This is a genomic window from Paenibacillus sp. MER TA 81-3 (assembly GCF_023713585.1).
Taxonomy (GTDB): Bacteria; Bacillota; Bacilli; order Paenibacillales; family Paenibacillaceae; genus Paenibacillus_B; species Paenibacillus_B profundus.
The window spans coordinates 172,348-230,018 of the sequence record NZ_JAMAWB010000006.1 but is presented as its reverse complement, the minus strand read 5'-3'; the positions used below and the strand labels follow the sequence as shown (position 1 = coordinate 230,018).

The 57,671-nt window shown below is 51.0% G+C and carries 46 protein-coding genes, 1 pseudogene and 1 riboswitch (2 of these 48 only partly in view); of the genes and pseudogenes, 11 read left to right on the top strand and 36 right to left on the bottom strand.

Going from position 1 to position 57,671, the window contains the following annotated elements:
- The 14 genes from M3650_RS10605 to M3650_RS10540 all read right to left on the bottom strand — a co-directional run.
- On the bottom strand, positions 1–432 hold the 5' end (the start) of the coding sequence (locus M3650_RS10605; RefSeq protein WP_251574556.1) for a glycosyltransferase family 4 protein. Its footprint begins 1,137 nt before the window's first position; 432 of the gene's 1,569 nt are visible here — the first part of the coding sequence; the start codon lies at positions 430–432; its stop codon lies off the left edge, out of view.
- Positions 433–1,068: 636 nt separating this feature from the next.
- On the bottom strand, positions 1,069–1,509 hold the full coding sequence (locus M3650_RS10600; RefSeq protein ID WP_251574554.1) for a hypothetical protein: 441 nt from the start codon (positions 1,507–1,509) through the stop codon (positions 1,069–1,071).
- Positions 1,510–1,582: 73 nt separating this feature from the next.
- A riboswitch (cyclic di-AMP (ydaO/yuaA leader) is annotated at positions 1,583–1,782 on the bottom strand.
- A 323-nt stretch (positions 1,783–2,105) separates the two neighbouring features.
- On the bottom strand, positions 2,106–3,245 hold the full coding sequence (locus M3650_RS10595; protein WP_251574552.1) for a CgeB family protein: 1,140 nt from the start codon (positions 3,243–3,245) through the stop codon (positions 2,106–2,108).
- A 29-nt stretch (positions 3,246–3,274) separates the two neighbouring features.
- A complete protein-coding gene (locus tag M3650_RS10590) occupies positions 3,275–4,372 on the bottom strand; it encodes a CgeB family protein (protein ID WP_251574550.1) in 1,098 nt (365 codons plus the stop codon).
- Between the two features lie 400 nt (positions 4,373–4,772).
- A complete protein-coding gene (locus M3650_RS10585) occupies positions 4,773–5,234 on the bottom strand; it encodes a hypothetical protein (RefSeq protein WP_251574548.1) in 462 nt (153 codons plus the stop codon).
- Positions 5,234–5,578 (bottom strand): alpha-helical endospore appendage domain-containing protein, encoded by a 345-nt coding sequence (locus M3650_RS10580; protein WP_251574546.1) that lies wholly within the window; start codon positions 5,576–5,578, stop codon positions 5,234–5,236. The genes M3650_RS10585 and M3650_RS10580 overlap by 1 nt, the downstream gene beginning before the upstream one ends.
- Before the next feature lie 27 nt (positions 5,579–5,605).
- On the bottom strand, positions 5,606–5,893 hold the full coding sequence (locus M3650_RS10575) for a nucleoside-diphosphate sugar epimerase (protein ID WP_251574544.1): 288 nt from the start codon (positions 5,891–5,893) through the stop codon (positions 5,606–5,608).
- A 178-nt stretch (positions 5,894–6,071) separates the two neighbouring features.
- Entirely contained in the window at positions 6,072–7,442 is a 1,371-nt protein-coding gene (locus M3650_RS10570; RefSeq protein WP_251574542.1) for a glycosyltransferase family 2 protein, read from the bottom strand.
- A gap of 40 nt (positions 7,443–7,482) precedes the next feature.
- The gene (locus tag M3650_RS10565; protein WP_251574540.1) at positions 7,483–8,553 is read right to left on the bottom strand and encodes a GT-D fold domain-containing glycosyltransferase; all 1,071 of its coding nucleotides are present in this window, start codon (positions 8,551–8,553) and stop codon (positions 7,483–7,485) included.
- A 61-nt stretch (positions 8,554–8,614) separates the two neighbouring features.
- Positions 8,615–9,607: a dTDP-glucose 4,6-dehydratase gene (gene rfbB, locus M3650_RS10560; protein WP_233696966.1), complete on the bottom strand. Its 993-nt coding sequence runs from the start codon at positions 9,605–9,607 to the stop codon at positions 8,615–8,617.
- Positions 9,604–10,335, bottom strand: a complete 732-nt coding sequence (locus M3650_RS10555) for a sugar phosphate nucleotidyltransferase (protein WP_251574538.1) — start codon at positions 10,333–10,335, stop codon at positions 9,604–9,606. Before M3650_RS10555 ends, rfbB begins: the two co-directional genes overlap by 4 nt.
- Positions 10,336–10,348: 13 nt before the next feature.
- A complete protein-coding gene (locus tag M3650_RS10550; protein ID WP_251574536.1) occupies positions 10,349–11,104 on the bottom strand; it encodes a glycosyltransferase family 2 protein in 756 nt (251 codons plus the stop codon).
- Positions 11,101–12,360 carry a glycosyltransferase family 2 protein gene (locus M3650_RS10545; protein ID WP_251574534.1) on the bottom strand — a complete coding sequence of 420 codons (1,260 nt, stop codon included), beginning with the start codon at positions 12,358–12,360 and terminating at the stop codon, positions 11,101–11,103. Before M3650_RS10545 ends, M3650_RS10550 begins: the two co-directional genes overlap by 4 nt.
- A 4-nt stretch (positions 12,361–12,364) precedes the next feature.
- Positions 12,365–13,171 carry a glycosyltransferase family 2 protein gene (locus M3650_RS10540; RefSeq protein WP_251574532.1) on the bottom strand — a complete coding sequence of 269 codons (807 nt, stop codon included), beginning with the start codon at positions 13,169–13,171 and terminating at the stop codon, positions 12,365–12,367.
- Between the two features lie 240 nt (positions 13,172–13,411).
- Between M3650_RS10540 and M3650_RS10535 the strand changes: the two genes are divergently transcribed.
- Positions 13,412–13,603 (top strand): hypothetical protein, encoded by a 192-nt coding sequence (locus tag M3650_RS10535; RefSeq protein ID WP_251574530.1) that lies wholly within the window; start codon positions 13,412–13,414, stop codon positions 13,601–13,603.
- Between the two features lie 215 nt (positions 13,604–13,818).
- Here the strand turns inward: M3650_RS10535 and M3650_RS10530 are convergent, their stop codons facing one another.
- Both M3650_RS10530 and M3650_RS10525 read right to left on the bottom strand, forming a co-directional pair.
- Complete coding sequence (locus tag M3650_RS10530; RefSeq protein WP_251574528.1) at positions 13,819–22,284, bottom strand: WIAG-tail domain; 8,466 nt, start codon at positions 22,282–22,284, stop codon at positions 13,819–13,821.
- A 142-nt stretch (positions 22,285–22,426) separates the two neighbouring features.
- Positions 22,427–23,587: a glycosyltransferase family 4 protein gene (locus tag M3650_RS10525; RefSeq protein WP_251574526.1), complete on the bottom strand. Its 1,161-nt coding sequence runs from the start codon at positions 23,585–23,587 to the stop codon at positions 22,427–22,429.
- Positions 23,588–23,828: 241 nt separating this feature from the next.
- Between M3650_RS10525 and M3650_RS10520 the strand changes: the two genes are divergently transcribed.
- Together M3650_RS10520 and asd are read left to right on the top strand one after the other, a co-directional pair.
- Positions 23,829–24,929: a YheC/YheD family endospore coat-associated protein gene (locus M3650_RS10520; RefSeq protein WP_251574524.1), complete on the top strand. Its 1,101-nt coding sequence runs from the start codon at positions 23,829–23,831 to the stop codon at positions 24,927–24,929.
- Between the two features lie 150 nt (positions 24,930–25,079).
- Positions 25,080–25,898 (top strand): archaetidylserine decarboxylase, encoded by an 819-nt coding sequence (gene asd / locus M3650_RS10515; RefSeq protein WP_019419259.1) that lies wholly within the window; start codon positions 25,080–25,082, stop codon positions 25,896–25,898.
- A 134-nt stretch (positions 25,899–26,032) separates the two neighbouring features.
- Here asd and M3650_RS10510 read toward each other — a convergent pair whose 3' ends face one another.
- Positions 26,033–26,818 carry a helix-turn-helix domain-containing protein gene (locus M3650_RS10510; RefSeq protein ID WP_019419260.1) on the bottom strand — a complete coding sequence of 262 codons (786 nt, stop codon included), beginning with the start codon at positions 26,816–26,818 and terminating at the stop codon, positions 26,033–26,035.
- 312 nt (positions 26,819–27,130) lie between these two features.
- Here M3650_RS10510 and M3650_RS10505 point away from each other — a divergent pair, with 312 nt between their 5' ends.
- The 4 genes from M3650_RS10505 (at position 27,131) to M3650_RS10490 (ending at position 29,283) form a co-directional block, all read left to right on the top strand.
- The gene (locus tag M3650_RS10505) at positions 27,131–28,426 is read left to right on the top strand and encodes an aminotransferase class I/II-fold pyridoxal phosphate-dependent enzyme (protein ID WP_251574522.1); all 1,296 of its coding nucleotides are present in this window, start codon (positions 27,131–27,133) and stop codon (positions 28,424–28,426) included.
- 202 nt (positions 28,427–28,628) lie between these two features.
- Positions 28,629–28,865, top strand: coding sequence for a hypothetical protein (locus M3650_RS10500; RefSeq protein ID WP_251574689.1), 237 nt, complete (start codon positions 28,629–28,631; stop codon positions 28,863–28,865).
- 23 nt (positions 28,866–28,888) lie between these two features.
- Positions 28,889–29,206 (top strand): hypothetical protein, encoded by a 318-nt coding sequence (locus M3650_RS10495; protein WP_251574687.1) that lies wholly within the window; start codon positions 28,889–28,891, stop codon positions 29,204–29,206.
- Positions 29,143–29,283 carry a DUF1854 domain-containing protein gene (locus tag M3650_RS10490; RefSeq protein ID WP_251574677.1) on the top strand — a complete coding sequence of 47 codons (141 nt, stop codon included), beginning with the start codon at positions 29,143–29,145 and terminating at the stop codon, positions 29,281–29,283. Before M3650_RS10495 ends, M3650_RS10490 begins: the two co-directional genes overlap by 64 nt.
- Positions 29,284–29,326: 43 nt before the next feature.
- Here M3650_RS10490 and M3650_RS10485 read toward each other — a convergent pair whose 3' ends face one another.
- From M3650_RS10485 to M3650_RS10470, 4 genes are all read right to left on the bottom strand, one after another.
- Entirely contained in the window at positions 29,327–30,145 is an 819-nt protein-coding gene (locus M3650_RS10485) for a pyruvate, water dikinase regulatory protein (protein WP_251574520.1), read from the bottom strand.
- Between the two features lie 18 nt (positions 30,146–30,163).
- Positions 30,164–30,811, bottom strand: coding sequence for a helix-turn-helix transcriptional regulator (locus tag M3650_RS10480; protein WP_251574518.1), 648 nt, complete (start codon positions 30,809–30,811; stop codon positions 30,164–30,166).
- A 137-nt stretch (positions 30,812–30,948) separates the two neighbouring features.
- Positions 30,949–31,887: a phosphoenolpyruvate protein kinase gene (locus M3650_RS10475; protein ID WP_251574516.1), complete on the bottom strand. Its 939-nt coding sequence runs from the start codon at positions 31,885–31,887 to the stop codon at positions 30,949–30,951.
- Positions 31,877–32,047, bottom strand: a complete 171-nt coding sequence (locus M3650_RS10470; protein WP_251574514.1) for a GapA-binding peptide SR1P — start codon at positions 32,045–32,047, stop codon at positions 31,877–31,879. The genes M3650_RS10475 and M3650_RS10470 overlap by 11 nt, the downstream gene beginning before the upstream one ends.
- A gap of 296 nt (positions 32,048–32,343) precedes the next feature.
- Between M3650_RS10470 and glpX the strand changes: the two genes are divergently transcribed.
- Entirely contained in the window at positions 32,344–33,366 is a 1,023-nt protein-coding gene (gene glpX, locus M3650_RS10465; RefSeq protein WP_251574512.1) for a class II fructose-bisphosphatase, read from the top strand.
- 124 nt (positions 33,367–33,490) lie between these two features.
- Here the strand turns inward: glpX and M3650_RS10460 are convergent, their stop codons facing one another.
- The 6 genes from M3650_RS10460 to M3650_RS10435 all read right to left on the bottom strand — a co-directional run bounded on the left by M3650_RS10460 (position 33,491) and on the right by M3650_RS10435 (position 43,102).
- Positions 33,491–35,491: a peptidoglycan D,D-transpeptidase FtsI family protein gene (locus M3650_RS10460; RefSeq protein WP_251574510.1), complete on the bottom strand. Its 2,001-nt coding sequence runs from the start codon at positions 35,489–35,491 to the stop codon at positions 33,491–33,493.
- A 642-nt stretch (positions 35,492–36,133) separates the two neighbouring features.
- Positions 36,134–37,387 carry an ABC transporter permease gene (locus M3650_RS10455; protein ID WP_251574509.1) on the bottom strand — a complete coding sequence of 418 codons (1,254 nt, stop codon included), beginning with the start codon at positions 37,385–37,387 and terminating at the stop codon, positions 36,134–36,136.
- Positions 37,375–38,160, bottom strand: coding sequence for an ABC transporter ATP-binding protein (locus M3650_RS10450; protein WP_251574507.1), 786 nt, complete (start codon positions 38,158–38,160; stop codon positions 37,375–37,377). The genes M3650_RS10455 and M3650_RS10450 overlap by 13 nt, the downstream gene beginning before the upstream one ends.
- A 266-nt stretch (positions 38,161–38,426) precedes the next feature.
- Positions 38,427–39,887: an ABC transporter substrate-binding protein gene (locus M3650_RS10445; RefSeq protein WP_251574505.1), complete on the bottom strand. Its 1,461-nt coding sequence runs from the start codon at positions 39,885–39,887 to the stop codon at positions 38,427–38,429.
- A gap of 297 nt (positions 39,888–40,184) precedes the next feature.
- Positions 40,185–41,642, bottom strand: a complete 1,458-nt coding sequence (locus M3650_RS10440; protein WP_251574498.1) for an ABC transporter substrate-binding protein — start codon at positions 41,640–41,642, stop codon at positions 40,185–40,187.
- Positions 41,643–41,818: 176 nt separating this feature from the next.
- Positions 41,819–43,102: a DEAD/DEAH box helicase gene (locus M3650_RS10435; protein WP_019423679.1), complete on the bottom strand. Its 1,284-nt coding sequence runs from the start codon at positions 43,100–43,102 to the stop codon at positions 41,819–41,821.
- 139 nt (positions 43,103–43,241) lie between these two features.
- On the opposite strand from M3650_RS10435, the gene M3650_RS10430 reads away from it, so the two are divergent.
- The gene (locus M3650_RS10430) at positions 43,242–43,505 is read left to right on the top strand and encodes a DUF2573 family protein (protein WP_251574497.1); all 264 of its coding nucleotides are present in this window, start codon (positions 43,242–43,244) and stop codon (positions 43,503–43,505) included.
- Between the two features lie 131 nt (positions 43,506–43,636).
- Here the strand turns inward: M3650_RS10430 and M3650_RS10425 are convergent, their stop codons facing one another.
- Positions 43,637–44,413 (bottom strand): SDR family NAD(P)-dependent oxidoreductase, encoded by a 777-nt coding sequence (locus tag M3650_RS10425; protein ID WP_251574496.1) that lies wholly within the window; start codon positions 44,411–44,413, stop codon positions 43,637–43,639.
- An 82-nt stretch (positions 44,414–44,495) separates the two neighbouring features.
- Positions 44,496–44,975, bottom strand: coding sequence for a chemotaxis protein CheX (locus M3650_RS10420; RefSeq protein ID WP_251574494.1), 480 nt, complete (start codon positions 44,973–44,975; stop codon positions 44,496–44,498).
- A 385-nt stretch (positions 44,976–45,360) separates the two neighbouring features.
- On the opposite strand from M3650_RS10420, the gene M3650_RS10415 reads away from it, so the two are divergent.
- Positions 45,361–47,415 carry a methyl-accepting chemotaxis protein gene (locus M3650_RS10415; RefSeq protein ID WP_251574492.1) on the top strand — a complete coding sequence of 685 codons (2,055 nt, stop codon included), beginning with the start codon at positions 45,361–45,363 and terminating at the stop codon, positions 47,413–47,415.
- A 142-nt stretch (positions 47,416–47,557) separates the two neighbouring features.
- On the opposite strand, the pseudogene M3650_RS33125 reads toward M3650_RS10415, so the two are convergent.
- Positions 47,558–47,686: pseudogene (locus tag M3650_RS33125) on the bottom strand (glycoside hydrolase family 125 protein); the annotation flags it as partial.
- A gap of 187 nt (positions 47,687–47,873) precedes the next feature.
- Between M3650_RS33125 and M3650_RS10405 the strand changes: the two are divergent.
- On the top strand, positions 47,874–49,928 hold the full coding sequence (locus M3650_RS10405) for a methyl-accepting chemotaxis protein (protein WP_251574490.1): 2,055 nt from the start codon (positions 47,874–47,876) through the stop codon (positions 49,926–49,928).
- Positions 49,929–50,431: 503 nt separating this feature from the next.
- Here the strand turns inward: M3650_RS10405 and M3650_RS10400 are convergent.
- The 6 genes from M3650_RS10400 to M3650_RS10375 form a co-directional block, all read right to left on the bottom strand.
- A complete protein-coding gene (locus tag M3650_RS10400) occupies positions 50,432–51,757 on the bottom strand; it encodes a glycoside hydrolase family 125 protein (RefSeq protein ID WP_019423684.1) in 1,326 nt (441 codons plus the stop codon).
- 144 nt (positions 51,758–51,901) lie between these two features.
- Complete coding sequence (locus M3650_RS10395; RefSeq protein WP_251574488.1) at positions 51,902–53,278, bottom strand: sulfatase family protein; 1,377 nt, start codon at positions 53,276–53,278, stop codon at positions 51,902–51,904.
- 37 nt (positions 53,279–53,315) lie between these two features.
- Positions 53,316–54,149, bottom strand: coding sequence for a carbohydrate ABC transporter permease (locus M3650_RS10390; protein ID WP_251574486.1), 834 nt, complete (start codon positions 54,147–54,149; stop codon positions 53,316–53,318).
- Positions 54,142–55,026 carry a carbohydrate ABC transporter permease gene (locus M3650_RS10385; protein ID WP_019423687.1) on the bottom strand — a complete coding sequence of 295 codons (885 nt, stop codon included), beginning with the start codon at positions 55,024–55,026 and terminating at the stop codon, positions 54,142–54,144. Before M3650_RS10385 ends, M3650_RS10390 begins: the two co-directional genes overlap by 8 nt.
- A gap of 122 nt (positions 55,027–55,148) precedes the next feature.
- The gene (locus M3650_RS10380) at positions 55,149–56,480 is read right to left on the bottom strand and encodes an extracellular solute-binding protein (protein WP_251574484.1); all 1,332 of its coding nucleotides are present in this window, start codon (positions 56,478–56,480) and stop codon (positions 55,149–55,151) included.
- A 730-nt stretch (positions 56,481–57,210) separates the two neighbouring features.
- Positions 57,211–57,671, bottom strand: partial view of a response regulator transcription factor gene (locus M3650_RS10375; protein ID WP_019423689.1) — the 3' end only. The gene runs 1,150 nt beyond the window's last position; only the last 461 of its 1,611 coding nucleotides appear in the window; its start codon lies beyond the right edge, outside the window; the stop codon is at positions 57,211–57,213.

Here is a 57,671-nt window from a genome sequence, read left to right as displayed (position 1 = left end):
CGAGACGGCATTGGAGGTGAATGCATTATCCGCAATCGCTTCATTAATCTGCCACAGCACCGGTATGCCTAGCGACTTGGCGGCAAGCGCCGGCAGCGCATGCACCGAGGTGTTGGTCAACACGATATCCGGTCGCAGGTCGGCCAGAAGCCGAACGACCGCATCCCACTCCGAATGCTGCCGTATATGCTCAAGCTCGGCATGCAAATTCGCCGACGGCAACACCATCGAGTAGAACAATCGGCATGGCTGGACAATAAACGGAATCTGATAGGCTGATGCTTGTGCAGACAACTGTCCCGCTTCAGGTACAACAAGCACGCAATCGTAGTATGCCTGCAATTCACGAGTCAGAAAGAGAAGCAGTTTTTCAGCGCCGGTAATGTAAGTCTTGTTGCATAAATGGGAGAATAAGAGCATCTTTGGTTTCATCAGGTTATGCCCGTTCTGCCGTCTTGCGGGGAACAGGTATCATTCCACCTCCTTTGCCAAGGTACTACAGTATATTAGTCCACGACGGGTATCGGCACGACATTTGAACCTAATACAAGCGTACAATTTACGAAGCAGAGCCACTTGTCCGTTTCCAGTTCCTGTTTACTCTAGCAGCCGCCATACAGTTCCGTAGAAATCCGAATCTATGAATTATTAGAAGACATCAATCAGTTGCAAAAGACAAAGTTCATACATGAAAATAGCGCGTTCAAACTGACGGTGATTCGCTTCATCCGATCCTTTGCTTCATTCTCCCCTTCCATCAGGAGGCGGTACGTCCTTTGACATTCTTGTTCACCGCCATCGTGATCGGCCGTTTCATGGCAGGATATACGTAACCGCATGAGCCTTAATCCTCGACGCTCTTCGGGTGAATGGAGCGAAAGGCCACTGCACGGAAGTCAGACAACATGTTTTCGATAAAAAGGAAAGGGAGTTCTGCGCTCTGAACATCTTCTATTCCGATTTTTATGAATTCTGTAAACTCAAAAAAACTCGCCCTTGCAAGGACGAGTTTGGCTGTGGAGAAATCTAGAGATTTGTCGATCGCCCATTCTCATAAACAACACGATTTCATGCGGTGGGTGACTGCGATCGAGAGCCCGCCAGAATAAATTCCGATAACAAAAAAGAGACCTGATCCGACTGTGTATAAATGACGTAATCCGCACCGAGAAGCCGGTAAATGGAACGCGGATGATGACGCTTCGTTATTAGCGTAATCGGCTCACAAGACCATTGCCGGCATACTTGAAGCAGTCGACACGACAAAACAAAGCTTTGTTCGAACAAGAAGAAGCGCCCCACTGGCACTTCGGGTATATTCCATTCTTTAGGATCAGTCGTGTTGACTCGACATACATGCGCGACACCCAGCTTCTCCATTCGCTTCACAAGCCGACCGTTATTGGCGATAGCCGCAACGGAAAGACCTGCTCCTCTCAACTGGCGAATGAAATCGACGCCCATGGCATTCGGTGCGAACACGGTAATGATTCGTTCCGCGTCGTACATATTCAATTCCCTCCTGTCGTGTCCGATGCCCTGCTTTTAGAAGAAAGAGGTGCGTCGACAGTTAACAGTCGGGCGCGCCTCTCTCCGTACGCTTACGAGGTTAGCTGACGGATTCGGAGGCGAAGAGTCCCCCTACCGGACCAGACGAATTGTCTGGCTTCCAGATTCACCCCTTGCGAACGGCCATACCGGCATCATCCTGCCAGTCAGCTCTGTCCGCTTCATTTGGTTCCCCCGTTCCCGCCAGACAGCGGGATTCAGCGAATAAGACGCAACGGATTTCATTGATACTGCTGAACTGAATCTTACCCCTTTCCCGGGCTTGGTGTAAATGGAAATGAAAGCTTGTTACAAGCAATCCGGCGCAAATCTGGATATAAAACAGCTCTTTCTCTTCATCAATGGATTCATTTTCTCATCAACGCTCACTGAAGCTTATCCCCTCGTGATAGGAAGAGATAAATGAAGCTTTTCACTTGAAAGTGGCAGTTGTAAGCGATTTACTTGTCGTTTCACTCCAAAATACTCCTTTGGCAACCCGATAAGAAGGCGCACAGACATAACAAAGCCCGGACGGTAATCGACCGGGCGCTCCATCATCCGAAGATGATGCTTAACATCTGATTAAGGCGGTTCGCATAAGTATGATCGCGCAATGTTCTGGCCAAACCACGAAGTGCAATCTCGCGGCGTTCCTGCTCATGTGATAAATAGTAATCGATTTTATCAAGCATCTCTTCCGGTGAGCTATACGTTTCGATTTCTTCTCCTGGTGTATAGAACCGGGCTAAATCATCGCGCACGTCGGTCAATTGCAGAGTGCCGCAGCTGCATATTTCAAAGGTGCGCGGATTCGGGGAAGCTGCAGTGATGTTGGCGGAGTTCTGATTGACCGATTCGTCATCATGTGCGCGGTGCATGTTGATGACGATTTTCGTACCGTTATACGACGCTGCGGTCTCCTGTGGATCCATCCAGCGGCCGAGTTGGATGTGATGCGCATATTTTCTGAATTCGGAAAGGCGGTCCCACCAGAGACCGGAAATGACGATGTTGCGCTTGATCAGCTGCGGCAGAATCGGTTCAATCGACTTCACCCGATTCCAATATGCCGAACCAATAAAGGTAAGATCTTGCCGGAGCGGAGATCTCGTCTTGATGGGACGGAATTGACCCGGAAAGGCGGCGAACGGCAAATAATGCGCGTTCGCGCCAATCCCTTGATAGAACGGAACGCTGTTCGCTTCGAGTGTGAACACATAATCATAATGCGTAACGATATCGGCCATCATGCTCGTATAGTACGGATCGTCCGTAATCCACAGCGCAGTGCGTATGCCATGAGCGCGGATTTCATCCACTTGCTCGACTGGGAAATCCATTCCATCCAAGGCGACGACAAGATCAGGACGAAGCTGGACTGCCGTTGCGGCGACCGGGTCCCGTGGTCCTGCCACGGACAGCTGGCCTACCATCCCCTGGAACGTCGAGATGATGCCTTCATCCAACGGAGAGTATGGGTATCCTTTTCCGGTCGAAACATACAAGACATGCAAGGGGCGAGATGACACCTGCGCTTGTGTCGTATTCACAATATAATCCGCTCGCCCTCGCAAATATCCCTCTTGGTAGCCTCCTTCAAAACCGGCTTTGCGTCCTTGGCGGCGAGAATGCTCCCTCGGATGAACCACCCCCGTACGGATCCGTCTTCTTCGCCGTATACGAAATGTTCGCATGAGATCTCTCCTTTTGGTCATCAGTGGTTTTAAGAGCTAACGAATGTTTCCAGCAGCCGTTGTACGCGATGCTCGAACGTATGCTTAAGCAATGTCGTGTGCAATCCTTGCACTGCGACTCGCTGCCGGATCGTTTCATGCTTCAAATAGTAATCGATCTTGCTCATGAGCTCCTCAGGACTGGTGAAGGTCTCAATATCCACGCCCGGCGTATACATTTCTGCAAGCTCACTGCGCACATCGGTCATTTGCAGCGTACCGCAAGCCGATATTTCGTAGGTTCTCGGGTTTATGGACTCCCCGCCTAACTGATGGCTGTTGCGGTTGTCTGAACCATGCTCGACAGGCCGGTGTACATTAATAACGATTTTAGCGCCGTTATAGTACGTTGCCGTTTCTTCAATCGGTACCCAGCCTTGACGAATATGCGGACGGAGAACCGCATACCGGCTTAATCGCTCCCAATGTCCGCCCGCAATGATTACCTTCTTGTCAGCAAGAAAGGACGCCATATGGTCGAATAGGTTCACGCGATTCCAGAATGCATTGCCGATAAAGCAAATATCGTGCGAATAAGCAGGTTCGGCACGCAAGGGACGAAAGGTGGAGATCCCCGCTCCAAGCGGAAGATGAAACACACGACTGCATCCTAACTGCTTATAAAACGAAACGCCGCTTCGCTCATGGGTAAAGATGAAATCGTAGTAAGGAGCGGCAGCAGCCGTATCTTCTGAAAAGTAAGGGTCATCCACAAACCAAACTGCCGTCTTCATCCCCATCTGGCGAAGCCGCCCAATATGCTCAAGATGTTCCGGGGGATACACGTGCAAGCCGTTCATCACAAGTACGAGATCAGGCTTCATCCTCTCTGCTGCTTCCGCCATCTGAGCGGGCTCCACCTGTGCGCATTCTCGAGTAAGCTTCGTTAACGCCTCGCATACGCCTCGGTCAATTGCGTCAAATCCTTGCGGTACGTAAAGGACTCGCAAATCGAAAGAAGACAGCTGCGGCTTAGGCGTGCGCTGAACCGTTGCTTCGCATAACCCCATTCGATACCCTTCTGAATACCCGCTCCGAAAGGCATGCGTCTTGATTCTCGTCCTTTTGGTATTGCGATCTTTTCTCATGCTTCGTTCACCCTGCTTCTGGCGCAAGCGGCACAGAACGCCATGAAATTGTTTTTAAACACGCTTCATCATATGCCGCCCCGGCAAATGCATCATGGACGCTTATCCTTATGATTCAAAAAAGGCGGTTACCCAACCCCATTTCATGATGATGGAGCAACAAAAAGGCAGACCGACAACCCGCGAAAAGTACGCAAGCGTCAGACTGCCTATGCTTCGTGTTTAAACAACCTCATATAATTATGCTTGACCGGAATATGCCATCTGATGCCCATCTTCAAATCCTTTGGCAAATCCAGCATTGAATCCATCATTATACGTCTCGTTAAATCCTTGGTTATACGCCCCAGTGGAGGCTTCGGATTTGGGTAATCCTCTTCTGCGGCGGGCCGTAAGCTTCTTATGGCGCCGCTGGGAGCGCAGCGTCCGGCGAAGACGCGACCGCCGCGAGAGCAGCCGGCTTTTTCCGCCCCGCCGCAATGCTCTTCCTGCTCGAAGTGTTGCCTTCCGACGTCTGCCTGCGATCCGGGTCCGTCGTACTCGTTTGACCTTTCTCAATTGATTCATCCTCCTGTGCTCCTCGGGTTAAGATACGCTGCAGCTTACAAGCTGGATGCAACCATGGCGATGTAGGAGTTCCTAAGGTTAGCTGGCGCGAACGCCAACCCGTAATCATTCCGCACAAGCTAAGCTGATAATCGGATAATAGGCGGATATTGTCTTTTATTCGCTTTGCAGATGTATCGGAATGATCCGCAACATCCGCAACTTGCTCCAACATGCGAGCTAAAGCCGTTTGACTACGCACAATAGCTTGAATCATATCGATTCTTGCCCGCTGCTCCTGCTCCCTGTGCATCATTACAACTTATCTCCCAAATCAAATTCTCCACTGAAAGATCCGTCCGCAGTACCGTCTCCGAATCCACCCGAGCTACCGCGATCCAGCACCGCCTTCATGTTGTTTGAGAGACTGAGCTGTAATTTCGTCAAACCGTCGATGACCTCTATGATTTGCTCGTGAACTTCCAAGGGATCACTCAATTGATCTTTATGAGTGACAAAGGCGCTATCCGTCAAATGGTTCAATAACCAATTACGCATTTTTTCGGCTTCCAGCGCTTTCGCTTCAAGTATCATGGACACGTTCCACTGCATTTTTGCCATAGCGTCAAGTATTAAATGGTAGGACCGCTCTCTGCTCACCTGACACCATCCTCCTTACACTGTGCTTTATTCCTCAGAATCATCGTTCAATTCTTTCATAATGTGCTGCAATTGTTCTGCCATCGCTTCTTCCAGCTCCGCTAAACCGTTCAAATAAGCAACAATGTTCTTGGACACAGTGGCCGATTGCTCCTTCAGACCACTAATGCCCTCAAATTCAGGATGGACATCCGGCAGTGCGTGAATGATTTGAGCCATGCGGACCGCGACTTGACGCTTAGCGTCCAATACTCGAGCCATATGCTGCTGTGAATTCGATATGTGCACGATAATTTCACTAACGATATGTTGCATGGTCTTACCTCCCAAATCCGGTACACGAATGGCCGGCAGCCTGCGGACGTATTCAGCCATTACCTTCTACAACATATGCTACGCCTAAGGAGACGTAAACGGGCCAATCGCCCAAAACGCGCACCGATCGAATAAAAAAAAAGAGCATGCGTACGGCTCTTTACGCATACTCCAACGATTACAAATGGTACGCTTGGATAATGGGAGCCGCCATAATGGGCAGCCCTTCTTGTAAAGATTGCCGTTCCTTCTCCGTTCGAACGGTCATTTTCCCATTAAGCTGCCAGCGAGCAACCGCATGCTCGCTCATCAACTCCCGGTACGAATCCCCTTGACGTTGGTACCATCTCCCCGTTTCAGTCGTAAACACGCCCCCGTCCGGTATCGTTCCGTCCGCAGCCGATCGCTCGTTCCATTTGTGAATGGCCGTGGCCGCATTCATAACCGGACCGGTAGCCCATCCCCGCAAATCAAGCTGGGATACTTTGACGACGGGAATATTCAGCTTGCCCTGGATTGGGTATTTGGTTCCATGCTCGATCCAATACAGTGTCTCCGTCAATCCGGTGACCGCGACGTGCGTCGGATAATAAGCATGATTTCGCTCAGCCGGAGCACCGTTGTTCCGCTCACGTACCCGATGAATCCAATCGTAGGGATTGCCCCACTTCTTGCTGAAGAAGGCTGCATTCCGATTGTTTACCTCTTGGAACTTATCTCCTAACGCCTTCATGCTGGCACTGCCGAAATGATGAATGAACGTATCGCGGGCAATCATCAGCTTGCGCCTGTTTAATCGGACGCGAATGATATAATCTTCATCTTCGAAATTACCGACTTCGAAGCCTTCATCGAAATACCCCGTTGCCTCGAACAATTCGCGCCGGAACAAGAGACAGAAGCCGACAAGGCGATCGATGCGCTGCCATTTCCCAGCATTGGGAACGTTATGCTTCGCCGCAAAAGCGTACATATCTTCTATCTTTTCATACGGAACCGGGATTTGCTGATCACCGCTAATATAGTTCGTAACCGGACCGACCATTCCAATACTAGCGTCGCTATCCAAACAGTTCAGCAGATTGGATAACCAATTCGGGGTCACAAGAATATCGTTGTTAAGCAAACATATCGTGCGGCCCTTCGCCATCATCAATCCGGTATTGATTGCCCCAGAAAATCCGCGATTGATTTCATGGATGTGAAACCGAAGTTGACTAATATGCCGATACAAATATTGAGGGGTGGAATCCGTCGAAGCATTATCGACTACGATAATTTCATACGGAACTTTCGTATGCTTTTGAATGCTCGCTATACATTGCTCCAACAGCTCCGCCTTATTAAAAGTCGGAATGACGATGCTCGTGCCCTCAAAAGGAACACCGTACTGCTCTTGACCGGCACGCAGGCCTTCTGCATACCCAACCGAATACCCTTGCTCATGTCGCTCGTATTTGATTTGTTGTTCAGACATTGGCTGCGGAAACGATTCAGAACGCCGCCGGCGCAGTTGCAGCTTGCGTACAGATCGCCGTTTACGGGCCATAAGGCCTCACCTCCTTAGCTGTGCTATCCGTCGACTGAAATTACAAAGAAGCCTCGCCGCGGGCAATTTTATTGGCTAGATGACCGAAATCGAGTGCCACTTTACCGAACTGCTCGGCAATGCGCTGCGATAAGATAACGGCAGGAATGCCTGCAGCAATAAGTGCCAAATCATAGTCATGCCGTGACACCTCACGCAAGATGCGAGGAACATCACGAACTCCCATGACCGGAGTAATGACTCCGGCAACAGCTATGCCGCGCTGGCTCAGCACCTCCGCCAACTCCAGCCCTGAATTCCCGACAATGAGCACCCTGCGTCCTTGCATCAGTTGAAGCAAGTGCCCTTGCTGCGCCAACAAATAGTTCACTATGGAGCAAGTAAGACGCATTTGACGAGTTTGCATACCGTAAGCGCGCAAAGTTGGATAAAGCAGTCCCTGGAAATTAGGCATGCGGGAGGTTGGCACGCCGACGAAGGTGGCTTTCCGTACCGATTCAGCCAATTGCTCACGGTACTCATGGTCAGGGACATCTATCCCGGCATACCCTAAAAAGGGTCCTTCTTTACGCACCAAATTAGACGACAGCACTTTATCGTGCGCCAGAGCGAGCAATTCACCGTCCCCCAACCGAACGACCGATAATGGAGTTCGCTGCTCAAGCGCTTGCTGCATTTCGATATACACGGTTAACGGAGCGATAAGCGGCTGCAGCAAATGCCCGACTTGTTCGAATCCGAGTGCAATGACGTGCTCTACCGGAATGTCCGGAAGTATCATATCTTCGGGAATAAGGCGGGCTAGAAAAGCTTCACCGCCTTCATATTTACCTTTGCGGAATCCATCTTCATAGGAGGTCCGCTTCACCACTTCCACATCAATAGTTGGCGCAGGAGGCTCAGACGGAGCTTCAATAACCGGACGCGGCTGCTTTTTCCGCGTCCACTTTTTCCCCCGTTTGCTTAACTGTTTCTTTCGCCGCGTGCTCAGACGTTCTGGCAATGTTCTGCGTTTGAAGCGTAATGCAGCAGCCGATTTGTTGCGACGCTTCGCAGGCAGAGCAGGAGGGGCCGGCACAATCTGCGCCTTCCGCGTCGTTGTCGTTGACATGCGTTCACCGTCCTTTTCATCCTCACGGACCATTCGGTGCCGTTCGGCCAAAGATGCCGGTTCAGCGTCCCTCGAGGTAAGCGCCGGAACGGACGCGTTCCCACCAGCTTCGATTCGTTACATACCACATAATCGTTTCCTTCATCCCCTGCTCTAACTCCTTGCCTGGACGCCAGCCAAGTTCTCGTTCCGTCTTCGCCGGATCAATGGCGTACCGTTTATCATGACCTAATCGGTCCGCCACGAACGTAATCAAGGACTCAGGCTTCCTCAACTCCTGCAGCACCATGCGCGTCACCTCGAGGTTGGTGCGTTCATGATGTCCGCCAATGTTGTACACTTCACCCGCTATCCCTCGCCTTAATGCCGCATCTATCGCTGCACAATGATCCATCACGTATAGCCAATCCCGCACATGAGTACCGTCACCGTATATCGGAATCGGTTCGTCATGAAGCGCGCGCAATATAATAGTGGGGATCAATTTCTCGGGGAACTGTCTTGGTCCGTAGTTGTTCGAACAGCGGGTAATGATGACCGGCAATCCGTAGGTTTGTGCGTAAGAGCGTGCTAACAGATCAGAGCCTGCCTTGCTTGCCGAATAAGGACTGTTGGGCATGAGCGGTGATTGTTCCGTAAAGTACCCGGTATCTCCCAATGTCCCATACACTTCATCTGTCGATACATGTATGAATTTCGGTGTCTCATAGCGTCTTGCCGCTTCTAGCAGGTGGAACGTTCCCAGCACGTTGGCACGCACGAATGCCTCTGGATGGACAATACTGCGATCTACATGAGATTCTGCAGCAAAATGAACGACTCCATCGAACGGATTCTCGGCAAATATACGCCCCACTTGCTCTGCGTCCGTTATATCTGCCCGAACAAAGCGATAAGCGTCCGAATGAGCGATGTCTGACAAATTATCTGGATTGCCAGCGTAGGTGAGCGCATCGATGTTCGTAATGTGCAGATCATCATAGCGAGATAGCATGTGCAGGATGAAGTTGCTGCCGATAAACCCCATCCCGCCAGTGACAAGCAGCTTTCTCACAGGTGCACCCCCCGAAGTTGAATGGCCGCCTCATGCAGCGATTCAAAAGTCCCGGCGTCAGTCCACCAATTTTGCATAATATCATATTGAAGCTTGCCAGCTTGAGCATAACAATTGTTCACGTCCGTAATTTCCAGTTCTCCGCGCGCAGACGGAACAATCGAATGAATATGATTGAACACATCGGTGTCGTACATATATATCCCGGTAACGCAATACGAGGATTGCGGATGCTTCGGCTTCTCTTCGATTCGCTTGATGCGTTCCTTGTCTGCAGCATCAAATACGGGAACACCATACCGGCGTGGATCGTGGACGTGCTTCAACAGTACGCGCGCTTCCCCTTGAGGCTGCTCGTGGAATGCCTTCACAAAAGGAGTCAAGTCGTCTTGGAATAGATTATCTCCCAACAGCACGACGAATTTCTCGCCTGGAGCAAGATAGGGTTCTGCTAAAGACAGAGCTTGCGCGATGCCTCCCGCTTCCTCCTGAATGGCGTAAGTTACATGAACGCTGTGCGCTCTCCCGCTGCCGAAGTAATCGGTATATAATGCAGCAGAAGATTTGCCAATAACCATAAATATATCTTTGATGCCTGCCGTGCGAAGACGTTCAATGCCATAGCTTACCATTGGATGCTTCCCTACTGGCAGCAGATGCTTGTTAATTAGCTTAGTCAATGGATATAGACGGGTGCCAGTGCCTCCCGCCAGAATGATTCCTTTCAATCCTTCTCCCTCCTTACATGAACAAATGTGGATTCAGATTCCATTTTTCTACAAAACGTTCATAATTGCGTTCTATTAGCTCTTTCAACGCTTGTTCCCCGTGATCGCGAAAGCTGGCGCTGCCGTAATGATGCACGAGAACATCACCGCATAACGTCAAGTCGTAGCCTTGCAGACGAGCGCGATAGCAATAATCGTCATCCTCGTAATGGCCGGGGCTGAATCGTTCATCAAATAGTCCTACGGTATGCAGCAACTGGCGCTTGAACAAAAAGCAGAGGCCGACAATTCGCTGCACGCGCTGGCGCTTGGCCGGGTCAGGCGCGTTCACCGAGCGGGTTAATCGATGGAATTGCTGTATATCATCATATGGGTAGCTGACCTGCTGTTTTCCACTAGCGTAATTCGTAGTCGGACCGACGATCCCTATCACATCCGTCTCGTACAATGCATCCAACAGATTATCCAACCACCGATAAGACACTACGACGTCATTATTCAACAACAACAGTTGCTCTCCGGAAGCAATCTGAAGCCCTCTGTTGCACGCAGCAGGAAAGCCGCGATTGTCCGGCAATGAGACGAATGTCAGCCCCTGTTGCAGGCAGAAATCGATTGTTCCGTCAGTAGAACCATTGTCGACGATAATGATTTCATAAGGAACGGCCGTATGTTCTTGAATCGCTTCAACACACTCTCGCAGGAGCGCCAGACGGTTATGCGTAGGAATGATGATGCTTGTCATCTGAGAGCGATACGGTGCCGTCATATGCTATTCCTCCTTAGCGCAATACGTTCGCGTTGCTGGTCGCTGCGCAGCATGGACGCCCCTTCGTCCATTAAAGACCGAAGCGCCTCCAGATGATCCCCCAGTATAAGTTCAGCCACCGGATTGACTGCTCCTACGTTCGTATCGCGAACACGGTTCTTGTTGATGACATCCACCGTGTGGACCGATTGTACATTGAGGCCGCGAGCAATAGCGAGCGCTTGAGCCTTCGGAGGCACGCTCAATGCTTGAAAACCGATAGTATCAAGAGCCTTGCGGCTTAAAGCATGCGGGATGGCTGTCATGGAATTCGCATACAAGTCATCTCTCCCCAAGCTACGGTTCAACCACTGCTTGCAGTGCGTAATTCCGTCCTGCTTATCGAAGTTGTGCAGGAACGGACCGATATCATTCAAAGCCACGTCCACCCCGGTATGAACCGCCCACACAAAAGCACCCAGCTCTTCTGCAGGTATCGCAAAATCTCCGTCGACAAACAGCACGATGTCACCCCGCGATAGTTTTGCGCCGATTGAACGTCCGACATCATGACCGAGTGCTTCCGGATAATGAATAACCGTCGCCTCGTCGGAAGACTGACGGACCGTATGCAAGGTGTTGTCTGTTGAGCCGTTAACAATCACAATCGTTTCACCTAACGGCAAGCGGGATAGTTCCTTCATGACGGTTGCGATGCTGTTCTCTTCATTGCATGCGGTGACCACCACGTCCATCGTCTTCGTCGTCGGGAGAAGAACTGCATCCTTCGCTTGCGGGAAAAAGGGAACGGTAAAACCTTCGTGATATGCTGCGGCTAATGCCTTCACCTGGTTATAAGCTACAGCAATAGGTTGATATCGCTCTGAAAAGTGGGAGAAATGCGTCTGCATGCGGCGAATGACATTGGCTCGCCGAACGCTGGATGGCGTCTCACAAGCGCCTGCATATTCTCTTCCATCGGCATGCCCTGCCTCAGCTGCGGCACGGAGCCATTCCACCGGAACCGATGTCCGGCGGTCCGCTGCTGCCTGACCGGACGATGGGTGGGCGTGTGTTCGCTTATCCGAATGGGACCGAATGAATCTCCGTCTGGAATGCGAGAGCCGCTTCCCGCCGCTTTGTTTCATTTTCGTATAGCTGCGCCACGAACCGATGCGGTTGGTGCTTCTGGCTGCCTTGGACATTCGCTTCGTCTGAGAGCGCTTGTGGTTGAATCCATGCACGCGACCTGCCGCTTTCCGCTTCATTTGCTTCATCGCGTCATTTCACCCGCCCTCGTTGTCTTGTTAAATCGGAATGACCTCCACGATCTCCAGCCTGTTCAACGATCCAACGCACTGCTTGCAAATGATCATATTGGATCATATGCTCAAGCGGATCCCGACCGTGAACTCGAATCGGATTCAGCTTGCCCACGTCGACAGCGTGCACCGCTTTGACGTTAAGCCCACGCAGAACGGACATGGCATGCGCGAGCGGCGGAACTGATAACGCCTCCGAGCCGATAGTATCCAAGGTGCGGCGGCTAATAGCATGAGGGACCGCAGTAAGCGATGTCCCCTTCAGCTCCGGCCTGGACAGCAAAGTGTTCAAAGCATGCTTGGCCAAGACGACCCGATGTACCTCACGCTTGTTGGTAGGCCCCGAATAGTCGTTCAAAGCAACGTCAATCCCATCTGCCACCGCTGTAATAAAAGGCCGCAGTTTCGAAGCCGATATAATCATGTCCCCATCAATAAACAGTAATATGTCCCCTCCAGCCGCCTGGGCTCCGACAGTACGGCCCACATCATGACCAAGCGGGGACGGGAAACGGAGCAAGCGAACGCCCAAGGCTGCGGCAATTCGATCCGAGCCATCCGTCGTTCCGTTGCAGACGACGATGACTTCAGTCTGCGGGTGGACCCTTGCTGCCTCTTTAATAACGCGGGAAATCGTGCGCCGTTCGTTCATGACAGGAATAATGACCGAGACGACAGGATGAGGATGAGTACATATGAACCGCATGCGAGTGCGCCGTTTACGCCCTCGCGTGAACCGCGGTCGAAGCCGCTTCGCCTGACGCAATTCGTATCACCTCCTGTTTACGTTTCCGCCTCTGTATACATCACATTGTATGAATGAACCGGAATGTTGCAACGGCATCTGTACATATGCCGTCCCGCACATGCGGAAATTAGCAGCGATTCATGCACCAATAATAAAGAAGAAGGAAATGACCCGATCGAACGGTTCATTTCCTTCTTCTTTAGTATGATACTTATTCTATACCGTGTCATTCCGTAACCGGACGGGCAGGATGAACCAGTGGGCACCTGGAACGTCTGGCTATTGATTGCGCTGCTCATTGTATCTCTGCCGGAGCTCATCGCGCGCATACAGACGCGCTCGGCTTTTTTCCTGAAGCGCGGGCAATCTGAACGGGAACGGACGCTTTGCTACATAACCGACACGCCCAACGACCACTCTGGTAGATTGACATCATATTCGGCCGCCTAATGTAATGGTATAGAAACGGACATATCACTTAACCTCGACGTTATCCCTCCTGACTGTATGGGAGAATGGTCATAAGAGCAACTTCACGGGGCCCGATAACATCTTTTCGTTTATCCCGATTTTTCTTATACATTCTAAATGATCAAAAAAAGAGAAGCCGTCAACGTATGCCAACGGCTTCTTCTCTTCTTGAACTGACTCATTGACACCCGTATTCAGCCAAGTGCAATCCAGGATACGAATCCAGCTGGCTGCGGGCTAATTCTCATACGAATGATTTCAATTACGGCATGATCCGGTGCCTGTGATTTTAGAACAGCATAGCAAGCGGAGTGATTGGTCATCGCCACAATCGTGTAATTACAGCCTGCGTAGGCTTCCTCAAATGGAATGGCCAGCTCTATTTTTTCGTCATGATCACTGAACGTAAATGCCGTCATTCCGAACTGCTGCAATGCTGCTGGCTTCCCATTCCCTGTACGGACCGGACCGAAAGAGCAGGCTTCAACCGTTACGGCTCCTGGCTGCAAATGACCGGCACCGACGCTGCCTTCTTGTAAATGCTGTTCGGTAATCAGGTCGAAGGACAGATGCTCCTGCTGTACGACTTGCGGGCTTAGATGCTTCGCAGCTACGCTCTGATCCGCCAGCTTCATGGCGGATACACTCCCGTCGGCTATAGCTGCTTCCCGTACCGCTCCGTCCCGGATATGCTCCGAATCGACGCTTTGAGCCTGCAGGTGTTCGGATTGCACGCTGTCGTGGCCGATATGAACCGATTGTACAGCATTAGGTGCAAGGTGACCGGCTTCAATCGCGTCGGCGGCGATATGCGTGCCCCATATTTCTCCCGCCGCCAGATGAGAACTGTGAATAGCTCCATAGGAAATGTGCTTCGCAAGTATCGTATTCGGAGCAATATGATCGCTATGCACGGCATGCGTATCCAGTTGTTCCGAGCCAACCGAATATGGCTCCAGATGAGCGGCCTTAACGCTCTGATCCTGTAAGTGAATGGAGCCTACCGCTTGAGTCGCCAGCTTCGCTGTAGTAACGGCGCCGTCTTGCAGCGCAGTGCTCCCAATCGCGTCGGCTTGCATATGCCGGGCTTCGATAATTCCGTTGCCAAGGCCGCCTCCCTTAATCGTGTCCAGCGTTGCAGGGGTTGGATGTGGCTGTTGTGCGGCACCAGCCAGCAGCGTCAAGGTGTGTTCGCTCAGGTGAGATATACCAATGGAACCTGCGGCAATCTGTTCGCCTCCAATCGCACCCGATGCCAGCTTCCCCCCGCTAATACTGCCGTCTGCAAGGGCCGAATCGCCCACTGCCCCATCTTGCAGATGCTCTGCACCGATCGCGGACGCCCTCACATGCGCGCTGCCGATAGCTCCCAATTGCACATGCGTCGCATTAACTGCGCCGCTTCTGAGCTGCACGCTGCCGACTGCGCCCGTCTGCAATTGCTCCGCTCCCACCGAGCCGCTCGCCAGGTGCTCACCTTCCACGGCTCCCGGTGCCAGCTTCGCTCCGCTCACGCTGCCTTCGGCAAGGGCTGCTTCGCTTATCGCTCCGTCCTGCAGATGCTCCGCACCAATCGCATTCGGCTGTACATGCACACTTCCGATGGCTCCCAATTGTACATGCGTCGCAGTCACCGCTCCGCTTCTGAGCTGCCCGCTGCCTACCGCTCCCGCTTGTAAATGCTCCGCCCCCACTGAACCGCTCGCCAGATGCTCGGCTCCAATCGCACTCGGCTGCACATGCGCACTTCCGATGGCCCCCAATTGTACATGCGTCGCAGTCACCGCTCCGCTTCTGAGCTGCTCGCTGCCGACCGCTCCCGCCTGCAAATGCTCCGCTCCCACTGAACCGCTCGCCAGATGCTCGCCTTCTACGGCTCCTGATGCCAGCTTCGCTCCGCTCACGCTGCCGTCGGCAAGGGCTGCTTCGCTTATCGCTCCGTCTTGCAGATGCTCTGCACCGATCGCGGACGGCTGCACATGCGCATTGCCGATGGCCCCCAATTGCACATGCGTCGCAGTCACCGCTCCGCTTCTGAGCTGCACGCTGCCGACTGCGCCCGTCTGCAAATGCTCCGCTCCCACCGAACCACTCAACAGATGCTCACCATCTACAGTGTCCGGTGCTAGCTTCGACCCGCTTACGCTGCCATCTGCTAACGCCGCTTCTGTTACAGCGGCAGGCTGCAGATGCTCTGCACCGATCGCGGACGGCTGTACATGCGCATTGCCGATGGCCCCCAATTGCACATGCGTCGCAGTCACCGCTCCGCTTCTGAGCTGCGCGCTGCCGACTGCGCCCGCCTGCAAATGCTCCGCTCCCACCGAACCACTCAACAGATGCTCACCATCTACGGCGTCCGGCGCCAGCTTCGCTCCGCTTACGCTGCCATCTGCTAACGCCGCTTCTGTTACAGCGGCAGGCTGCAGATGCTGGGCTCCGATCGTACTCGGTTGCACATGCGAGCTGCCGATAGAACCGAATTGCACATGCGTGGCATTGACCGCTCCGCTTCTTAGCTGCTCGCAGCCAACTGCACCCGCCTGCAAATGTTCTGCTCCCACCGAGCCGCTCGCCAAATGCTCACCATCTACGGTGTCCGGCGCTAGCTTCGCCCCGCTTACGCTGCCATCTGCTAACGCCGCTTCCGTCACCGCGGCAGGCTGCAGATGCTCCGCACCAATCGCACTCGGCTGCACATGCGCGCTGCCTATGGCTCCCAATTGCACATGCGTCGCAGTGACCGCTCCGCTTCTGAGCTGCTCGCTGCCGACCGCTCCCGCCTGCAAATGCTCCGCTCCCACCGAGCCGCTCGCCAGATGCTCGCCTTCCACGGCGACCGGTGCCAGCTTCGCTCCGCTTACGCTGCCGTCTGCTAACGCAGCTTCCGTCACCGCGGCAGGCTGCAGATGCTCCGCACCAATCGCATTCGGCTGCACATGCGTGCTGCCTATGGCTCCCAATTGCACATGCGTCGCAGTCACCGCTCCGCTTCTGAGCTGCTCGCTGCCGACCGCTCCCGCCTGCAAATGCTCCGCTCCCACTGAACCGCTCGCCAGATGCTCGCCTTCTACGGCGTCCGGCGCCAGCTTCGCTCCGCTTACGCTGCCGTCTGCTAACGCAGCTTCCGTCACCGCGGCGGGCTGTAGATGTAACGACGCAACGCTCCGCTCCATCAATTTAGCTCCGCTAATCGATGAATCTGCGATGTGCTCACCGTTCAATCCATCCATCGCCAAATGATTGAGCTGAAAAGCTCCCGGAAGAATATGTTCCGGTCGGATAGACATCGGCTGGAGATGTGCCGAAGAGATTTCACCCGCCTGGATGTGCCTTCCCTTCACCGCCCCGTAGCTAATCTGATCTTCTCCTACCGCGTTGGCTGCCACATGCTTGCGCTGAATCGATTCCGCCTGCAATTTGTGCGCAGATACGCTGCCATCGGCCAACTGTTCAGCCGTCACTGCGCCATTCGCCAGCTTCGACGTGGTGACGCTGCCGTCAGCCAGGCTCTGCTTTTGCACAGCCCCTGCTTCGATATGATCGGCCTGAACGGCTCCCATTGCCAGCTTCGTGCTCGACACCGCGCGCTCCGCCAGCTTCGCTCCATGAATCGACTCATCCTGGATATGCTCCGTCTGCACGCTGTTCAACTGCAAATGCTGCGGTCCGACCGCTTGCCGTGATAGATGTTCGCCGCCTACCGTGCCATGAGCCAGCTTCCCACTCGTGACGCTGCCTGCCTGCAGCATATCGGTCGTAATGGCAGCATCTTGAATGTGCTCCCCCGATACTGCCTTCGGCGCAATGTTTTTGCCAGTTACGGAGCGTTCTTGCAGCTTCTCTCCAGTAATGGCGGCATCTGCGATATGCTCTTCCCGTACGGAGGATGCCTTCAGTTGTTCAGAACCCACGATGTTAGCCTGAAGGTGGAAAGTGGAAATTTCGCCAGATCCGATATGATGTCCCCGCACCGCTTGAGCAGCGATCTGACGCGAACCGATAGCACCATTCTCTAGATGCTCTTCCTTGACCGCTTCGAGCGCCAATTGGGCAGAACCTACAGCATGGGCGCTTAATTTTTCCGAAGTGATGCTGTCAGCCGCAATCTTGTCGACCGTTACGCAGCCATCCTTCAGAACCGCATTCGTAATGGACTGCAGCTGCAAATGCTCGCTGCTTACCGTTCCGCGCCCCAGCTTGCTCTCTGTTACCGCTCCGTCCGTCAACTTGTCACTCGAGATCGAGCCGTCTGCCAGATGATCGCTCCGAATCGAGGCTTGCCGCAAATGCGGTCCGAAGATGGAGGCTTCGGCGATATGCGTGCCATCCACTTCGCCAGGTCCGATATGATGTGTCCGCACAGCACGGTCTGCAATATGACGCGCTTCGACCGCCTCATTGCCGATATGATCGGACTGTACAGATTGGGAGTTGAGATGTGCGGAATGCACGGTGCGCTTCGCAATCTTGTTGCTCGTAACGCTGCCATCCGCCAGCTTCTCATTGATGATGCTTGCATCCTGCAGCATATAAGCCGCGATGGCACGAGGTTCAATATGCTCGCTGCGCACCGCTTTCGGTGCTATTTTTTCAGAAGTGACCGCATCATTCTCCACATTCTTCGTCTGCACGACTCCAGGCGCCAGATGATTTCTCTGGATGCTGTTCTCTGCCAAATGGCGGCTCTTAATCGACATCGGTACGATGTGCTCCGCGCCAACCTCGCATCCGGCCAGATGACGGCCCTCTATGGAACCTTCCGCCAAGTGGCGGCTTTGAACCGCTTCGTCTGTCAAATGACGGGGCTCAACCGCTTGCTCTGCCAACTGTCTGCTTTGCACGGCTCCCTCGGCCATTTTACTTGCATGAACGGCACCGTCTTGCAGCGTATCCGTCCGGACAATACCCGATTGCAAGTGCGCTTCGTTAATAATCTGTTCGCGCAAATGATGAGGCAGCACGACCCCCTCGGTCAAATGCTCCGATAAAATGGTGCCTGACTTCAAATGTTTCGACTCAATCAAATCCGGCTGCAAGTGATGTGAACCGATCGAAGAGCTGCGCAAATGTTCACCGGCGACGGAATCCTTTTGTAAATGCTCCATGGATACCGAGCCTTCAGCCAAGTGCTCTTCAACAACCGCATGCTTTGCGATGTGCCGACTGCAGATTTCACCTTCCGCAATCGCCTCTGAGCGTACTGCATCGGCAGCCATATGCAAGCTGGATATTACGCCTTCTTGCAGATGCAATCCCGATATGCTGTCTTCAGCTATATGCCGTTCCGTCACGGCTCCTTCCTGAAGATGGCTGCTCGTCACGGCATGCTGCGCAATATGTCCGCTTGTTACAGCCCCTGCTTCCAGATGTTCACTTGTAACGGCATACGGAGCGATTTTGGACGAGGTAACGGCTCCTGTGTCTACATGCCGTTCTCGAATGACAGAGTCGCCCAAATGCGTGCTTTGAATCGATTCCGACTGCAGTTTGCGCCCAGGCAGGCCGTTTTCCGGAAGAAAATCACCTGAGAGCACATCCGGGCCGAGATGCAGCAAGGAAACCGTGCCCTTTTTCAGATGATAGCCTTGAATAGATTCGACCCGCAAATGCTTGCCTGAGATTGTTTCGAGCGCAATATGCTTGCTCGTAATGGCTTGAGGTGCCAGCTTATCGTTCGTGATGCTGTTATCCTGCAGCATATCGGCCGTAATGGCTTGCGGTTGGATATGGGTTTCATTGACCGAGCGCGGAGCAAGGTGTCGCTCTTGAATTGAGCCTTCAGACAGATGCTCAGATTGCACCGCTTCATGAGCCAACTTGCGGGAAGTAATGACCCCGTCCTGAACATGTGTTTCGGTAACGCTAGACGCTTGGATATGCTCAGAAGTTACACTGTCTCCAGCCAGCTTCTCCTCTGTGACCGCCCCGTCCTGCAAATGTGCGGTCTCGATGCTATGCTGACGAAGGTGAGTGCTGCCAATCGTATCATCGGCGATATGAACGGCTTGAACACTGTCAGGTGCCAATTGCCGGGAGGTAATACTGTGAGGTGCCACATGTTCCGTATTTATCGCTTCGCTTTGAATCGCTTGGCTGTTAATCGAATCCGGCTGCAGATGATCGCTCCCGATGGCCGAAGCCGAAATGTGCAGGGGCAGTATCGACGCGTCCCGTATCGCTTCAGAAGTGACGGAACCTTCGGATAAGTGAATGGCCTCCACGCTGTCTATCGCCAATTTGTCAGTAGTCACGCTCATATTCGCCAGCTTGATGGAGGTGACCGACATGTCGCTCAGCTTATCGGTAGATACGCTTTCCGGGGACAGCTTCAGCGAAGTGACAACATGATCAGCTAAGTGATGGGAATGAACGACACCTGCTCCGATATGCCGATCCCGTATCGAATGAGGAGCAATCTTATCACTGGTAACCGCTTCTTGCTTCAGCATGGCGGATTCGATCGTCTGAGAGCGGATATGCTCGCTGCCGATCGCTCCCGGTGCAATGTGCCCCTCAAGTACGGCGTTCTGTTCAATGGCCGGCGAACTGACGGCACCATCGCTGAGGTGTCGTGCCAAGACGCTGTCGTCTGCCAATTTATCCGAAGTGACACTCCATTCCGCCAGCTTCTGCCGCGTAACGGATTCGTCAGCGACGCGATCTGTCGTAATGCTTTGCAGAGCCAGCTTCTCCGTCGTCACCGCACCATCTTCAAGGTGCGTCGTGTTAATCGCTCGCACATCCAAGTGTTGGCCCTGGACCGCCCCGGGTGCAATATTATACGCTTTTACCGCCCCGTCCTTGAGGTGCTTATCCGCGATGGAGTCCTGCTCGATATGTTCTCCTCCGATAGCATCCGGATGAATATGCTGTGCATTCACGGATAGCGGAGCTATATTCTGCGAACCGATCGATTGTTTCGCAATATGCCGGGACTGGACCACTTCATCGGCTATTTTCGTAGAGACAATACTCTGATCGGCTATCTTGGAGGCAGTTACTGCATGATCGACGAGCTTCATCGTCGTAATTGCCTGGTCGGCTAGCTTCTCCGCGTTAACGGATTGCTCACTAAGGTGCCAGCTTTGAATCTCGCTCTGCCCGATATGCTCCTGCCGTACTGCTTCTTCATGAAGATGTTTGGACTCAATGGAGCCTGAAGCGATGTGGCTGCCATGGACGGAGCGAGCCTGAAGCTGAGATCCGATTAAGGACCCGGGAGCTATATGAATGCCCTGAATCTGTCCGTGACCGATATGGCGGCTTTCTACGGCTTGATCGGCTATTGCTCGACCAGACACACTGCCATCTACTAGATGCGGGGTTCTCACACTGCCCGCGGCCAACTTGTCACCCGTCACTGCTCCGTTTCGTATCTTTGATGTCGTAATCGCGTCCTCACCCAGCTTAGATGCATCGACAACCTCATTAGCCAAGTTTTCGATTTGAATGGCGCCGCTGCGAATTTTGTCCGAAGTAATCGATTGATCCTGAATTAATTCGGAAGTAATAATAAATCCACTTAAATGTTTCGTTTGAATGGAGCCCTCGGCAATTTTGTCGGAGTCAATCGTTTTGTCCGCCAGCTTCTCTGAAGTAATGCTTCCGTCTTTAATTTTCCCGCCTGTAATGGAACGGTCCCGAATTTTACTTCCGGATATGGCATTGCGTATTAAATGCTCTCCGGATATCGATTCCGGAGCGAGCTTTGAGCCCGTTACTGCGTTATCCGCTATCTTAATGGCGGAAACAGCGTAGTCGCACAAGGCGTCGGTATCCACGCTTTCCCGCTTCAGTTTCGAACCGCTAATGGAGTAAGAAGCCAACTTCTCGTCTGTGACAGCTTCATCCGCGATGTCATCGGTGTATACAAACGCTTTGGCACGTGCTTGGCTTCGCTTTTCCGCCAACCACTGCGCCCTTTCCTCTTCCTTCTTCTGCTCCAGCTTCTCTTCATCCCGAACTGTTTTTGGCTTTGTGTCCGGCAGTAAGTTTCCTTCCGCCTTTCTGCCATCCCCTGTTCTACCTTCTGCCGATCGGCTCTTGGAGGCTGCAGGAACGGAGCCGGACTCCTCGGTTTGCTGGCTGCTGTCTGGATCATCTGTTGAAGAATTCGTTGCTGGAATCGCTGGAGATGACGATGCGGGAGGAGGCGGAGAATTCGGGATAATGGCTGCATGCGTCTCTGGCTGCGGAGCAGGCTCGGGAACTTTTTCTTTGGAGACTTTAGAGACTTTGGAGACTTTGGAAGCTCCGGCAGCAGCAGGTTCCTGCAAGCTCTGGATCCCCCGGGCCTCCGGGACTTGGTCATGACTTGAAACCGCCGCATCGGACGGAGATAAATCCGCTTGAACCCGTTCTGCAGAAGAAGCGGTGATGATCTCAGCCGGCTTCGCTTCGGATGTGACGAATAATTCCTCCTGCAAGAGGTTGGAAAGCGTTCCGGGCGCATCTTGATTAGTTTGCGCTGCCGGCGCAATTATCTCGGCAGGCGGCTCTGCCAGCGCATTAATGCTGGCTTTCTTTTGCTGTGCTTCTTTGCTCTTAATCGATTTGGACATACGGTCCAGCATTTGCAATTCCGACGTGTTCGGATTATCCACATAATAGAGCGGCCTCTTGCCCTTAGCTGGACGATTTTCTTTCTTTTTTTTCATGTGCTCTCTCCTTTCCGACGGGCTACAGTCTAAACCTAAAGCATTATATGCACCCAAGTGCTATCCCGTCACTCGCCTATGCCGTTCCCTGCCCAACATTTAGAAAATGCGCTTTTTTTCGGATATGGAGTAAATATCGCTTCTACTCGATTTGGCATCCGCATACCTCATCCGCCCACCGTTCCGCCGTTTGTTTCCAAGTGAAATGGGTCTGCACATGCTGCACGGCTGCCTCTCCCATGCGGCGCCTCATTTCACTATCCCCCAACATATGAACTAACGCTCCGGTCAATTGCTCCTTCAAGCGGAACGGAGGGACGAGCAGCCCAGTCACCCCGTCTTTTACGACTTCTTGAATTCCGCCTACTCTGGTCGCCACGACGGGCACGCCCGAGGCCATCGCTTCGAGATTAACGAGACCGAATGCTTCCCTTGCCACGGACGAGACCACGACAATATCGGCCAGCGCATACCACTTTGGCACTTCCTGATGTGGGACATAAGGGATGAACCGGACATGATGCGGGTATTTTCTGCCGATTCGCTCCAGCTTGCGCACATAGGCCGTCTTCCGCGGGGAACCGTAAAAAGCGCTACCGACAATGACAAACAGCGCCTGCGGATGCTTCGCAATGACTTGGGGCAAGGCCCGCAGCAAAAAGTGCACCCCTTTCAAGGGGATAATCCGCCCTACATACATAATGATGTCGCGATGCTCCCAGCCCTGCATCTGCTTGCCCGCACGCACTCTCCGTTCACCGTCATCTGTCCAGCGGGATATAAACCGTTCTCCATCCACCCCAAGCGGATTGATGATGATGCGGCCTGCACAATCCGGGCATACCGCCGCCACTTGATTGAACAAATAACGGCTGTTCACAAAAATTCGTTCAACGGCACGCAGCGCCAGCCGCAGCATTCTCGGTGCAATGTGCTTCGGGTTTATAAATGTCGTGGAATGGAGACTGAGCCATACCCGGGAATCCGGAAAGGAGCGGATGAGCGGCAGAACGAAGCGGGGGCGGTTCTCTACCTGAATAATGTCTGGAGCAAACGAGCGCAGACGCTGCATTACCCCTTGCAAATACATCCGTGCGCTTCCCGCACTGACCCGTTCGCACGGCACGCCGCGAACCGTTCCATACCGTTCTTGTCCGAACCACTGCTTCGAATAAATGCGAGCATCCATCCGGTCGGAAGCCAAGCCTGACACATACTCAACCACACGCTCCACGGAGCTGCTGGAACCGGAAGGTATCGGAAAAGTCCCCGGAGTAATGACTGCAACTTTAGGTAAGCGCATGACGGTCCTCCTTTCGTTAATTCTATCGTTCGCCTTTGCCAATCGCACTGCAAGCTTCGACGTCGAATTAGCTTCTTGCCAACCTTTGTTATCAAAAGTAGCTTTTGAAACTGCCTCTTACCGTGAAATTAGACATTCGGCCTTCTGCACTCGTCCATACCCTTGGCAGGGGACATACATACGATGCATTATCGCCGCTGGCAAAGCGTACTTGCGCTTTGAACCTGGAGGAGGTACGTCCATGTCCGATAACCGAATCGGCATCTTGTTCAATGCAAATTTATTGCGCGGACTTATCCGTGGAAAAACAAAGCACGAAGCGGTTTCTTTTTATGAAGAAGCAGCCCGGCAGTTCGGGGTTACTCCATGCTATTTCCGCATCGAAGACATAGATATTCGCAACATGGAGGTCTCCGCCTATGTGAGAGGACGCGGAGGCTATGTGAGGCGTCGCATGCCTCTTCCCCGCGTCATCCATAATCGGGCTATCTATTTTCGCTCGGCTGCACATGCCCGCGTCCGCGCTTTGGTTGAGCGTGAAGTCGCTCTGTTTAATCAAGTAAACCGGTACGGGAAAATAACTATTCACGAGCTGCTGCGCACGGATCGCAGCATCGCCCCCCATCTCCCTGATACAGCCATCGCGCAACAAGATTCCATCACCGCAATGATGGATCGCTACGATGCGCTCATACTCAAGCCGGATAACAGCAGTATCGGGCGCGGTGTTATGAAGCTGGAACGCGTGCGGACCAGATGGCGGACCACATACTTGGCTCGTACTTCCAATCGTGTTCGCCACTGGAGAATAGCGGAGACGGGACACGGCAGTCTGCCTTGGAGCGTCATGTCTAAGCTCGCCAATGAAACCTACCTCGTGCAGCAGCTGCTTCCTTTAGCAACGTATCGCAAGCGCCCATTCGACTTGCGTGTATCGGTACAACGTGACGGATCGGGAGAATGGCAAGTAACAGGCATCGTCGGCAAAGTCGCTCCGCCGCACACCTTCTTAACGAATGTAGCTCAAGGCGGTAAGGTCCAACGCTTCGAGGATTTGGCGGCAGCCGCGTTTCCCCATCTGTCCTATGCCTTGCTTCACCAGCGCGTAAGCGAATTCTCCCTGCGCGTCGCATGCAGACTGTCTCAGGTCCTTCCCCACTTGGCAGATGTCGGGCTCGACATCGGAGTCTCTCCGGATGGAATGCCTTTATTTATCGAATGCAACGGACGGGACCAACGTTACAGCTTTCGCGAGGCAAATGAGATCGAAACGTGGAAGGCCACATATACCAATCCCATTGCTTATGGATCTTCACTAATTCATCAGCATCAACATCGGTAATTGGCTTGCGCCGTTATGTACTATTGTATTGAAAAAAGGGGCGTTCTGTGTCAAGATAGTCCACAGGAAGCACGGGTAACGTGGTTCTGTGTGATGACAAAATACAGGGCGTCCCATGGCGGCGCCACATAAACCAGGTGATTGTAAACGATGAAGAAACGACTGTTACGGCTGTTAACCGAATTGTCCTCGCGCAAATGGGTATCGCGCATAGCCGGAAGCTTTGCCAACTCAGGATTTAGCCGGAAATTGATTCCCACCTTCGCGAAGACGTACAAAATAAAGGTGGATGAAGCGGAGAAACCGATCCTTGAATATCGCACGCTGAACGACTTCTTCACGCGGCGATTAAAGCCGGGTATGCGACCGCTCACCGAAGGGGAGCAGACCTTGCTCAGTCCTGTCGACGCGCTCATTACGGGTATGGGACCGATTGAAGAGGGGCTCATCTTTAACGTTAAGGGACAAGACTATACGCTCGACGAGCTGCTGCACCGATCGCCGCATCGGCAAAAGTACAAGCGGGGCTACTGCTTTGTGCTCTATTTGAGCCCTACCGATTATCATCGTATTCACTCCCCTGTAAAAGGTACCACCGTGGAGAGCGAGCATGTGCCGGGACGGGTATACCCGGTCAATGATTTCGGACTGCGTCATATGCCAAGAGTGCTTAGCCGCAACGAACGGTTAATTACGTATATTAGGCATGCTTCAGGTGAAGTGGCGGTCGTCAAAGTAGGAGCGCTTAACGTGAGCAGTATCCGCTACACGGATGATACAGTCCTGCCGTCTTATGAACGCGGACAAGATCTTGCCTACTTTGAATTCGGTTCGACGGTCGTGCTGCTGACGGAGAGCGGCACGTTTGATCCGCGCAGCGATTTGCAGCTTGGCATGAAAGTAAAGATGGGGGCAAGCTTGGGGCAGCTGCATGCGCGACCGGAGCGCCAGCCGAAACAGCAGGCTTGAGCGCGCTGCGGCTGCTCATCGGATAATTTCAACATATAAGCCAAGGCCGCTTCCGTTCCTTCTCCACTTTGTGGACAAGAGAACCGGAAGCGGCCTTGTTCATGTTCTAACCGATTCACGCCCCGCCCGTATCCTTAACGGATTTCGGATGGACTGCGTCCGGTGTATTGCTTGAATTGGCGGCTGAAGAAGAAAATATCCCGATAACCGAGCGCATCCGCCACTTCAGTGACGTTCATGCCTGCGTGATGCAGAAGATGCTCCGCCCGCTCGATGCGGGAACGAATAATATAGGTCTGTACTGACATGCCGATCAGCTCTTTGAATTTTACGGAAAAATAACGCGGCGACAGCTGCGCCCGCTTCGCCAAATCTTGTATACGGTGATTGGCTCCCGGATTTTGACGGATGTAATTCGCAATTTCTTGAATGGACTCCGCTAATTGATGGCTTGTCTTTCGTTCGCCCGGCTCTTCCTTGTCTACACGCAGCAGATGGATCATCAACTGCTTTAAGACGAGCTGCGCCTCGATCTCAGCCCCATACGTATCAGCCAAGAATAAACGGACATAGCGCGCAAGCAAATGTTCGAAGTCGACCGTCTCCTCCAACTTCCGATAAGGCGCGGGAATCTCGGTGACTTCCGTATTGACATCAAAATGGATATACGTCAGCGTCAGCGGCTTCTGTGGATTGTGCGTAGCGGACGTATGGTCTCCCGGCCGAAACAGGAAGCAGCTCCCTTTGCCAATGTCATACGGCTCATCATTGAGGAACAGCTCCCCTTCCCCGCCCCATACATAGAACAAATCGTAATTCGGCATTGCCTTCTCCCGCTTCAGCCATTTCCAATTCGGTTCGCACGTAATCTTGGCACAAGCCGGCTTTAATTCATACAAAGTCGGCGCAGCATTTAACACGGTGAGTGCCTCCTTCACTATCGCTCTTACAAGCAAAGTAGATTTATTAGGTTAAGGAGAGAAAATTTCCTGCATCTTTATTCGAAAAGTTTGCACTATTTTACTATACTACCACCTGAAGTCACAATTTGTACATGCTTTTGCAAGAGCGCCGCTGAATCTAATCCTTCGTGACGAATGTGGAAAAATGATGATATAATAGGAAAAAGTTATGTAAGCTTCAAGGGCGCCTGTTCAAGGTATACTTCGTGATAAAAAGGGGCGCTTTTTGAACCGCCACTAAAAGAACGATGTTGGAAGGATGGACGATACATGAACCCACTGTCTCAACAATTGAATGAAACGATTCGCCAAGACAATCCGAACATTTATGCCATGCTCTCCCGCCTCGCTCAGCAGATCTACTTCCCTAAGGAAGGCATTCTGAGCCAATCCGCGGAAGCAGCGAGCAAAGCGAAGGCTTTCAACGCAACGATCGGCATCGCGACCGAAGGCGGAACTCCGATGCACCTTCGTGTCATTCAAGATTCGCTTTCCGCCTTTAACCCGAAAGATATTTATCCGTATGCACCGCCGGCTGGCAAGCCGGAGCTGCGCAAGCTGTGGCGCGAGAAGATGCTGAAGGAGAATCCTTCGCTAGCAGGCAAGCAAATAAGCAACCCGATTGTGACCAATGCGCTGACGCATGGTTTAAGTATCGCAGCCGACTTGTTCGCTGATGAGGGCGACGTCGTCATCATGCCGGATAAAAATTGGGAGAACTATGACCTGACCTTCGGCATCCGCCGCGGTGCGGAGATGGTGTACTATCCGCTCTACAATGAAGAATGGAAATTCAACAGCGATGGATTGCGTGATGCGCTGCTAGCCAACCGGAAGAAAGGCAAAGCTATCGTCGTGCTCAACTTCCCGAACAACCCTACAGGATACACGCCGGGTCGAGAAGAAGGACAAGCGATCGTCGCTGCGATTCAGGAAGCGGCCGAAGCCGGAATGCGGCTTGTCGTCGTGACGGACGATGCCTACTTCGGCTTGTTCTTTGAAGATTCCATGCATGAATCATTGTTCGGCAGTCTGGCATCCCTTCATCCGAACGTACTGCCTGTGAAAATAGACGGCGCAACGAAAGAAGAATATGTATGGGGCTTCCGTGTCGGGTTCATCACGTATGCCGCCGAGTCCGAAGCACTGCTATCCGCGCTTGAACAGAAGACGCTTGGCATTATTCGCGCGACTATTTCCAGCGGGCCGCATCCTTCGCAGACCTTCGTGCTTCACGCGCTGCAATCTCCCGACTTCGATGCGCAGAAGCAAGAAAAGTTCAACATCATGAAATCCCGCGCCAACAAAGTGAAGTCTTTGCTCGATAGTGGAAAATACGGAGACATATGGAGCTATTACCCGTTCAACTCCGGTTATTTCATGTGCTTGAAGTTGAACACCGTGCAAGCGGAGACGCTTCGCACCCATCTTTTGAACCAGTATGGCGTAGGCACTATCGCGCTTGGCGAAACCGATCTGCGCATTGCCTTCTCCTGCATTGAAGAGGAGCATCTGGAACAATTATTTGACACGATTTATCAAGGAGTCATTGACTTGACGAAATAAGTTGATTCCCATGTTTATATACCGCATGAAGTCGGCAGCAACTCGCTGCCGGCTTCATGCATTTAGAGCACTATCGTTTTGATTGTTTTTCTAACCGTATTTTCATGAAAGATACAACTCCTAAACGATGCTTGAGTGTGTTACAATTTACCAACATTATCTTCTTTTCCACTCTTCCTTTTCAAAGAAGGCACGAACAACCTTGTATTTGATTGAAGCGCCGCCGTTACCAACGGCTGGCTACAGCTCATCCGAACTGCTGTTCTGCGGTAAAGCGGATGTGAACGATGATGCCACGTTATCCGAACGCTGGCTGCTTATCTATGACACGGACATCATTCTATGCCGACAGCAAGGGAAAGTCATTGACAGATTATCCATCAACGATGACGGGAGCGCGAATTGTCGATGCGATAGGCGGCGGCTCGCTTGTCGTTGATACGGAACGAGGAGCGCAAGTGCTTGTCAGGTACACTTCAATGGAAAGCGTATAGTTCTCCTTCGCCTGCCGCCTCCTGCAAGCTCTCGCCAAAGGCGAAGATATCCCGGTTCCATCAGCAGATGATTGGCCCAAACGGTGGCATTATCCATGTATCCAGCCAATTGCTCCTGTTCTGTTCTATCTTCACCATGATGGCTTCAATGAATTGGCAGCTTACGCTGCTCGCGCTTGTTCCCGCCCCTTTTGTACTCTTTTTCTCATTTGTCATTTGGCCGTGTTTCCCTTCTCTCATGCGGAACGTTATTTATCCGTTCGGAATAGCGATGGGAACGAAATAGGGATCATTCCGGATATTACGCAGCTAGACGAAGATAGCCAAATCGCGATTCGACTGGAGCTGAAGCGCTTATTCTGATCGACGAAGGCTGACGCTCCTTGGAGGTTCGTCAGCCTTTCGTTTACGACAGCAGCAAGCGGACTACAATATTGGCTGTTTCTTCAATAGCCTTATCCGACACATCCAGCACATGGCACTTCCATGCATCCGCTAGCATGCTTCCATAATGTAGTTCTTCTTGAATCCGCTCCGAGGACACGTAACTGGATCCGTTCGGAAGTCCCAATGACTTGAGCCGTTCTTCCCTGATACGCAGCAACTGCTCGGCGCTCATCGTCAGCATGAAGATGCGATCGCCGGAGATTTGGTACATTTCCTGAGGCGGTTTCACTTCGGGTACGAGCGGTACATTCGCTACTTTATATCCCTTGTGACTAAGAAACATGCTTAAAGGGGTCTTCGAAGTACGGGATACGCCGACAAGCACGATGTCAGCTTCCAAAATTGCCGTCGTGTCTCGCCCGTCATCGCATTTGACGGTGAATTCAATCGCTTCCATTCTCCGGAAATAATCGTCGTCCATCTGATGCAGCAAGCCCGGCTGTCTGCGGGGCGCATCGTTGAACGTGTCGATAAACGCTTGCATCATCGGACCCATAATATCGACGGCGCGCACACCTAGCCGGATGGCTTCTTCCTTCATCATCTCGCGCAATTCTGGCTGCACCAGCGTATATACGACAAAGCCGCCCTCACTGCTAACCTGCTCCATCACAGTCCGAATTTCATCCTCATGCTTTATATGACTGACCCGCTTGATCTTTACCTCATGACCTTGAAATTGGCGTACGGTCGCCCGTACGACACTTTCCGCAGTTTCCCCTACCGAATCGGAACATACGGTAATGACATATGGAGATTGCTGGCTGAGTCCATCCATTTAAAGGTTCCCCTTCCTTTACCATCCCTTCATATGGCGAAGGAACACTTTCAATATCGTCGTCTTCGTTACGCGTCCCACGACTTCCCACTTCTCCGTCACAGCGTCTCCTTGCTGAGGAACGACAACGGGCAGTGTATCAATATCATGCTCGTCCATTTTTTTAGCGGCATCAAGGATCGAATCTTGCGGTTGCGCCGTAATTAGCGGTGTACGGGTCATGACAAAGCTAATCGGCATCGTCCCTGCCATCGTATTTCCAAGTGTGACCTTCAGCAGATCTTTTCGTGATACGACACCGAGCAGCATCCCTTCTTCGTCTGCAACGATAAGGCTGCCCACATTTTCCAAAAACAAAGCGACGACCGCATCATGTACCGAAGATGTCTCTCTTACAATGACAGGCATGGACTGCACGTCCTGCACGCGGATATCGATCGGCTGCGGCGCGGCACTCTGCGAGATGTTTCCCAAGAAATAACCGACTTTAGGCTTGGCATCCAAATAACCTAACATAACGAGTACAGATAGATCGGAACGAATGGTCGGTCGGCTTACGCCAAGCTGCTCGGCGATTAGGTCACCGGTAATCGGCGCGAGGCGTTTGACCAGTTGCACTATTTCAGATTGACGCGGTGTGAGTTGTATGGCGCAAACCTCCTTCAAATTTCGTCATTTGCTGCATACGGTTTCGATTAGTTCTATCTTACTTCAATCCCCTCGCTTCGTACAATAGTTTAACACGCAGCAAGAAACACTCCCCCTCACACGAAGAGCATTTCTCACACGCGCATTATTATCTATCACCCATAATTGACTTGTTCGGAGCATACCCATACGACATCCGCCTCAGTCATATCCCGCAACAATCCGCTGTTCTCATCTTGAGAAATACCGGAATGCAGCCATACCCCAACAAGCGGTAAGTCCCGCTTCACATCGTGGCACCGGATTTGTTCAGCAGCAGTACGCACGAGCTGTGCATGCTGCTTCCATTCACCGCCAGCAAAAGGCAGCAGAACGGAAATGCGCACGTCCCGACCGCGGTCATGTGCGCGCTTCTCTGCACGGAATAATGCCTCCGCTTGCATATCTATCCATTCCGGAACGACTCCGGAAATGTTCATTGGTTCAGGAAAAACATTATGAAGCCATTGCTTGCATTGCTTTAGCTTCAGCCACTGCTGGTGCAAGCGCTGCTGTTCGTAGGAATCATCGGTCTCTGCAGCCAATCGCTGCAGCACCTCCATACGCTGTTCCAGGTCAGATAGAGCCGGAAGCATTTCTATCAGTGGCGCATCAGCAAGCATAACATACATGTGTATGCCTGAATGTTCACCGGCCGTCATCAGAAGCTGTTCATACTCTGCTGTCATGAATGGCACTAATTTGTGAAGCGCGGCACAACGCTCTGTCACGGTTCCAGAGACCAACACCTCACGCACAAGACGCTGTCTCTCGGCATTCATGAATGGCTGTTGTCCCGGTATAACGAATAAGGTGGAGCAGCCAATCGCAATGGCAGCCTGCATTTCGAGCAGATGCGCACATCGGGCAACCGTCTGCACGCCTTGCCGCTCTTGCAAATCACGGGTCTCCTCCCATACATAGCCGACATTGTGCACCGCTCGCTGTCGCATTGAAATCAGCTTAAAGGTATTCTCTTCAAGCGTAGCCTGGACGGAGTTTGCAGCTTCCGAGGGGGCGAACCACCGCTCCGCGTGATTCATATTAGATTTCAAGGTGCTGTACCTCTCTCTCCGCGCAAAGCTGCTCTTGACAGTCATGCGAGCCGCATTCCATGTAGTACATCATGACTCTTTCTGTATCCTGCTCTGCAATAATTCGCTTGCAACGTTTACACAAGATAATGCCCAATAATTGACTCTGCCCGTGTTCCATCGGACATCCACCTCTCCATAAGTTTGTGATGGGTATCCTCTTGTACTTCTCGGCTGAAAAGTGACCTTTTTGAACTCGCACTATTAAAATATGCTGTCATATTTCTTTCATGTGAGCGAATTCATTAGTGAGATACCCTATAAATATGACGCCTTAAAGTATCGTATTCATGCAACAATTTTTCAGCATGTGTGAATTAACCAATTGCTTTTCCATATTTTATATCATATTATCTAATAAGACGCAATATATAATTCATTTAGTACGTCATATTTAAAACGTGGGGGGAGATCAGCATGGACAGACAATTGAGCTTAGAGTGCATCCGTGTTACTGAAGCAGCCGCACTAGCCGCTTCGCGGTGGGTTGGCCGGGGAAATACAGAGGAAGCGGACGGTGCTGCGACCAGCATTATGCGGCACATGTTCGAAAGTGTTCCGATACGGGGACAAGTCGTCATCGGTGAAGGGGAAATGGATGAAGCGCCGATGCTTTATATAGGTGAACCAGTTGGTTCCGGGGCAGGCTCTCATGCGGATGTGGCCGTCGATCCGGTGGAAGGAACCGAATTAGTCGCGAAAGGATTGAATGGCGCCCTGTCCGTCCTTGCCGTTGCGGACTCCGGCCAGCTCCTCCATGCACCTGACATGTATATGCAGAAGCTCGCCTGCGGACCACAGCTGCGCGGCTGCCTTCACCTGGACGATCCACTCGATGTAACGGTGAAGAAAGCTGCCGCTGTACTCAAGCGTGACCTGTCGGAAATGACGGTCTCTATTCTCGATCGTGAACGGCATGCGAAGCAGATTGAATGTCTCCGGGCAACGGGCGTGCGCTTGAAGCTGCTAAATGCAGGCGATGTCGCCGGCGCAATGGCCACCGCCTTTTCAGAATCGGGTGTTGATCTCTATGTCGGATCAGGAGGCGCTCCAGAAGGCGTGCTGGCTGCAGCAGCGTTGCGCTGTCTTGGCGGCGAGTTGCAAGCGCGTCTGCTGCCTTCGAATGATGAAGAAGTGGAACGCTGCTTGCAAATGGGCATCCGTCAGCTGGATCGGCTCCTGATGACGGAAGACTTATCTGGGTACGGCGATGTGCTGTTTGCCGCAACAGGAATTACGCCGGGCGATGTACTGCAAGGCGTACGCATGACGCAGGATCATTACGCGGAAACGCATTCCCTTGTCCTTCGCTCCAAGACCGGCACCGTGCGATTTGTCCGTACGCTTCACCGTCTACTGCCTTGTGACGTCGCGCCATTTCACTCAGAGCAGCCTCCGGGCAGCTATGCGGCAGATATCCTCAAGTCCAACGCAATATAGCGCAGCAGAATGAGGTGCAGATCGGTATAGTGTGATACAAAGTACGTGCAGGGCAATGATGCACGTTATTGACATAAGGAGAGGGTGATTGAGTTAGCCCCCCTCTCCCTGTTATGTATCCCCTCTACTTCCTCGGCTTGCCCGTCAAGCCGACATGTTCATCATACGCATCGAACATGCGCCTTGCTATCGGAGCCGCACCCCAGGCGCCATACCCACCTTCAGGCACGACGACGGCGACAGCCAGCACCGGATCGTCGGCAGGAGCATACGCGATGAAGACCGCATTCTCCACCATCTCCTTCCGGCCTGCAATCGACTGTTCCGACGTACCCGTCTTGCGCACGAATTTGTACGGAAAGCCGTCGAAGCCCTGTACCCCGACACCCAGCATTCCTTTTTCCACCGTGTCCCAATATTGTTGCTTGAACTTCATTTCACTGAGAACTTCTGGCTTCATCTGCTTTACTGTATTCCCGTTTGCATCGGTAATTTTCGATACGAACTGCGGCTTCAGCCGTTTCCCGTGATTAGCCAGCGTCGCCGTATACTGTGCCAACTGCAGCGTCGTATATTTTCCTTGCTGTCCGAACGACGCGTAGGCAAGCGAAGCCTGCCCCGTCTGATTCTCCTGCATATAATCGAGAATGCCCTCTGACTCCGCTGGAAAGCCGCTTCCCGTATGGATGCCGAGCCCGAATGCCTTCATATAGCTATCCCATATTTCAAGTCCTTTTTCTTTTCCGTATTTCAAATAGAGCGGATTTCCAATCTTGTCGACCATAAAGGCATTCGAGGATGATGAAAGAGACCGCGCGGGGTCCATCATGCCGAGGGCATACCTTGAAGCGTTATGTACTCTAGCCTCTTTCCCTTTGCGCCCGAACTCAGCATACCCGATGTCACGGTACGTCGTAGACGGATGAATCAAGCCTTCTTGCAGTCCAATAAGCACCGTCAACGGCTTCATCGTAGACCCGAGATAGACGAGTGACGACGGATGAAGGTTGTTTTCTTTTTTGCTTCCGTAATCTTGGAACACCTCACGCACAGTGCCGTTATATTGATTCGAGCCAATGTGCTTTAAAGCCTCTTCACTGATCCTCCCCGTGCGCCAAATGTTCGTATTATAGTCAGGCACATTCACCATTGCGATAATGTTGCCCGTCTTCACCTCCATGGCGACCGCATAGCCCGTAATGGCATTCGGCGCCCGTTCCGCCTTAATGTTGGAGCTGCGCAGCTTGACAAGATGTTTCTCGATAGCTGCTTGCGTCTTTAATTGCACATCCTTATGCAGCGTGAGATGAACGTCCAATCCTTTTTCCGGCTTGATCAGCTCCAATGGCCCGATAATCCTATTGTTTGAATTGACGGGATACGTTTTGATCCCGTTTGATCCCCGCAGCTCTTCCTGATACATTAGTTCAATGCCGTCGAAGCCGACGAACTCGTTCTCCAAATATTTGCGTTCGGGATCCCGCTTCTCGTTATCAATGCGCTTATAGGCGCCCACATGCTGTTTCGCTGTATTGTATCTGCGCAAATATCCAACGATTTGCGGAGCGACCTTGTCCTCATCATACTGCCGGATGCCTTCTTCGATTATATCGATATACGGGTATGTATCCCTATTTTCCAAAAAGTAAGCGATTTCTTTCTTAGTTAAATCGATTTTGATTCTGCGCGGGACATAGCCGTAATTGACCCGGGAACCGATGTCCATCTGATCGTACACCATCTGCTTCGTCATCGGTATATTCGGATCGCCGTAGCGCTTAAACACCGATACGATCTGATCCGCAATGAGCAGCGCTTCCTCTGGCTTATAATTTTTCTCCATTTTAAAATATAGTGAATGGGTCGGTACCGAATATGCCAGTTTATTGCCGGCAGCCTCAAAAATGCTGCCCCGTATCGGAGACATTTCAATGCTCTTCGTGCCGATTTTTAGCATTTGGCTTCTTAATTCGGGTCCTTGAACAAATTGCAGCAGGGCGATTCGCACAATCAATACGGTAAAGACGAGAAATGTAACAAAGAAAAAAATACTCATTCGCAAATAAAAATGACGCCGGTTCCGTCCTGTTCGCTGCTCCTTCTCTTCATCCGTCTCGATCTGCATGAATGGTATATCCTCCCACAACCATTAATACCTAAATGGTATCTTATGCCCCATAACTTGTAAATTCTTTTTTATGTCCCGAACTTCTCTATTCAAGACGGCCCGCTTTCGCATCGCCTGTTCGAATTCATACGCATACTGCACAGCACTGGCTGGCTCCGTATACGGCTTCCCCAGAAACGTAACATTATAAGGTCTGCTATTATGTTCATAACCAGCCGGAACCGTGACGGAAGGATAGCCCGCCTGGCCAACTTGTTCACTTCTATACTTGAGTACTTTCCACACTTGATTACGATCCGTGTGCAGGGACAAAGTGATGCAACCTGAATGATGGGGAGAGTGGGCAAAAGAGATGCGTAAGGACATACCTTCTCCGTTCAGAATAGAGTGCACTAAATACATGAGCAAAGTAAATCGATTTCGTATGTCTGCGTAATTTCAACCTTGTTCCTTTCTCAGCGTGATCGAAAAAAAACCGCCTTCCGGCAATCACATCACGTGATTGTCGAAAGGAGCGGTTTCATCAAAAAACTCATTTGCCGTTTATCCATATGTAATGCAGCCGCCACAAGCTCTTGTCCTCGTTCGGTGAAGCAAGCAACGATTTCCCCTTACTCACAGGTCAGCTTAAAGCTAGCATTACTCCTCATCCTCTGTACGTGCGCGGGCTCGCTTCATGCGAGATAGGAGCGCGATGACCGCGCCGCCAGCCAACACTGTCAGCTTAAAGCTCCACGACGTCGTTCCGAACCATAACGGTAATGTTAACACCACGGCGGATGCCAAGTGAATGCGGGTGCTCATATCGAGCGCCGCTTTATGGCGTGCATTCAACGGTATCGGATATATCGTGCGCCATACATCATGACGGTGATACGTGAACAGAGTCTTAAGCTGTGCGCCGATAACAAATACGAATAAACCATATAAGAGCCCGCTCCATTCAGAGTCTCTTGTCCAGATTAACAGCAGCAGTCCCAATCCGTTCAATCGAAGCATAATGCCCAGCAGCTCGCTTCTGGCGAATGTTTTGGCCAGCAGATATCGGTAGGCTGCCTGCGGTGTGAACGCAAAGCGGTCTCCGTACCGCTTGAGCCACGGTCTTGCATAGCGGCGTTCTTCCGCAGCCGGCATATCGACGAAGCCGCTTAAGAACAAATAGACGCGTCCCTCGTGGACCTTCTCTGCTGCAATGTGCGCCTCCCACGGGAAATGCAGTGTGCGCCGCGTAAGCAGCCACGCAATATAGACAATTCCGGCGATCCCGGAGGACAGAGCGGCCAAGGGGATGCTGAGCCATAACCAGCATGCCACCGCACCCCAAGCCCATATATAGCGAAACAGCCGACTGCTAAGACGCCACTTCGGATCAACGATGTGACGTTCTTTCCAAGCGCCGAAAGCGGCAACCGCTTTAAAGAGCAGCAGCACCGCCAACGAGAGGAGAAAACCCTTTGGCTCCGCGTCTGCACGGTTATACAACGGCCACAGCACACACCAGCTCGCAACCAAGAGCAGCATACGCGGCCAGAGGCTGTAGCGTACGCTCCGCTTCATATAAGCTCCCAGCTGATGCTCCATGCGCAGCAGGAACACTAGATCCGCTGGCTCCAGGAAGGTGCGGTACGTCGTATATGCGGCTGCAGGCGCCAAGAGCACCAACGCCAATTCCCGCACAGGGAAAGAAGGCGGAATCCGATCCAGAAACGAGGCATACAGCGCCACTCCTGACACGAATCCAAAGACAATGACCAGTCCCAGCCCGCTCTGAATGACGTAACGCAGGTAAGGCAACACTTTTCCCAAAAATCGTCGTACCCGCAGCTGCCATAAGGCTTCTGCCTCCATAACCGGCAGCTTAGTTGGGCGCATTTCGCTCTCTACTCGTTCCATGTTAGTCCACCGCCCGATGCATCGTCTCCCCCGACCCAAGCGTAGAAGAGGTCTTCCAATCGTTGTGTGGCCGCCTCCCCTGAACGGTGAGCCAATTGATGCTGAAGCTCATGAACGGTTCCCGCTCCCATGACTCGCCCATGATGAAGAAGCACGAATTGATCACAATAATGCTCGATGGTTGATAAAATATGAGAGCTTACCAATAGCGAAGCGCCTTCTTCCTTTACGCCCTTCATATATTGCAAGAGTGAGCGGATGCCTAACGGATCCAGTCCGAGAAACGGTTCGTCAATGATATATAGTGGCGGACGAACGGCAAACGCGCACATCAGCATCGTCTTCTGCTTCATCCCCTTCGACAAGTGCTGTGCCGCCTTGTCCAGATGCGGCTTCATCTGGAATAGATCGGCCAGCTCCGCCATCCGCTTCTCGAATAATGTCTGCTCCACGCCATAAGCGGTTGCTGTCCAGACGAGATGCTCGCGCACAGTTAGCGCATCATACAATATCGGAGATTCCGGCACGTAAGCAAGTGCAGCCCGGTAAGCTTCCGGAGCTTCAGAGAGCGCACGCCCCTGCAGACGCACCTTGCCCGAATGCGGCTCCAGCAAACCGAGAATATGCTTCATCGTCGTGCTCTTCCCTGCACCATTCAATCCGATAAGTCCGACCATTTCACCTGCGTTTACATTAAAAGTTATATCGTGCAGCACCGGTCTGCCGATGCTATACCCGCCAGTCAGGCGATCAATTTGCAATAAAGGTTCCATTTGTTTCACCTCAAGGATTATTATACCGGACAGCGAAGAAGGAAGCGAATGCCACCGATCGACGGCCATCACCTACGTGTCTCCTATGGGTAGCGTGTTCGGCATCGTAACGTCCGCCACTAATTACTCGGTATCATGTGACGAAGCAGCCGACGGCTTCCTTCGTAACAAGCGACAAAGCCCGCCAGCAGCGTTCATGCTGCGGCGGGCTTCATACCCTCTCTGGCTCGAATCATCCGGTTGCGGACCGGTTAATTTCCTGTCGTTTATTTCGTATCGCTTGTTCCTTCGGTCGCCTCGCCGGACGCTTTATCGCTTGATGAGCCGGATTTGGCTTGCTCCGCCGCCTTGCGCGCCTTCTCTTCTTCCCGCGCTTTAATCAACGCGGCCTCCCCTTTTTGCTGCAGCTCGGCTACCGCCTCATCGACCGTCTTCTTGTTGTCAATAACCGCTTGCAGCGCCTCCGTCTCCAGTTTGCGGAATGGCTGGTAGAACTCCATCGGCACATTTTCATTGCCCCAGGACGTGTTGCTATCTTTAGGCTTCAGCATATAGAAGGCTTCCATACTCTTGCCGTCCACTTCCTTGAAGAATTGATTGCGCGTCGGAATCCGGCCGTCCATCGACCGCGAAGCGGCCTTCGCCACTTCCGGGCCATTGACGAATTTAATGAATTCCCATGCCGCCCGCTTATTGGCGGAGTCGGCGGAAATCGCGTAAAGTTCGTTCAAATAGACAGTCGCGGAAGTATCCGGCGAAGCCGGATCGATCGGAACCGTTACAATGCCCCAATCGAAATCCTTGGCATCCTTATTGTACATCTTCCGGTTTTTCAGTTGGTTCATATACCATGGTCCGTCTAGAATCATTGCGGCCTTGCCTGCCAGAAATTTATTATCGTCGTTCCGCATATAGACAGGTCCGTTCTCGTCGTTGCTCGGCGGGTTAACATAGATGGCCTTGCTTCGTATTGCATCCGCCGTGGTCTTAATGGCGTTCTTCCAGCCGTCGGAATTGATGAGCAGCTTCTCCCCCTTCGCATCGAACAGCTGCAGCGAAGAAGTCGCTGCGATTTTGCTCAGCAGTTGATCCGCTTGGCCATATTCCTCATACATTCCGTATATTTGGTCCTCTCCCGTTCCGATATTGGCGAAGCGGCTTGACAAATCAATGACTTCTTGCCAAGTCATCTTGTTGCTCGGCTCTTGGATGCCATGCTCCTTGAACAGATCGGCATTAAAATACATGACATTCGTATAGAAATACGGAGTCAATCCGTACATAGATCCGTTCCCTTTCTCGCGAATCATATCAATGAGGCCGGGCATATAACCCTCCAAATCGAACTTCTCCTGCGCAATTACCGCATCCAGGTTGTATAGCTTGCCTTCCTGTGCATATTCGGAATAGGCCTCCTGATCGAGAAACATAACGTCAGGCTTATGCTTGTCGAGGAACTTCTTCATCTCCGCCTTATAATCGACCGGACCTTCCTGGTTCGCATAAATCTCATTCGTGCTGATCACTTCGAATTCGATTTCTGGAAACTTTACATTGAAATAATTGCCGTATTCCCGATAAAAGCTGTTTTCGTCGTGGTACAGTACTTTAAGTTTCCCCTTACCGTCTTCCCCTAGTTCCTCCAATACCGGCTTTTCCCCAAAGCAGCCGCTAATGAGAGCGATTACGGTTAACATCAGTATTGCGATTTTCCATTTTCTAGACAAAATTTCATCACCCTTTCTCCATCTTCCACCCATAAGTATATCGGCGCCGTTACCAGTATTCAACAAGTGTGATAAAAACTTAAACTTATTGTGATAAAACTTAAGATTATTCGACGTAATTCTACAAAAAAACCCGCCGCACTGGTCATACCCCGCTTGCCACCGCACCCCTAGCGAAACAGCCGACAGCTTCCTTCTGAACAAGCGACAAAGCCCGCCGGCAGCGTTCATGCTGCGGCGGGCTTTACCTTCTCTGGCTCGAATCATCCGGTTGCGGACCGGTTAATTTCCTATCGTTTATTTCGTATCGCTTGTCCCTTCGGTCGCCTCGCCGGACGCTTTATCGCTTGATGAGCCGGATTTGGCTTGCTCCGCTGCCTTGCGCGCCTTCTCTTCTTCCCGCGCTTTAATCAACGCGGCCTCCCCTTTTTGCTGCAGCTCGGCTAGCGCCTCATCGACCGTCTTCTTATTGTCAATAACCGCTTGCAGCGCCTCCTCCTGCAGTTTGCGGAATGGCTGGTAGAACTCCATCGGCACTTTATCATTGCCCCATGAAGTGTCGCTGTTTTTCGGCTTCAGCATATAAAAGGCTTCCATGCTCTTGCCGTCCATTTCCTTGAAGAATTGATTGCGTGTCGGAATCCGGCCGTCCATCGACCGCGAAGCGGCCTTCGCCACTTCCGGGCCATTGACGAATTTAATGAATTCCCATGCCGCCCGCTTATTGGCGGAGTCGGCGGAAATCGCGTAAAGTTCGTTCAAATAGACAGTCGCGGAAGTATCCGGCGAAGCCGGATCGATCGGAACCGTTACAATGCCCCAATCGAAATCCTTGGCATTCTTATTGTACATCTTCCGGTTTTTCAGTTGGTTTATATACCATGGTCCTTCTATAACCATTGCGGCCTTGCCTGCCAGGAATTTATTATCGTCGTTCCGCATATAGACAGGTCCGTCCTCATCGTTGCGCGGCGGGGCAACATGGATGGCCTTGCTCCGTACCGCATCCGCCGTGGTCTTAATGGCGTTCTTCCAGCCGTCGGAATTGATGAGCAGCTTCTCCCCCTTCGCATCGACCAGCTGCAGCGAAGAAGTGGCTGCGATTTTTCTCAGCAGGTCATTCGCTTGACCGTATTCCTCATAGATTCCGTATATTTGGTCCTCTCCCGTTCCGATATTGGCGAAGCGGTTGGACAAATCAATGACTTCTTGCCAAGTCATCTTGTTGCTCGGCTCTTGGATGCCGTGCTCCTTGAACAGATCGGCATTAAAGTACATGACATTCGTATAGAAAGACGGAGTCAATCCGTACATAGATCCGTTCCCTTTCTCGCGAATCATATCAATAAGGCCGGGCATATAACCCTCTAAATCGAACTTCTCCTGCGCAATTACGGCATCCAGATTGTATAGCTTGCCTTCCTGCGCATGTTCGGAATAGGCCTCCTGATCGAGAAACATAACGTCAGGCTTATACTTTTCGAGGATCTTCTTCTCCGCCTTATAATCGACTGGACCTTCCAGGTTCGCATAAATCTCATTCGTGCTGATCACTTCGAATTCGATTTCTGGAAACTTCACATTGAAATAATTGCCGTATTCATGATAAAAGCTGTTTTCGTCGTGGTACAGTACTTTAAGTTTCCCCTTACCGTCTTCCCCTAGTTCCTCCAATACCGGCTTTTCCCCGAAGCAGCCGCTAATGAGAGCGATTACGGTTAACATCAGTATTGCGATTTTCCATTTTCCAGACAAAATTTCATCCCCCTTTCTCCATTTTCCACCAATAAGTATATCGCTCCGTTACCAGTATTCAACTATTGTGATAAAAACTTAAGATTATTGTTAGCTTATTCGCCGGAATTCTACAAAAAAAGCCGCCGCACTCTCTTGTGCAGCGGCTCTTTCTCCGACCATCCCTATTATTTCTGTTATTTTTTCGGTTGACGCTTCTCCTTCAACCATTTTGGAGCGCCTTTGTTCTTCCGATCGTGATGGCGCTCCCCTTTCGGGCGCGGATCACTTTCATTGGCAGAGACACGCGGGCGGGAACGTGTCGGCTTCGCTACGCGTTTATCGTTCGGATCATAGATGCGTCCGTCATAGTAGGCGCGCTCTTGAATGACGATGCCAAGCTCGCGCTCGAATTTGCGCATGATGAAGCGCTCCCGCGATGTAATGATGTTTACCGATGTCCCGCGCCGTCCCATACGTCCCGTGCGGCCTGCCCTGTGCACGTAGTGCTCGGCATCAAACGCAGGCTGCACGCTGAACACGTACGGCAGCTCCGGTATATCTAGGCCGCGTGCAGCAATGTCAGTGGCTAGCAGCAGCTGGAATTGCCCCTCCCGGAAGCGGCGGATGACATTGACCCGCTCCTGCTTCGGCGCATCTCCATATAAGGAAGCGACCGACAGTCCGACGTGAGCGAGCTTCGCTTCCCATTCGCCGATCTGGCTCATGTCGTTCACAAAGATGATCGCCTGCTTCGGATTCCAATGGCGCACGAGGCGGCGCAATGTATCGATCTTGTCGCGCTCCTCGCTTACGAACACGAGATGCTGAATCGTATCGGCTATCCGCTTCTCGGGCTCGATGCCGATATGCTGCGGCTCGCGCATCCACCGCTCGGCCAGCGTCTTTACTTCCGTCGGCAGCGTAGCGGAGAAGAACAGCAGCTGACGGTCACGCAAAGCGCTTTGCATAATCGCCTCCGTATCGCGAGCCCCGCCCTTTTGCAGGACATGATCAACTTCATCCACGACGATCGTGCGTACCTCATGCATTTTCAGCTTGCGCACTTCAATAAGCTCGTGTATCCGTCCCGGTGTTCCGACTACGAGCTGAGGCCGCTCCTTTAATTTCTCCACTTGCCGTTTCAAGGCGGCACCGCCGATAAGCGCAGTCGTTTGAATGCCGCTGCCCTCACAATAGTATTCCGCTTCCCGCACAATTTGCATGGCAAGCTCTTGCGTAGGAGCGACGACGACGGCTTGCGTTGTCCGCTGATCCTTATCTATATTCATAAGAAGCGGAAGCAAATAGGCAAGTGTCTTTCCCGTTCCCGTCTGTGACCCGGCCAACACGTCCCGGCCTGCGAGAGCAGCTGGAATCGCTTCGACTTGGATCGGGGTCGGCGTGACGATTTCCTTCGCCTGCAACCGTCCCAGCAGCTCCTCATTGATTTGTAATGAAGCAAAGGTTGTACTCAACATGCATCGTTCCTCTCTATGGAAGTATTTCCACGTGTGCCTTCATTATATCGAAAAGAGTCAACTCCTCCAACTTTCTTTCCCGGCAAAGTTATGGTAGCCTGATCATACATCTATCTCGAACTGTAGAGGAGGTCGCTGTATGAACGATTCTAATCATAGTTGGACAGCTTCATTCGATGCGCTCATTGTAAAATATGCGGAGCTTCTCACCGGACATTCTGATGAAGCCACCGTAGAGAAGGTCAAGTTATGGGCGCTGTACAATCATATGCACAAGACGATGCCGAACCTGACCCGCCACTGGAATGAATCGCATCCAGAGGGCAAAGCTGCCGTTCGCTCATTATTCGAAGAAATGAAACAAATGAACGAAGCCCACCGTCAAAGCGGTACCGAAACATAACCTCGTCTCCATGCCAAAGCAAGCAAAAAAGTCCGCTCATTCTCTGTCGCTTCCATACGCAACATAGCATGAGCGGACCTTTCTATGGCCTATCAAGCTGATTATTCGATTCAGAGCCAACTGTAGTTCAATTATTTCTTATTCAGGAATTTGGCTGCCACATGATTGGACAAACGAGGAAAAAGAGAGTAAAGGCGCGTCCCAATGGCTCCCAGCCACGGCAGGTCTACTTCCTGTCTGCGCGTCTCCATGATGCGCACAAGATGGCGAACGACCTTCTCCGGCGGCATCATGAACCAGCGGACATTATTCACATAATGACCTGACGGATCAGCCAGTTCGAAGAAGGGGGTGTCGATAGGGCCTGGATTGACGGCAGACACCGCAACTCCGGTCCCTGCCAATTCCATGCGCAGCGCATTCGTAAAGCCAAGCACGGCGTGCTTCGTCGCACTGTACCCGGTAGATTTAGGGGATCCGATCTTGCCTGCCATTGAGGCCACGTTCACGATATGCCCGTCACGACGTGCCAGCATATGAGGGAGCACCGCCTTCGTGCAGCGCACGATACCCATGTAGTTGACGTCCATCATGGCCGCAAACTGCGCCACAGTCATGTCTACCGCACGTTCGAATTGTCCGAAGCCCGCATTGTTAAGCAATATATCGATATGGCCGTACCGCTCCAGCACATTGGCTACGACACGTTCAACATCGTCATCGTTCGTGACGTCCATCGTATAGACGGCATGCTCTGATGCAATGCCTAAGACGGAAGCCTCCAGCTTCTGCAAGGAACGTCCGGTGAACACCGGGATTGCCCCTTTTACAGCCACGGCACGTGCGGTCAATGCGCCGATACCGCTCGACGCGCCCGTAATCAGCACGATTTTACCCTTCAAATCCATTCTTCATACTCCTTTAATCCTGCCCTGGGCTGCAGCCCTCCACATTTCCGCTTCCGAAGCGCTGCAGCCTCTGCATCATGCATTAGGATACGATACTAATCTTATCACTATAGCCGAAATGCATGAGCACATCAAACCGCCCGATGCCTCCCATAATGAGCGGTACGGCCATCGCCTGATTAATCGGCCCCGAGTGCTCAGAGGACACCAGCAATTGAGGCGGTGTAATATCGACACGCAATCCTTGGTTATACATTAACGTCGTAGCGTTGCCGCTTATCATATTCCCTAACTCCGAAATCGCGCTTTCCCCGATTGTGTCAAGTGCTTCCAGCGGGAAGCCCCCCATCATCGCCGAAGCCATCTTAATCGCCACATCTTCATTTAGTCCAAATGCCACATGACCCGATAATTGTCCCGTCAGACCAACCTGGATGCGGAAATCGTGAGCTCCGCTCCAAGATAACATCTCAAGCTCTCCCCGTTCCGGACGGACCTGCACGATTTGTTCAATGACCGTGCACGCCGATTGCAAAAAAGGATGAATCCATTCGGCTCTCATCTTTGTATCTTTCGCCCCTTTCCGACAATGAGGGAGTAATGTTCGATATCATTCGAACGTCCTATACACCCACTTCTATATGACTATTATACTGAAAACAATGGAGTCGATCACTAGATCATTTGTCTGTTTTTCAATAAAAATGTGCATTTATATGTATTTTGAGCACAAAGAACTACTTCTAAAGCTTTATCTTCTCGTATGGCGCATTCAAACCTTATTCATGAATCCGCGATGTTTACCTTTTTTTCTTATTTTTCAAATAAAATCGGCGACCAAACGATTCAAATATTAAGAATGATGCTTATTTTGGCGATAAATACTTATGTCGAATTAATTCATAAAATGTCGAATCTCTTTCGAATGCACCTTAGGGAGGGCAACTATGTTGAAAAGTATTAAAGCTAAATTGATTCTTTCATTTCTAGTTACAATTCTGATTCCCATTTCATTGATTGGCGTAATTGTACATCGCAGCATGGTAAATGAAATCACCACTAATTTCGTTACATCGACGACGAACGAAATTGCGCAGGTAGACGGCAGAATCTCTCTTTTTTTTGAAACGGTTAATGAGAATGTGCAGATGTTGGCGAACAGCCCGATCGTAACCAAAGCAGATGACACGATCACCTCTTATACGAATCAAACGAAAACTACGAATTCAACATTTTCACAAAACGGCGGCATCGAAAGTGACATTTATAACGAATTCGAACGCTTTGCCGCATCGCATCCGAGAACCTCTGCCGTGTTCTTAGCGGGCGCTCAAGGAAGCTATGTCCAATGGCCGGAAAAAGAAATGGCGGCCAAATATGATCCGCGAACCCGTCCTTGGTACACAGAGGCGCTGGCGAATCCTGATAGAGTGGTGATGACCGAGCCATATTTGAGTTCGGTTAGCGGATTATTGACTATGAGCAGCGTTGCCGTCGTTAAAAACGACAGTGGCAGCCCGGTTGGCGTAGTCGGGATCGATACGAGCTTAGGCAGTCTGACCGAGCAACTCAAAAACATTAAAATCCGCTCAACAGGCTATGTCATCCTGCTTTCCAAAGACGGAACCATTCTTGCTCACCCGCGGGATGCTAAGCTTATTTCCAAAAACATCTCTGAAATAGGTGTGCCCGAATTTGCAAATATCAAAGAAAAAGCAACGGATCAATTCGATATTCAAATAGACGGAACGGACTACATGACGAATCTATACACATCAAAACAAACGGGCTGGAAATATTTATCTGTCGTTGAAAAAAGCGAGCTGACGCAAGAAGCTGACAAAATCGGCATGGTCAATCTCATAACTAGCTCTATATGTGCCATCTTGGCAGTACTGTTGGCGCTTGCGGTTGCCTCGAACATTTCCAAACCGATTCAGACAGTCGTTGCCAACCTGAAGAAGATCAGTTCAGGCGACTTCACACAGGAAGTTCCAGCCCATATCCAGCGGAAGAAGGATGAGGTTGGCGCACTTGGGCAGTCATTGCAAGTGATGCAATCATCCATCCGGAATTTGGTCATGGAGATACGCAGTGCTGCGAATACGCTGGCCGCATCGTCAGAGAAGCTATCGGCTCATACGGAAGAAAGTGCGAATCAGTTAAAAGTAGTCGATTCCATCGTGCAGACAGTAGCTGACGGAGCGGTGACGCAAATGAGAGGAACGGACGAAGGCTCCAAGGCGATGGAAGAAATGACGATTGGCATTCAGCGCATCGCCGAAAGCACGACCAGCATATCCGAAACGTCTCAAGACACAAGCGAGCAAGCGCTGCAAGGCAACGTGCTCATTCAGCAAGCGGTGACGCAAATGAGCGCAATTGATGAGTCTGTGCGGAGCTCGGGGACATTGGTGCAAAACTTAGGCGATCGTTCGGAGCAGATGGCGCATATCGTCGATGTCATCACCCAAATTTCGTCGCAAACAAGTCTGCTTGCTCTGAATGCATCGATTGAAGCCGCGCGCGCTGGCGAACACGGCCAAGGCTTTGCGGTCGTTGCTCATGAAGTGAGAAAGCTGGCGGAACGCTCGGCGGCTTCCGCCAATGAAATTGCGGAGCTTATTGAGCAAACCCGCGGTGATGCCCGCAAGGCGGTAGAGTCGATGGAAGATGTGCGTCAAAACGTTGGCGACGGCATGATTAAAGTGCAAGTATCAGGCGATATGTTCCAAAGCATCGTAAAAGAAGTGACCGATATAACGGGTCAGATCCAAGAATCCTCGGCGGTTACGGAAGAGATGTCCGCAGGGTCTGAGGAAGTGCTCGCATCCGTGAATGAAATAGCTCACATCGCTTCAAAAAATGCGGATCATTCTCAAGAGCTAGTGCAATTCACTGCACGGCAGCTGGAGGATATGTCCGCTTTGATGAACAATGCCGAAGCATTGAAGCAGATGGCGCATACCTTGAATCAAATGATTAGCCAATACAAAGTATAACCAATCCAAAGGGGCTGTCCCGACAGGTCTGCATGACTTGAAGGACAGTCCCCATTTATTCGTGGTCCGCCCAGTCGGCCAAAAGTGCAAAATGGTGGAGCAGGAATAGTCCCTGCTCCACCATTTTTTCGTTTTTACGCATTGCCGCTTTCCCTTCGAAATAGAACGGATTTTCTTTGCTCAAAATAAATTTTCGCGAATTTTGATATATCGTATCCTCTACCGTTGTGTATCCGATATACGGAATCGACATCAAGCTTGGTGTACTACTTCCAAAGCTTTATTTACTCGCATGCGCAGCAAAAGCATGTTCATGAATCCAAAATTTTTCTCTTGCCATCTATTTTTCATAAAAGATAATGGGCGACGAAACGACTCCTATATTAAGAATGATGATTTTTTTGGCGATAAATACTTATGTCGAATGTCTTTCAATTGCATCTTGAGGGAGGTCCCCCATGTTGAAAAGTATTAAGGCTAAACTGATTGTTTCATTTTTAATTGCGATTCTGATCCCGATTTCATTGATTGGCGTAATTGTACATCGCAGTATGGTGAATGAAATCACCACTAATTTCGTTACATCGACAACGAACGAAATTTCACAGGTCGACGGCAGAATCGCCCTTTTTTTCGATACAGTGAAAGAGAATGTGCAGTTCTTGGCAACCAGCCCAATCGCCAACAAAGCCGATGGCACCATCACTTCATACATGAAGCAGGCGCAAAACAGGAAGGCAACACCTTCGCAAAACGGCGGCATTGAAACCGAGATTTATAAGGAGTTAGAGCGCTTTGCCCATACGCATCTGAACACGTCTTCCGTGTTTTTGGGCACTGCTGACGGCGGCTACGTGCAATGGCCTGAAGAAGAAGTGGCCGCCCAATATGACCCGCGCTCCCGTCCTTGGTACACCGATGCGTTGGCGAATCCCGATCAAGTGACTATGTCTGAACCGTATGCAGATGCGGTCAGCGGCACTCTGAAAATGAGCAGCGTAACCGCCGTCAACAACGTCAGCGGCAAGCCGCTGGGCGTAATCGGACTCAACATGAGCCTGAGCAAACTGGCCGAGCAGCTCGAAAACATTAAAATCCGGTCGACAGGCTATGTCATCCTGCTCTCCAAAGACGGAACCATTCTTGCCCATCCGCGGGATGCTCAGCTTATCTCTAAAAACATCTCTAAAATAGGCGTGCCCGAATTTGCGAATATCAAAGAAAAAACAACGGATCATTTCGATGTGAACATAGACGGTACTAGCTACATGACGAATCTATATACATCAAAACAAACGGGCTGGAAATACTTATCTGTCGTTGAAAAAAGCGAACTGACCCAAGAAGCCGACAAAATCGGCATGGTCAATCTCATTACCAGTTCGGTATGTGCTATTTTGGCCGTACTGCTGGCGCTTGCAGTTGCCTCGAACATTTCCAAACCGATTCAGACGGTCGTTGCCAACCTGAAGGAGATTAGTTCAGGCGACTTTACAAGGGAAGTTCCGGCTCATAATCAACGGAAAAAGGACGAGGTCGGCGCACTGGGACAATCATTGCATGTGATGCAATCCTCTATCCGGAACTTGGTCACGGAAATACGCAGCGCCGCAAATACATTAGCCGCATCTTCGGAACAGCTGTCCGCCCATACTATGGAGAGCACGAATCAGATTAAAGAAGTCGATTCGATCGTCAAGACCGTCGCTGCAGGCGCGGAGACACAAATGCGCGGGACAGAAGAGAGTTCCAAAGCGATGGAAGAGATGGCTATCGGCATTCAGCGCATCGCTGAGAGCACGACCAGCATATCCGAAACGTCGCTCGATACGACCGACCAGGCGAAACAAGGCAACATGCTGTTGCAGGAAGCGGTGCAGCAAATGAACACGATTGATGAATCCGTTCGGAACTCGGGGGTATTGGTACAAAATTTAGGTGACCGCTCGGAGCAGATGGCCCATATCGTCGATGTCATCACCCAAATTGCGTCGCAAACGAACCTGCTTGCCCTTAATGCGTCAATTGAAGCTTCCCGTGCCGGCGAACATGGCCAAGGCTTTGCCGTCGTCGCCCATGAAGTGAGAAAATTGGCGGAGCGCTCGGCCGCTTCTGCCCGCGAAATTGCGGAGCTGATTGAAGAAACGAGAAATGATGCCCATAAAGCAGTGCAGTCGATGAATCACGTTCGTGAAAGCGTCGGTGACGGAATATATAAAGTGCAAAATTCGGGCGATATGTTCCAACGCATCTTATCGGAAATTACCGATATTGCGAACCAGATTCAAGATACTTCCGCGGTTACGGAAGAGATGTCCGCTGGCTCAGAGGAAGTTCTCGCTTCCGTGAATGAAATCTCGCATATCGCAGAAAAGAACGCGGAGCATTCCACCTCGCTGGTGGAGTTTACGAATCAACAGCTGCTTGATATGTCCACTTTGATGAACAATGCGGAGCAGCTGAATCAAATGGCGCAAACATTGAGCCAGATGATCAGCCGGTACAAAGTATAAAATCCCAATGGCCAAAATACAGTCTGCATATCGTTTTGCGGCCCTGCTCGTACACTTCATTGTACATTTTCCAATGGGGTTTACCTATATAAGTTGAACTATAAACCTTCCGAGTAATTGATTGTGTGCGATGATATTCATACGGCCCAGGGCTGAACGCTAGACTGTACTCCTTTTCCAATCCTCCATTGGATTTTCTCCAACGGAATAGCACATATATCTTTTTACGGTCAGGTTTCATTGGAGTTCATCCAATGCTTTGTCACTCATTCCACAGCAAACGCTGAAAAACAGCAGATCCACTGTACGAAATACAGTCTAAATGCGGTTTAACCGACTAATTGGTACTTTCTACTGGATGTTTTCCAATGGGACTTACTTCGAGCGGGGCAAACAATGCAGTTCAACTTATATAGACTGCCTCCGCCAGGTTCCAAAACGCAAAAAAGTGGTGCAGGAATCATTCCTGCACCACTTTTTTTTACGCCAGCTTCGGCTTGTTATTATTTATCCAACAGGCCGCGCTGCATCGCTTTCCATACCAATTGTGAGAACAGGCTGTTCGACCATGCGAACCAAGCGCGGGTAAACACGTTCGGATCATCCGCCAAGAAGCCTTCATGCATAAAGCCAGTATCCGCATCGGTAGCTTCCAGCATATTGATCATGGCGAGCATTTCATTGTCGTTGTCAGCCGTCAAGCCCTGCATGGACAACGCCATATGCCATACGTATCCGTCCGGTGTATGCGGGCTGCCGATACCTTTTGCCGCTTTCCCTTCAAAATAAAACGGATTTTCTTTGCTCAAAATAAATTTGCGCGTATTTTGATAAATCGGATCCTCTACCGTTGTATATCCGATATACGGAATCGACATCAGGCTTGGCGTACCCGCATCGTCTATTAGGCAATGATTGCCGAAGCCGTCCGTCTCGAAGGCATAGATCTTGCCGAATGTCGGATGATTGTATACCCCGTACAATTGAATGCCGTGGTTGATTTCTTCCTCGAGCTTCGCCATTTCACTGACAAGCGCTTCGTCACGGAAGCCATACTTCGCAATCTCTTGCATTTGGCGCAAGCTGACGACAGCGAACATGTTCGAAGGAATGTTGTAATGGAAGTCGCATGCATCGTCGCTCGGACGGAAGCCAGACCAGGTCATTCCCGTATAGTTCACCGGCATTCCGAGACCGTCATTGCGCAGTGTGTCGATAATCGGACAGTTCTCGCGCATGAAGCGGTACGGCGATTTCTCAAAGTGGTGCTGTTCTGTTTTCCATACGTCAACGATTTTGCGCATCGCCATTTTGAAGTTCGTATCGAAAATATCGGTGCGGCCGGTTTCTTTCCAATACGTATAGGCAAGGCGAATCGAGAAGCACATGGAATCGAGCTCGTATTTGCGTTCCCATACCCAAGGGGACATGTCCGTCTGGTCATTGGCATCCCAGTGCCAGTCGTTAGCCGTTTCATTGAACGCGTTTGCATACGGGTCAATATTGATATAGTACATATGGCGCTTAATCAAGCCGCCGATAATATGCTGTAGATCTTCGTCATCCTTCGCAAAAGGCACATAATGAATAACCTGTTCGACCGAATCGCGCAGCCACATCGCTGGGATATCTCCGGTCAAGACGAAGGTTGTGCCGTCATCCAGCAATTTCGTCGTCGTTTCGAGCGTATTTGGGAAGCAGTTCTTGAACAGCTTCAGCAGCTTAGGGCGATGCGCCAGCTTCTGCTCTGCTTCTTCCAAGACGCGATGTACCGCCTGAGGCAATTCAAACTTAGGCACATCAATTTTCGGCAATCGGAATTGTTCCATGATTTCATCCTCCACTTGTTCTCCACATGATGATGTCTCTACAATCACGAGTACGCACGAGCTGAAAAGAACCGCTTGTCCGTCGTGACTTCCTTCAGTTTACATGGAAACGTTTCAGCTTGCTAGATGAAAGAGCGAACTTTATTAGGTTGCACAAAAATGTTCGACAAAAGGATCGCCAACACGGCGCATCCATTGTTCCATCTCCTGCTCTAGACGCTCCACATGCTGCTTCATCCCCGGCTCATGCGCAAGGTTGCGCGTTTCAGCAGGATCTTCAGTCAAATCAAAAAGTTGAAGCGTGTCTGTTCCTTCATTGCTCCAATCGGAGCGGCGGTAGCGGATCAGCTTCCAGCGTCCGTCCTTCACCATGCGCTGCGTATCTTTATATAACGAGTAGATAGTCTCCCGTCCTTCGTCTCCATTTCCAACCATGAGCGGCTTCATGCTGCAGCCTTCCACGGTAGCAGGAATGTCTATACCTGCAACATCACACAGAGTAGGCATAATGTCCATCTGATACACCAGTCCGTCAACTGCTTCTCGTTCCGGTACGCCTGGTCCCGCCATCAGCCACGGAATGCGAATGCTGTGCTCGTATAGATTCTGCTTGCCCATCAGGCCGTGCTGTCCAACGGCAAGCCCATGATCTGACGTGTACACAACGATCGTATCCTGCAGTCGTCCGCTGTCATCAAGCGCTTGCACAATACGTCCCATCTGTGCATCCTGATGTGTAATCATTGCATAGTAGTCGGCGATATGCTGACGAACCTCATCCGGATCACGCGGCGAAGCGGCGAGCCCTTCGTCACGAATGTGCATCTCGCCATTATCGAATAGATGCTCCACTGCGAAGTTGGCCGGGAGCTGCAGCGCATTCGCATCATAATGCGACGCATACGGCTCTGGCGCAGTCCGCGGATCGTGCGGTGAAGTGAACGCCACGTAGAGGAAGAAAGGTTCCTCCTTCTCATAGGATCGGATAAATGATTCAGCTTCATTCGCGAACAGCTCCGTCGAGAAGGTCATCTCCATCCTGCGCATATCGGCAGTGTACGCTCCGGTCGGATCGTACGGATAGACAGGCACTTGGCGGTGATCGCTCATGCCCCCGAAGAAGATCTGATTCCCGCCACAGAAGCTGCGGTTGAAGCTGGCCTTATCATTGTGCCATTTCCCGACCGCATATGAGTAATATCCATGTGCTCTGAACGTTTCCGCCATCGTTACCTTCTGGGGGGAAATGGTAAGCTTCTCCATTGTATCTCCCAAGTCTTGCTTCACCGTAGCGCCGAAGATGGAAGCTCCCGTATTCAAGCAGGCACGGCATGGGGCGCAGACCGCCCCATCCATCCCGCCGATAATATTCGTACTCTGAAAGCTTACACCGCGCTTGGACAGCGCGTCCAGCGTCGGCGTCTCTACTTCCGTATTGCCGTGAGCGCGAATCGATTCATAACGATGATCATCAGCTACCATAAAGACAACGTTCGGTTTACGCTTCGAGTCTTTGAGCATTGTGCCTACCCCCAATTCGTTATGAGTGAGTTGCGGCTTATCCTTTAACGGCCCCCGCAGTCATCCCTTGCATTATTTTCTTATAAAATGCGAGATAGGTCAAAATAACAGGTAACACAACGATAACCATTGCCGCCATCATCTGCGGATAGTTGACCGTAAATTGTCCGTTAAAATTGGTCAAGCCGACCGGCAGTGTACGAAGCTCCGGACTCTTAATCAACACGAGTGCGAACGGGAATTCGTTCCATGCACCGAGGAAATACAAAATAATCGCCGTCGAGATAACTGGCAGACACATCGGAAGCACAATCGTCAGTACGCGGCGTGTCGTCGAGCTGCCATCGATCGCTGCTGCCTCTTCCACCTCAAGCGGCACAGTCTTGATGAAGTTCTCGAATAGGAAGATCCCCATTGATAAGTTAAAGGCAACGTAAGGCAGGACGAGTGTTATCCGTTGGTCCAACAATCCGAGCGACTTGAACTCGACGAACACCGGGATAAGCAAGCCGTGCACCGGGATAAGCATACCAGCCAGGAACATGAAATAAATGACGCCACGTCCCGGGAAGTCGAACCGCGCCAATATATAGGCTGCCAAGAAACTGATGACAACAGTCAGCACGACGGTCAGCACGGTTACGATGACACTGTTCACAAAGTACGTATCCATCTTCCCGATACGGAACGCGTCGATATAGTTCTGGAAATTCAACCGCGTCGGCAAAGAAATAATGTTCGTGTTAAACTCCTGCTGTGTCTTGAGCGAAGAGTAAATCATCCATAGGATCGGGAATATGCATGACAACGACATGATGAACAAAAAGAGATTGATAAGAATCCGCGGTATGAGCGTCTTCAGCTTAGTCATTGCTCTTCCCTCCAATCAAGCGGCTAATCATGATGAGCCCGACACTAAGTACCATAATGCCGATGGAAATTGCACTGCCGTACCCGAGCTTGAACGCTTTGAACGACGTATCATAAGCGTATTGCGCCATAACAGTCGAGGAGTTGCCCGGGCCGCCGCCGGTCATAACGAAGATACTGTCGAACGCCTTCATGTTCCCCGCAATACAGAGCATCACAGCAATTTTGAGTGTATCTTTCATTAACGGCAATGTAATATACAACGTCTTCTTCATGCCTGTGGCGCCATCAATCTCCGCCATTTCGTACACTTCACCGTTAATGCTTTGCATAGAGGCCATGAAAATAATCAAGTAGAACCCGATATATTGCCACACGATCGGTGCTGTTACGGAATACATGACGACGTTCGGGTCATCGAGCCACGGTTTAATCCAAGATTCCAGTCCCAAACTTGTCAAGAGCCAGTTCAGAAGTCCTGCATCGTTGTTATAAATCATCGACCACAGAAAGCCGATAACGACGGACGACAATACGACCGGGATAAAAATAACGGTACGGTGGAACTCACGCCATTTCACCCATTTATTCATCAAGAATATGGCAATTATGAAAGCTATCCCAATCTGCCCGATAACGCTAAAACCAACAATCAGCAAGTTATTGATAAAGGCTCCCCAGAACTTCTCATCCTGCAGGAGGATTTGATAGTTCTTCAGGCCGATCCATTCCATCTTCGGACCGCCGGACCATTTATAGAAGCTGTACCGTAAAGCGAGCACCAACGGGACTAGCACCATAAATGCATAAATGACAACGCCTGGAATCAAATATGCAAAAAACGTCCAGCGTTTGGGACGGATTGCGGTGTTATTCATCACGGTTCTCTCCTCTCTCTGTTTCGATTTCATCAGGATAACGATTCTCCCGGGCATGCGCCCGGGAGAATTATCCCTATCCTATCCAAGTTTCTCTATCTATCTAACTAATCCATTTATCTCTACATTTCGTTGTCGAATTCTTTTTGCATCACTTCTGCTGCTTTTTCTGGTGTAATCTGACCGATCAGCATATCTTGCATTGCTGCGTTCATCGATTCAGTCAAGCCAGGAGACAAGCGGGAATCGTAAATCGGTACATACTTCGTTGTTTCAAGCATTTTCACCATTTTTTTCGTCATTGGAGACAGATTCAATTCATCCATGTTTTCCACTTTGCTGGATGGAATATCGCCATATTTCAGAATGACTTTCGCTGCATCTTTGTCAGACAAGAATTTCAGCATTTTCGCAACATCATCCAATTTGGCTTTGTCGATATTTACGTTGACAGCATAAGCCCAACCGCCGCCGCCGGATACACCGTTCTGTTCGCCTTTGGCACCGTTGATAGCCGGGAAGATAGCCAACTCTGTCTTGTCGAGAATTTCTTGCGGGCCGCCTGTTTCAACCGCGTTGCTCGCCCAAGCGCCTTCAATAAACATCGCTGCTTTACCGTTATAGTACAGTGTCTTCATTTGGTTGTTGTCGATCGAGTTCATGTCGGTGTTGAACGCGCCGCGCTTCGCCAAGTCTTGGAACAAAGTGAGCGCTTGTACGAATTCAGGGTCTGTAAATTTAGAGCCTTGATTGTTAACAAGCTTATTGAACCATTCCGTACCGGTGAAACGATCACCAAGCGTAGACATGTAGCTAGAGTTTGCAAGCCATTTTCCTTTGTTTCCAAAAGCAATCGGCGTGATGTCTTTCGCTTTCAAATTATCAATAAGCTTCAGGAAATCATCCCACGTCTTCGGAAATTCATTGAAGCCTGCTTGCGCTATGAGATCTTTGTTGTAGTAAATAGAGTGTGTCGGACCGCCGGAGAATTGGATTCCGTACGTTTTGCCGTCTACTTGATACGTATCAAGCGCACCGTCCACGAAGCCATTTTTCCAATCCGCATCTTTATCAAGCATCTCATCGACTGACATTACTAGTCCGTTCTCGACGAACGTCGTTACCATCGAGCTCTTAATAAGGAAGACGTCTGGCAGCTCGTTCGCTGCGGCCAATGTTTTGATTTTCGTCTCATAGTTATCATGAGACTGAACTTCCTGATCCAATTTAATGTCAGGATTTTCTGTAATGAATGTGTCCAGCAATTCCGCTTGGTGAAGGCCGCCGCCTTCTGCGTTTTTGTCAAACATATGCATAAATTTAATTGGTTCTTTCTTGCCTTCTGCCTGCTCACCTGAGCCGGAAGAGGATTGGGACGAGCCGCAGCCTGCAACCACCAAAGCCATGCAGGAAATAAGCAGCATGGACGTCCAACGTTTTAACCCTTTTTTCATGTTGTGTACACCCCTCGTGTATGTCTTCATTAGACTTGCTAACGTTTACAACTTAAGTATAGGAAATTCATACAAGTAAATAAGTAGAGAGAATTATTAAAATGTCCGTTTTTTTAGCCTCTTCGAGTAACTATTACTTTTATTTCCTGAATTGCCCCTGTGAGTGCCTTTCACGAAATATCGTTACTCATCATATGGAAAATGCAGCGCGGGACCTACTCCTTCAAAATTTCAGCACCATGTTATCTCTTCTATTCTCCCCTTAGTCCCACTATCTCCTTGATTCAGTATCCCAGTCGTAAAACCGCTCACATCCGAACATCTGCCTATTTTTCGATTTCCGATATGTCTATTTATCCCGATTGCCGAAATCCCCATTACCTACTCATGCGAATTCTCCCGCTCTTATAGAAACCACTCCTGTCTGCCTATGAGCATATATCACTTTAGTCGTTGGAAAAGCGGTATGTTTGCTTCTGAGCCTGAGGGTGATTGGGCAAAAGGGACTAACAGACGAGTCATTTATTTGCTGCAAGGCAGGTTGGTCAGTTATGTTTAATTGCGAGTTAACCGGTATGGTCAATGATCAAGTCCTGAGTCGGATAAAATGCGGAGAAAGCATAGTGAATAGACAATCAGTTGTGGATGCCCGGGCCAATACCGCAAAAAAGGACAGGATAGCTCGCAAGCCGTCCTTGTCCTCTCGTCCATATTGTGCAATTTAACCGCATTATAACTGATTTCGATACTCCTTAGGTGTAGTGCCCGTATACTTTTTAAAAATATGAGCGAAATATTTATAGTCGTTATACCCGACCTGTTCCGCAACCTCGTACACTTTGAGGCTGACATCCCGCAGGAGTGGCTTCGCCTTCTCCACCCGGAATTTATTCAGCCATTCCGTAAAGTGCTCGCCCGTTTCCTGCTTGAACACGCGGCTGAAATAATTCGGCGTAACGTAGACGTGCCCCGCGATATCTTCGAGCTTCAGCTCCTCCGCGTAATGCTCCTGAACGTATTGAATGGCAACGGAGACGATATTCCGGTAACGGCTTGTCTTATATTGCGAAATGGTTTGGATGAACGATTCGAACATTTTCAGGAGCCACTGCTTCATATCGTGCGCTGTCTCATACTTTTTCACCTCATCATATGGGTTCAAGAGCACCGGATCCAGATCGGTACGCTTCA

Bases quoted from the DNA above. Each gene is read 5' to 3' on its own strand.
- M3650_RS10400 (WP_019423684.1), bottom strand. From the start codon at position 51,757: ATGGAACAATTCCGATTGCCGAAAATTGATGTGCCTAAGTTTGAATTG.
- M3650_RS10425 (WP_251574496.1), bottom strand. From the start codon at position 44,413: ATGGATTTGAAGGGTAAAATCGTGCTGATTACGGGCGCGTCGAGCGGT.
- M3650_RS10505 (WP_251574522.1), top strand. From the start codon at position 27,131: ATGAACCCACTGTCTCAACAATTGAATGAAACGATTCGCCAAGACAAT.
- M3650_RS10590 (WP_251574550.1), bottom strand. From the start codon at position 4,372: ATGAGAAAAGATCGCAATACCAAAAGGACGAGAATCAAGACGCATGCC.
- M3650_RS10405 (WP_251574490.1), top strand. From the start codon at position 47,874: ATGTTGAAAAGTATTAAGGCTAAACTGATTGTTTCATTTTTAATTGCG.
- M3650_RS10470 (WP_251574514.1), bottom strand. From the start codon at position 32,047: ATGGAACACGGGCAGAGTCAATTATTGGGCATTATCTTGTGTAAACGT.
- M3650_RS10525 (WP_251574526.1), bottom strand. From the start codon at position 23,587: ATGCGCTTACCTAAAGTTGCAGTCATTACTCCGGGGACTTTTCCGATA.
- M3650_RS10460 (WP_251574510.1), bottom strand. From the start codon at position 35,491: ATGCAGATCGAGACGGATGAAGAGAAGGAGCAGCGAACAGGACGGAAC.
- M3650_RS10435 (WP_019423679.1), bottom strand. From the start codon at position 43,102: ATGTTGAGTACAACCTTTGCTTCATTACAAATCAATGAGGAGCTGCTG.
- M3650_RS10450 (WP_251574507.1), bottom strand. From the start codon at position 38,160: ATGGAACCTTTATTGCAAATTGATCGCCTGACTGGCGGGTATAGCATC.
- M3650_RS10380 (WP_251574484.1), bottom strand. From the start codon at position 56,480: ATGAAAAAAGGGTTAAAACGTTGGACGTCCATGCTGCTTATTTCCTGC.
- M3650_RS10430 (WP_251574497.1), top strand. From the start codon at position 43,242: ATGAACGATTCTAATCATAGTTGGACAGCTTCATTCGATGCGCTCATT.
- glpX (WP_251574512.1), top strand. From the start codon at position 32,344: ATGGACAGACAATTGAGCTTAGAGTGCATCCGTGTTACTGAAGCAGCC.
- M3650_RS10520 (WP_251574524.1), top strand. From the start codon at position 23,829: ATGTCCGATAACCGAATCGGCATCTTGTTCAATGCAAATTTATTGCGC.
- M3650_RS10600 (WP_251574554.1), bottom strand. From the start codon at position 1,509: ATGTACGACGCGGAACGAATCATTACCGTGTTCGCACCGAATGCCATG.
- M3650_RS10395 (WP_251574488.1), bottom strand. From the start codon at position 53,278: ATGCTCAAAGACTCGAAGCGTAAACCGAACGTTGTCTTTATGGTAGCT.
- M3650_RS10485 (WP_251574520.1), bottom strand. From the start codon at position 30,145: ATGGATGGACTCAGCCAGCAATCTCCATATGTCATTACCGTATGTTCC.
- M3650_RS10595 (WP_251574552.1), bottom strand. From the start codon at position 3,245: ATGCGAACATTTCGTATACGGCGAAGAAGACGGATCCGTACGGGGGTG.
- M3650_RS10455 (WP_251574509.1), bottom strand. From the start codon at position 37,387: ATGGAACGAGTAGAGAGCGAAATGCGCCCAACTAAGCTGCCGGTTATG.
- M3650_RS10550 (WP_251574536.1), bottom strand. From the start codon at position 11,104: ATGACGGCACCGTATCGCTCTCAGATGACAAGCATCATCATTCCTACG.
- M3650_RS10565 (WP_251574540.1), bottom strand. From the start codon at position 8,553: ATGTCAACGACAACGACGCGGAAGGCGCAGATTGTGCCGGCCCCTCCT.
- asd (WP_019419259.1), top strand. From the start codon at position 25,080: ATGAAGAAACGACTGTTACGGCTGTTAACCGAATTGTCCTCGCGCAAA.
- M3650_RS10545 (WP_251574534.1), bottom strand. From the start codon at position 12,360: ATGAAGCAAATGAAGCGGAAAGCGGCAGGTCGCGTGCATGGATTCAAC.
- M3650_RS10575 (WP_251574544.1), bottom strand. From the start codon at position 5,893: ATGCAACATATCGTTAGTGAAATTATCGTGCACATATCGAATTCACAG.
- M3650_RS10390 (WP_251574486.1), bottom strand. From the start codon at position 54,149: ATGACTAAGCTGAAGACGCTCATACCGCGGATTCTTATCAATCTCTTT.
- M3650_RS10570 (WP_251574542.1), bottom strand. From the start codon at position 7,442: ATGGCCCGTAAACGGCGATCTGTACGCAAGCTGCAACTGCGCCGGCGG.
- M3650_RS10420 (WP_251574494.1), bottom strand. From the start codon at position 44,975: ATGAGAGCCGAATGGATTCATCCTTTTTTGCAATCGGCGTGCACGGTC.
- M3650_RS10585 (WP_251574548.1), bottom strand. From the start codon at position 5,234: ATGATGCACAGGGAGCAGGAGCAGCGGGCAAGAATCGATATGATTCAA.
- M3650_RS10385 (WP_019423687.1), bottom strand. From the start codon at position 55,026: ATGAATAACACCGCAATCCGTCCCAAACGCTGGACGTTTTTTGCATAT.
- M3650_RS10415 (WP_251574492.1), top strand. From the start codon at position 45,361: ATGTTGAAAAGTATTAAAGCTAAATTGATTCTTTCATTTCTAGTTACA.
- M3650_RS10530 (WP_251574528.1), bottom strand. From the start codon at position 22,284: ATGAAAAAAAAGAAAGAAAATCGTCCAGCTAAGGGCAAGAGGCCGCTC.